This is a genomic window from Rhizobium sp. N621, assembly GCF_001664325.1.
Classification (GTDB): domain Bacteria; phylum Pseudomonadota; class Alphaproteobacteria; order Rhizobiales; family Rhizobiaceae; genus Rhizobium; species Rhizobium esperanzae.
In genome coordinates, this window is the sequence record NZ_CP013497.1 from 115,344 (window position 1) to 173,014 (window position 57,671).

Below are 57,671 nucleotides of genomic sequence, written 5' to 3' on the forward strand. Positions count from 1 at the left end.
CCGCGCTTGCCATGGTTCTTACCGCGATATGGCGCGGCGTTTTACCCATAGGAAGTTTCTACTGAAAGACTGGAGGTGCAGGATCATTCCTGCACCCTCCTCACATATCACCACGTTCGCAGTACGCGTGTCACCTATCTCTCACGCGCAACAGCGGAAACGACAAGGTCTGTCATTTGAGAGTTACCCGGAGCGCCCCACCAGTCGCAGAGGGACAGGTAGGAGAAGTCGCTCACACTGTCACCGTAGCCGATCACTGGGCGACCTGGATGCTCCGTCCGAAGCTTTTTGAGCAGAAATTGTGAGGCCACCCGTTTTGAGATCGCAGGCGGAACTAGCGCAAGGTTATTGCCGTTGTGGTGTCGAACCCAACCCCGTTTTTCTCGAATGATCGGCACAATCTCTTCAAGGCGTGAGCCGTCTCCGTCAATCTCTTTGAAGACAACATATGTCGCGAGATCAGCTTCCATCACCGACCAGCACCGGATGTGGACGCCAAGTTCCCTCGCCTTGGTCCTGCCCTCATCGAGGAGCTTATCGAAAAAGCCGGCAAGCGGCCGGAGCTCCCTTGCGACGACCTCATGCCATTCGGCGTCAGGCTTGCCGTCCTTTTTGAGGATGACGGCACCGTTCGATACGATTGAGTAGCTTTCAAACGCGATCGTAACGCGCGAAAGAGCCTCAGAGCCGCGCGCCGTAACCGGGATGGCCTCCGTGGAGACGAGCAGCCACTCGACAAAGGCAGCTTGAATCTTCGTCATATAGGAGTTGCTTCCATTAATGGATTTGGACGCCAATACCAGATCGGCTTCCGCAATCTCCGGTATCTTTTTCTTGGTTTGAAACAAGGTGTCGTCGAGGTCCACCAGAGCAATGGGCTTCATATGCGTACTCCAAAATGCGACTGGTTAAATATCTGATCGATTGCCAGATGTGAGCTTTCGCGGATTCTCCATTGGCAATGAATTTTACGATACGGAATTTGTCACATCTCAGTTTCCTTGACCTGCGCGCCGAGCTCGTAAGTAGACATACGTGGAGATTAGGAGACGTGCCGGATCAGCGTGACGGCGCGGTAGGGGGCGATCTTTCTAGGGGAGACGACATACGGGACGCCTTTGTTGTCGATCAGGTACATGAGGGCCGCGAGTTCTGGATCGGTTGGCGACGAGACGTACACCTTTTCCGGCACACGTCGCAGGATGGCTCTGGTCGCCTCCGCAATGCCCGGCTTTACTCGGTTGATGTTCGTTACGGCGTCCTCCCCCATCACCCAGGCGACGGCAGCGGCGGCGGCATCGCGATGCGCCCGGCGGGTCTCGATACTCCAGACGCTCGGGATTTCGGTTGCAATCACAGTGGAGACATCATTCCACATACCATCCACGAATGATCGGGAAATATCGTGTTCCGCGAGATTATCCCACTGGACGCAGGCGTGGAAGTCACCGGGACCGACGAGGGCAGCGTTGAGGATCGAGCGGCTGATAAGCCCGGATACGGTGCATCCTAGCATTCCGGAGGGAATAAGCCAGTCGTCGCCCGATGCGGCGAGCCATGCGCAGCCGCAGGGGTCGGCCAATACAACTAGCCGCGCAGGCCGGTCTGAGTAGTCCTTGAAGCTCTTTTCGAGTTGGTTCGCAATTGCTCCTTTGCCCGTCCAGCTATCTACGAAGACGATGCTCTCGACAGGACGCCTGGCAAGAATGTGGCGCATAGCCTCGTCGTCAACGCCCTTGTCGCGAATGATCGACAACCCGTAGTGTCCGACGTCCCGGCCGAGTAAGGCGATGGCCCTCTTGAGAAGGATGCCGAAGGGCACGCCGGCGCGGACCAAACTGACAAGGGTAATAGGACCCTCGACCGACTGCACGATCGCGAGGGCGAGGCGTGCCGTCTCGGCGCCCATGCGCGGGCCACCAGTGGCCATGGCCTTAGCAAACAGCTCCATGTATTCGCGGGTCGGGGCCATCTCGGCGGAAATCATTTCCGAGTAATGCCGCCGCCCGGATTGGATGGCCTCTTCCCTCGTGGCCGTGTCAGTAGGCTGAATATCCACTCTCTTGAGAAGGAGCGTCACGTCGTATTCGGCGTAGGAGCCTAGTGTGGCAGGGGAGGCGATGCTGTCATAGGTATCCCCCATGGGAGTGATGTCCTTAGGTAACGCGACAGCAGTGTTGTGTCGCTGTGGACTGGCGGAAATGTCCGATCGAGTGAGCCGATTTCGAAGCGGCAGACCGCATGGCCTAAGGCGGCTTCATTCACCTTCTACGTCTGAAAGGACAATGGGATCGCCCAGTGCGGACATCAGGCTGGCACAGACATTTTCCGGGCCTGTCTCCGAGCAGAGTATAATTTTCGAGTACAGCGCTGGATCGACGTTGTAGAGGTAATGTGGAACCGTTCCGCCGTAGTTGTCGGAGAACGAAAGTACTGAACCGATCGCGTGGCCTTTCGACAGGGGAGAACGCGTCACGGATGAATAGAAAACCTCAGCGCCCTCCTTTTCCAAGCGCTCCGCAAGCAGGAAGGGCTGCCACACGTGTTCGCCCGTTCCGAGTACGAGGGTAATCCCGTCATCGGCAGCGTTTGCATTGAGACCCTGCAAGTGATCGACGACGCCGAGACGCGCCCAGTCTCGAGCGACGTCGGGACAGACCTCGGGCCGCTTAGGACGGTCACAGGAAGGGACCTGCGGAGTAGCTGCCGTGAAATCCCCACGCGGAGTCCAACTGTACCGTCCGGAAACGATAGTAGCCTCACTGACTGTTCCCGTGATCTCCGCGCGGGCAGCGCCTTCTGACCAGTCGGTAAGCGTAAGTAGGACTGTGTGCTTCAGCTTCAAACGAATTTTTGCAGGAAGGGCAGCGAAGATGTTGGCAAATGTCTTACCTGTCGAAGCCTCATCGTCAACGAGTACCAAGCCGGTCGCACCATGAACCAAGTCGCGGAGCCTTGCCTCGCATGGTTCGTGCAGGAGGTGCCGCGGGGCATGGCTATGCTCTTCCTCAAATTCGCACAGCAGCGGCAGTTTAAGATCATGGCGAGTGGAGCAGATATATATTGCATCGCCGCGACCAGTGAGTTCGCGGAACCGCCGATGGACACCCGCACCAAGGCCAATGCCCGCTTCGGCTATTCCGATGAACAAAACCGGACCAGGAATATCGGCAGGAATCTGACGTGCAAGGAGGTCGAATACATTTCCCATGACCGAAGGGCGGATCGGCAGGAATCGACCAAGAACCTTGGAAACAAACAGAAACGAGCGGTTCGGGTTGATTCGCTGCCCGAAGCCGAACATCTCGATGGGGGATACAAGGCTTCGATCCACGTGAACCGAGATAGTGCCGTCGGCGAGTTGCGCAGAGTATGTTGAAGGATTCACCATTGCCAGCTTTCGAAAGTACGGACGTTTACCGTGGAAAAAATCCGTGCCATATGTTTCCGTGACGCCGCACGCTCATTGGCGTCTCGTTGACGAGCAGGGTAGCACTTACCTCTCGAGGCTCAGAGTGCATCCGCGCCACGATATCGCAGGAGAATTCGCCGGCCCTTGGCGCGAAGGCCAGCACGGCCGAGCGCCTCCCTGGTTTCAGCTTCGTTGGGGCTAAATCCCGATCTGAGGCCTTCCTGCCCCGTCGATGCGGCTCGTGACCCATCTCCGACAAAGCGACTGGGGCGATAGAAATAGAGTTTACGTCAGTTCATCCTCGCTCTCTGCGGTGAATCAGTAGCATGAAGTGAAGCAAGGGACGTGCCACTCGGACATGCAGCACGAATGGGAGCTGAATAGGCACCAGAACTCGAATATTGCATTCCAGGTCTCACGCGGCAGATGTCCAGATTGCCGGGAAATTTCGTATTGCATCCATAACGGCTTTGGGCGACGGATTGCGGGACCTGCCATGGCAAGCGCGTGCGGTCGCGAAACCTCAGATGGCGGCGAAGCGCTGCAGTTAAGAGAGATGCTGGAGCGTATATTCGCCTAAACGCTGCTGACGTGGCGGTTGGGCCTTTGAACGGTGGACGAGATCAGCCGGGAAAAAAGGCGTAGCTTCATTGAAATCGGCAGGGTGTACCCCGCCCACTACCGGGGATCAGAGCAGGCCAGCCTTGGCCCCAACCTGCGATGATAGCAGGTGCCTGGGGCACCTCCAGCACGTCGAGGGTTCTGCATCTTCGTGTCAGCCAATAGCCGACAGTTCGCACCACGTTTGTATTCGCTTTGTCTGCTTTACGACAGACTTAAGTCTTGATGCCTGCACTCAGCCGTCGTTGTTCAGTCCCGGCATTTTCATGGAGCGGATCGAGGGTGAAACGTTCAGGCTGCGAAGTCTATGTCTTGCAGACGAACTCGTAGTGTGAGGCCCTTGAGGGTCTTGAGCCTGCGTGACCTGCCACTGAACTTTCATCCAGCGGCGATTAGAGCCTCGGCGGTTTTGAAACGCTCCCAAACGTTGGACCACCGGATGCTAGAGTTTTCCGGCTTCATTCAGGGAGGCGGGCTGGTTGCGCCTCCCGAATTCACCAACGAGATCGGCACCTTGTTGCCGATCGCACCATGAGGTCTTTCCTCATTGTAGTATCTACGCCAATCCTCCATCTTTTCGCGGGCATCCGCAAGGGTCAGGAACCAATGCTGGTTCAGGCATTCTGCACGGAAGCGGCCATTGAACGCTTCGATGAAAGCATTATCAGTCGGCTTGCCGGGGCGTGAGAAGTCCAACGTCACACCCTTGGAATAGGCCCACAGGTCCAAGTCGCGCGACACGAACTCGGTCCCTTGGTCGACACGGATCGTTTTCGGATAGCCGGCTTTTTGGCACACCCGTTCAAGGGTTTGCACAACGTCTTCGCCTCTATAGCTATGACGTGGATCAAGCACCGGCACGTAGCGCGAGAAGGTGTCGACCACCGTCAGCACGCGCAGTTTCTTACCCGTTGCGAGTTGGTCGTGAACGAAGTCCATCGCCCAGACGTCGTTGGGTCCGACGGCCATGTGCCGATCCTCGCGAAGCTTGGCTTTTACCCCCCGCTTCGGTGTCTTGTTCCGCAACTGTAGCCCCAAGTCCCTGTAAATGCGGTAGGTTCGCTTGATGTTGGTGCCCCAACCCTCGCGTTCCAACAGCACATGCACGCGGCGATAGCCGTACCGCACACGGATCTCGCAGATCTCGCGAATACGACGTTCCAGACCGGCCTGATCAGCACGGCGAGAGGTATAGTGGTGAGTTGATCGATCGAAGTTCAACGCTCCACAAGCACGTCGGATCGAGATCGCCCAATCGCAGCACATGCCTTTCACCATCTCCCGCTTCCGAGCAGGCCTTAGAGCTTTCGGCGGATGACATCCTGCAACATCTCGCGGTCCAGCGTCAGATCCGCGACGATCTTCTTCAGGCGCGAATTCTCGTCCTCGAGCTGTTTCAGCCTCTTCATCTCCGGTGGCAGCATGCCCGCGTATTTTTTCTTCCAGTTGAAATAAGTCGCCTGGCTGATCCCCGCCTTCCTGCAGATTTCAGCAACCGACACGCCTTCATCACCTTGCTTCAGAATGAACGCCTTCTGAGCGTCCGAAAACTGCGACGCTTTCATCGTCTTCTGGTCCCTTTCCCAGCCAGGAAAATGCACCGGAAAACTCTAACCAAAATTGGTCCAGTTTGAAGGGTTCAGATCAGTTTTGAATACGCCAAGTGGCGCGGTGTGAGCAACCGGCAACGCGGATCGTGTCCCAGCACCTGGTGTAGGTGACGGTAGGGAGTAAAGCCGAGCGCCCGCGCGCTTCTCGTTGCGCTGTAGCGGGTGATCGGCTTTGCGGGCGGCCATCAGTGTTTTTCCGCTAGGGTCGGGTTGTTCAAGACCAACCTGACGGAAAGATCACCGATGACCAATGACATGATGAACGGGCGCTCCCTTGTTGAGAAGAGTGCCGATGCAGATTTGTTGCGTGAGATGATTGGCTTTGCCGCCGAGCGGCTGATGGAGTTGGAGGTCGGCTCGGCCACGGGTGCTGACTTCGGTGTGAAGAACCCCATGCGGCTCACTCAACGCAATGGCTACCGTGACCGCGATTGGGAGACGCGGGCTGGCACCGTCGAGCTTCGCATTCCGAAGCTGCGCAAAGGCAGCTACTTTCCGAGCTTCCTTGAACCGCGCCGCATGGCAGAGAAAGCTCTGACGGCCGTTATCCAGGAAGCGTATATCCAGGGAATCTCGACTCGTTCTGTCGACGACCTGTGGTGGATGCGACCTATCTCAAGGTCCGGCGTGGCGGCCGCATCGTCTCAGTCGCCGTCATTATCGCGGTCGGCGTCAATAACGACGGTCGGCGCGAGGTCCTGGGTATGGAAGTTGGCACCTCGGAGGCCGAACCGATCTGGACGGAATTCCTGCGCAGGCTAACGCGCCGCGGTCTACGCGGGGTGAAGTTGGTTGTCTCTGATGCACATGAGGGCATCAAGGCTGCCGTTTCCAAGGTTCTCAATGCCACTTGGCAAAGGTGCCGGGTTCACTTCATGAGGAACGTGCTCGCGCATGCTGGAAAGAGCGGCAGGCGGGTCGTATCCGCCTTCATCGCGACGGCCTTTGCCCAGGAGACCCCGGAGGCAGCAAGCCGCACAATGGCGCAGTGTCGCCGATCAAATCAGGCCGAAAGTGCCGAAGCTTGCCACCATCATGGACGACGCTGAAGAGGACGTGCTCGCCTACATGACCTTCCCCAAAGAGCACCGGGCAAAGCTGCACTCGACGAATCCAATTGAGCGTCTCAACGGCGAAATCAAGCGACGCACCGAGGTCGTCGGCATCTTTCCGAACGACGAAGCCATCGTCCGTCTCGTCGGCGCACTGCTGCTCGAACAGAATGACGAATGGGCCGTTCAACGCGCCAAGTATATGACGCTTGAGACCATGGCCCAAATGAGATGAGCCCCAAATCAGCCTGCCCCGCTGTGATGTCGGGTCAGGAAACGAGCGGGACAGCAGGCTAATACACTGCCCGAATTGCCCCGTGTGGACGGCAAGCGTCAAGCCTTGATGCCAAATTCAAACGGATATGAGTGGGGCTTCGCAGCTGCGGCGAGGTCTCGATAGGGTCCGACAGTAAGCCCGAATGAGTGGGCACAATGGGACTGAAAGTGGGATCACTTGGTGAGCCCGTTGTTCCCGCGCGGAGTTCCCGCCGCTATTCTCGCAAATGTCGGACAGCCGCCGCCCTTTGTCGCATTTGTCGAGATCACGACAATCGGTTTGTCCCGCTCTGCTCTACGCACCCGTCAAGCCACGGAGTGGTGCCTGCTTCGCAGCTTTGAATTTGAGAGCGAGCGGGCTACGGCTCCGTCATTGCTGGGGGTCCGATAGGGAAAGCCTGTTCGAGATGCGTGCTTCTCTATCGTCGCACAGGGCGTTTTCAGCATCTTGGGCCCTCTCACCGGTCTGAACAACTGTTTCAGCTTGATCATTTGAGGTTTTCGCAACCGAACGTGCTTGCCGTGGCTGGTCGGCAAGCCGTCGCTCGAACGATCATGGAATGCGATACTAAGTTTTCCGGAATCTGGATTCCAACTGGAATGCAGGAATACGATCGGTAGTAGCGTTTTTAGCTCGCATTTTACGCTGCATTTTCGAGTGGCATGTCGCTTGCTTCATTTCTCGTGCCGCCGATTCACCGAAACTCAGAAAGAGCCAACGCAAGCTCTATGGTGGTGCGAATTGCCCACTGCTCCCGCGCCCAGACGGCGCGGAACCGGCCTAAAAGCGGCATTAATCTTGGCGAAGGACAATTCAAATCCAAGGGAGAGTAAGATGAGCATCACACGCAGACATGTCATCGTTCAGGGTGGCGTCATTGCAGCAGGCCTGCTCGCCAGCGGCCTACCGGGGACAAAAGCCTTCGCGCAGATACCGTCAATCCCTTGGCGGCGCTCACTGCAGGGCTTGGCCTGGAACGACCCGATCATCGAGACCTATCGCGACGCAGTGCGCCTTCTCAACGCCCTTCCCGCCAGCGACAAATTCAACTGGGTCAACCTCTCGAAAATTCACGGCAGCGGTGACGTCGTCAAATACTGCCCGCATGGCAACTGGTATTTCCTGCCGTGGCACAGGGCCTATACGGCTATGTACGAGCGCATCGTTCGGCACGTGACCAAGAACAACGATTTCGCTATGCCGTTCTGGGACTGGACCGACAATCCGTACCTGCCCGAAGTGTTCACAATGCAAAAGACGCCCGACGGCAAGGACAATCCACTTTATGTTTCGTCGCGCACCTGGCCAATCACGCAGCCGATGCCGGACAATATAGTTGGGCCACAGGTTCTCAACACCATCCTAACGGCGAAGCCATACGAGGTCTTCGGCACCACCCGCCCCGAGGGACAGAACTCACTCGATCCTTCCTGGGTCACCACCAGCAGCGGCACGCAGGGGGCGCTGGAATACACACCGCACAATCAGGTGCACAACAATATCGGTGGCTGGATGCCGGAAATGTCGTCGCCCCGCGATCCGATCTTCTTCATGCATCATTGCAACATCGACCGCATCTGGGCGACCTGGAATTTGCGCAACGCCAACAGCACGGATCGACTCTGGGCCGACATGCCGTTCACCGACAATTTCTACGATGTCGACGGCAACTTCTGGTCCCCGAAGGTCTCTGACCTTTATGTTCCAGAGGAACTCGGATACAATTATGGTTTCCGGACCTACTTCAAGGTCGCGGCGGCGAGCGCCAAAACGCTGGCCCTGAACGATAAACTCACGTCCGTGATCGCGGCGACGGCGACCGATGCTGCAATCGCCGGCGTGACGACCACCTCCACGGACAACAGCAAGGCGGCAACGGAAAACGTGCCGCTTTCGCTGCCGATCAAGATCCCGGCGGGCGCATTGCAGGAGATCGTCCGCCAACCGCCTCTGCCATCCGGCATGGATACAATGGATTTCGGCGCGGCACAGGAGCAGGCGGCCTCCGCTCCTCGTGTGCTGGCATTCCTGCGCGATGTCGAGATCACCAGTGCCAGCACGACCAGCGTTCGGGTGTTTCTCGGCAAGAACGACCTTAAGGCCGATACGCCCGTCACCGATCCCCATTACGTCGGTTCTTTCGCCGTTCTCGGTCATGACGGCGACCATCATCGCAAACCATCCTTCGTCCTCGATCTGACGGACGCGATCCAGCGGGTTTACGGCGGAAGGGGGCAGACGGATGGCGAGGCCATCGACCTGCAGCTCATTCCTGTCGGATCGGGAGCGGGCAAACCCGGCGCCGTAGAGCCCGCAAAGCTAGAAATAGCCATAGTGTCCGCCTAACATCCGGACTGGCTGGGTTGTGGAGACATCGATGCGCTATCATCGTTGGGTGCTTATCGCTATTCGTGCGGCGGCATTATCGATGCTGCGCATCGTCAGCCCGGTTCAAGCTAACGAGAGCGACATGCGGGCAACGACCAGTAAGCCCGCGACGATAACCATATCGAGCAGAGCAGTCCACTCATCGGTTGATACCAGTGCGCGGGTCGTCCTTACTGTCACTGGTTATGAACCGTCGACTTCAGGACCAGTGACGACGGTCGTTTCGCTTGACTGCGGCAGTAACGTTCGCGAAATTGGTAGGTTTGGTATTTTTCCGAACAAGGCGTTTTCGGTATTGGACGGGGCAAAGCCTCAACGATTTGGGTTTCCCTTGCCCGATGACCCGTCTTGCCGTCAGCCACAGACCGTCATTATCCGGCTGGAGCCTCAAACAGGCGGCGGTTCGGGCGCCAGCATCACTATCAGCGACGCTAGCATTGAATAGATTGGCAGTCGGGGCTGATTTGCCGCTAGCTCCAGAACCTTGGCGGCAATGAAAGTCCGCCGGATAAAATAGAGGGTTTTGATAGGTTGTTGTGACAAAGGTCCAACGCGCAGCGCCTATCGTGGTCAACAGTTTACAGTCTTGCCGCTGCATTCGGCGACTGATGGTCGTCTGCAAGCAGGCAAAGGTTTTTGGCCGACCCGAGACTAGGCTCAAGATAAAGTCGCTCTTAAAGGCATTGAACCAACGACGCGTTCCTAGATCAGTAAAGTGACTCTTCAACCACTTCAGATGCTTGCGCGGAGGCTGTCCGAAAGCTGCATTGACTTCGCACGCGGTCCAAAACCGATTCAGACTGCGCGTTCAATTCAAAACTGAAGATTAGACGTGTGCTTTTAATGGCACTGGATTTGCAAGGACACGGGCGGCGTGCGGCCATAGGTATCGCTTCCATTCGTGATAGAGAGGCGCGGAGGTTAGTCTTGAAACGAAGAGATTTTTCGACTGTTGGGCTCACTGCTCTTCTCGCCGGGATCGTATTCCCGGCTTTTCCCAGCACCGGATTCAGTGAGCAGCGAAAGCCGTCCATCCCCGCACTCCCTGATCAGCGGAAACTTTGGAGTTGGATCAAAAGGCTCAACAGTTTCGGCCCCCGATTGACCGGCAGCCCGGCGCAAGCACGGGCAATCGATTATCTTGCTGGTGAGTTGAGAGGGATGGGCCTTGAGGTGAAGCGCGATCAACTCACGATGCGCCGGTGGATGCCACGAACCACCGCGTTCAAACTGTCAAATGGTGAAGTAATTGAGGTAGCGGCGCCGTTCCCGTATTCCGGGCTTACACCTCCCGGCGGTATCTCGGGTAAGATGGTTCTTTTCAACGGTCGGGTTCAGGCGTTTGAGAAAGCCCGCGGCAAAATTGCGGTGGTGACGGTAAAGCGTCGGGATCTGGCGGCATTCCTCGAACTGGTGACCAATCGACGCGGCAGCCTGCCGGAAGGCATAGACTTTCCCAAAGCCGTAACCACGCCGCTTATCACCGGTTTGCTTGGCGTACCGATCGACAAGGCGCGTGAAGCAGGGGTTTTAGCCGTCGTTTGCATTTTCGAAGGCGTCTCGGAAGTGCAGTTGAAGGGGCAGGTGCTGCCATTCACCACACCGTATTGGGGCTTACCTGCAATATGGGTGGCGCAATCTGAAGGAGAGCGGATCAAAGCCGCGAGCAAGCACGGTTTGAGCGGTCGCCTGACCTTGGATGGCACGTTGGAAGACGTTGCGACCGATACGATTTATGCGGTTTTGCCGGGCTGCAACCTGCTTGAGACAATCATCATCAACACCCACACCGATGGACCTAATGCGTGCGAAGAGAACGGCGGTGCTGGGGTACTCGCTCTGGCGCATTATTTCTCCTCGCTACCGAAATCTGCCCGCAACCGGAGCCTCGTCTTCGTACTCGTCACGGGTCATTTCCAGCTTCCCCAGTTCGGCCGCCACGGGAATCAGGCGACGGCGACCTGGCTCGAAATGCATCCAGAATTGTGGGACGGCAAACCCGGCCATGCTAAAGCCGTTGCAGGAGCTACGATTGAGCATCTTGGATGTACCGAGTGGCGAGATGACTTTGCAAAAGGGCACCCCGCGCCCACCGGGAAGCCGGAACTCGATTTGATCTATACCAGTAATAAGTCGATGAGTGACGTGTACATCGCTGCCGCACGCGGGCGCAAAAAGGTACGCGCGCTGATAGTCGCCCCAGCGGCGGCGCAGGTGATGTTGGGCGAAGGACAGCCATTATACGCATCAGGAATTCCGACGATATCAAGCTGTCCGATACCGGACTATCTTTGCCAGGTCTTGCCGGGCGGAGGCTTGGACCGGCTCGACCCTGATTACGCCTTTCAGCAAGTCGAAACCTTTGCCCGCACGGTCGACTTGCTCGACAGGATGCCGCGTGGTGAGATCGGAATCGTTCCGTTTAACCTGTCCACTGTTATCGGTGATCTGCTGTAAACCTGACCAACACTAACGCCAGCGAAAATGGCGGTGTCACGCGGTCGGCACTTTAACTGGCGCCGAGGATCATCTGGCTGTTCACGATAGTGCCGGGTCATAGCCGTCCCATCTGGGCACGCTTCGTCATGCATCAGATGACCGGCCTGCGTTTCCACATCGCGGCCTTCGAGGCTCTCGGCGGCGCTCCGCGGGAGTGCTTTGCGACCGGATGAAGACTGCCGTCATCGGTGAGCGTCAGACAGAAGGCATCGTCTATAACCGTGCCACCACCAGCCTTAGCCCCAACCAAAGCCACGCGGACGGCCGCTGAAACATCCTAGTTGGTGGGATCCCACACCGCAGGCGAATCCATCACCTCCTGTCCTCCGATAGTCTCCAACGAGCTGGGAGAAACTGCTGATCCAGGCTGAATGAAGACTTTGTGTGGCTTTCCCTGGCGACGAGCTTGCTGCCCCCTCTCCCGGCGTAGCTGGCTGACCCAGTGCTTGGCATAGACATTGCAGGGGATGAATGCGGCGGTAACTCGTTGGGGTCGGAAGTCGTCAAACTGCTTTCCTAGGCGTCGGCATTGCCTACCGAGCACCTCGCCAGACGGAAGCACGATCGATCTGGCACGTATGTATGCGTACGGGATCATAACCATAGAGGAGTTGAAACGATGGCGGATATTCTTACATCTCTAAACCCGCTCCGGTGGATTGAAGCGCCATCCACGGAACTGGACAGCCAAGTGACCCAAAGTCTATTCCCGATGTTCCAACGCTTGGCGGCAGCGGGCGCTGAAACCGCTAAAATTCTGCAGGTTGCCTTATTGCGCCGCGTGCAAGTCATGTGCGACACCCACTCTACCCGCCAGGGAAAGCTCTTTACTGAGGCCGAACGTCTTGCCGAGAGTCTACGCGAGGTGCACGGCAATGGGAATTTGGGCCACGCTTGGGCGGAATACCTGCGCGACGCTAGTGAGCGCGCCATATTGTGCATGGATCTTCTCCGACAGCGCGGCGACATCTTCCTCGAACATGAAGCGGCAGGCTGTCCGCCGGTTTTCTTCTGCGACTACGAGACAGTTATGGATGGAAACGATCTGCCCTTGAAATCCAATTACGTGTTACTTCGAATGATCCCGCCCCAAGGTGTTAACGTCGATGACACGAAGCGCCCCTTCATAATCATTTGCCCGCGCGCCGGACATAGTCCCGGCGTCGGTGGCCACAAAGAAGACAGCCAGGTCGGCGTGGCGTTCCGGGAAGGTCACCCGGTTTATTTGGTGTCCTTCCGCCGAGAGCCAGAGGGGGGCAGTATCTCTCTAATGTCACGTATGCGGAAGCGGCCTTTGTTCGTGAGGTCATGCGCCTGCATCCGCTTGCCCGCCTTCCAGTCGTAGTCGGCAACTGCCAAGCTGGCTGGGCTACCCTTCTGATGGTTGCGACAAATCTCGACTTAGCTGGCCCGATCATCCTCAACGGATCGCCGGTGACACCTACCTCGGGAAATATCGGCGAAAATACCCTCCGCTACATGGCGGGCCTCTTCGGGGGAGCTTGGATAACCATGTTTTTGTCAGATCTGGGCGGAGGCATCTTCGACGGCGCCCATCTCGTACAGAATTTCGAAACGCTCAATCCCGAGCGCCAGTTATTCATGAAGTATGTCGAACTGTTCCGAGATGTGGATGCGGCGAGCGAAGCCTTCCTTAAGGCTGAGAAGTGGTGGGGCGGCTTCTGCCTGATGCGGGGAGACGAGATCCGCTGGATAGTTGAGCACCTCTTTGTTGGTAATCGACTGGCGCACAACAAGGCGTATGGGGAGCCGGACCGGCGGCATTTCGACCTTAAGAAGATCAGGGCGCCTATTATCATATTTGCCAGTCATGGCGACAATGTAACGCCGCCGCAGCAGGCGCTGAATTGGATCCCCGAAATCTATGACAACGAGGAGGAAATCCGCCTTCTCGGCCAGCACATTATTTATATGGTACACAACGACGTCGGTCACCTCGGTACATTCGTTTCCTCGAGAGTAATCAACAAAGAATACAATGAGGTTGCAAGCACGCTCGAGGCAATTGAGGCGTTGTTGCCTGGCCTTTACGAGATGCGCATCACGGACATTCAAGAAGATGCTGGACACAAGAGCTATAGTGTTGAACTGATCGAGCGCACCTTCGAGAATATCCGTGAGTTTAACGACGGCCATGACGATGGAGGTCCCTTCGCTGCCGTCGCCCGCGTCTCTGAACTGCAAGCGCAGATCTATCACACAGTTGCCCGCCCCTTTGTGCAGGCCGCGGTCACAGACATCTCAGCAGACGCCAGCCGAATGTTCCATCCAAAGCGGCTGGAGCGATCGCTGCTGTCTTCTCAGAATCCGATCATGGTTGGCTATAAGTCAATTTCAGAGCAGGTACGGAACTCCCGGGCGAACGCAGCAGCGGAAAATCCTTTCCTGGCTGCGGAAGCGCTCTATTTCAAGGCTGTCGAACAGGCGATCGTGGTCATGCGCGACTGGCGCGACATGGGTTATGAGCTCGCGTTTCACATGATCTGGAACAACCCTTGGCAGCGATATTTTGACAATCCCCACGAAGCATACCGCAAAGGGACGACACTTGACGATATGAGATGGCAGCCGGACATCGCCAATGCGCTCAGGAGGATCGCGATCGGCGGACTCGCCGATGCCATCATCCGTATGGTCGTACTCCTGGTGAGCGATCGTGGCGGGATCCGACGCGACCGCCTGGCGCGCTGGTCACGGGTGCTGACCGAGGACGAGCCCTTCCGCTCACTAAGCGCTGATCATTTGGCCGAAATCACTCGCGTGCAGACGGCTATCGTCACCTTTGAGCCGGAGCAAGCAATCGAGACGCTGCCGCTGTTGCTAACGGAACCGAGGCAACGGCAACTCGCTTATGCAGCCGCTTGCTATATCCCGGGCTCCAGGGCGGAGATGTCATCGAGTACTGTTGCCATGCTACAGCGCTTCGCGGACGTGCTTGGCCAGCCATCGATCGTCGATGTGATTGAGGATCCGCTGGCAGTGACATAGTTTGTTCGTAGAGTAGCGTCTCGATCTCACCGAATCACATAATTATTGGTTTTCGCTCGTTGGTCACGGAGGCGCTTGAAACAATTCCATCGCAAATCCAGCCAGGACCGCAGATCGGAAAATTGCCATTGGACATCCGTCCTTTACAACGCAACGATGCCGTAATCCGGTTCAGTGATCGGGCCGGCAGAGGGCGGATTGAAACTGTGGAGGAAGGCTCTCGTCATAGGGCTGGCGCTCGCTGCAAATCATCGTGATCGAACGCACTGGCCATACGGTTGATCTCGGCTGACCGCGCACCGACCGCCTTGGCGGTCTCGCGCCACCTTGCGGTGTCGCGACTTCCTTAATGATCGCGCGAGCCTCGGCGAGCGTTAGGGCGTAGAGCCCTGCAGGTTCTTCCAGCAGGTCAAGGGAGCAGGTGCCTTCATCAAGATCAATGTTTGTCGTCAGCGCGCGCGCCTTGACATCCGTAGGCACTGGATTGAGGTCATAGGCAGGGGACAACGACCAGCTGGCTTTATTGAGCCACAGAAAGCCGTGATTTTTCTCCCCAGCTCAGAGCTAGAGCGGGCTGCAGCGAGAAGCGGCCCGGGTCCTCGAGCCAGGCACGATCATACTCAAACACGATTGTTTCGGCACCACGGGCGCGATTGCTCCGGGCCAGATGGGACGTGTGCGGCCGTGAAGGTCGAGATGAACTTCGAAATCAGCCATCGCGTGACGATCCCGGTGATCGCCTTGGGTGAGCGTGCTTGGGCAACTCTGCATTGGCCAGAGACTGGCCGACGCTGTCGTCACCGATGTCGGCGACTTGGCTCAGCCCATCTAGCAGGCCGAGTGCCTGGAGGACGCCTGCATAGATGCCGATGCTGACATTGGTGTCGCCGGCCTCGATCTTTTGAAGCGTTGAGCGTGAGGTGAAGGCACGTTCGGCTACTACCGCCATAGGCAGGCGGCGACGTCGACGTGGATGTCTGCGCCCAGTTTGCGCAGCGCGCGCCGCACCCGGAGGGTTGTGAGGTGTCGGAATTTGTCACCTTCGCACTACAGATTGCACTAGATATGTAGCACGAAGGTTACAATTTTTCAAGAGAGATGGTCAGAGAGAAAAGTGGTTAGAATGGGAATTGCGGATAGCGCAAGTACGAGCCAGGCTGGCAGGCGAAGAAAGATGGCGGATCTTGAGGCGCTCAAGATCGATGCCGCCTCCGGACCGGAGGCGCGATCGGAACCACTATCGTCTGCTGATGCGGCTTTTGCCGATTGCCAAGCTGCACCCGGCCGTTAGTCGAACGGGTGCTCCTGGAAGATGCGGTGGTGTCGGTGACCGTGGACACCTCGTCGATCAGGGTCGCAACGTGGCTGGTTTTGAGAAATCGGCGGGCGGACATTGTCGGCCATCAGGACACCAATTGAACTAGGCCATTTGGACTAGAATTTCCACTTATGGCGCGCCAACCGATCGGTTCCTCATGGATCGGGAAGCCGACCTCTACACAGCGGGCTCAATCCTCGAGAATAGTTGCTAATGACCGCTCATCAGACAATCTGATTGAAAGTTCCCCGCGAAGCAGCCATATATTTAGCTCAAATTCATTAGTGCTACGTAGGACATTGATCATGGTAGATGTGGAGCTGCAGGTCGCTCGGCAAAATGCCTCTCTTCGAGTGCAAGTCGAAGAAAGGCTCAGACAGGCTATTGCGACGGGCAAGTTCAAGCCGGGGCAAAGGCTCGTCGAGCGCGAGCTTTGCGAAATGATCGGCGTGGGTCGCACGTCCGTCCGTGAAGCGCTTCGGCAGCTTGAGGCAGAGGGATTGATCACAAGCTTCCCCCACAAGGGTCCAGTTGTCAGTATCATAACCTATGAGGAGGCCGCTCAGCTCTACACCGTCCGCGCGCTGCTCGAGGGGTTTGCTGGTCAGCAGTTCGCCGAAAATGGAACGGCGGAAGATATTGCCACTTTGCAAGATGCCGTTAGAGAATTCGAAGCGTCGGCGGAAAGCGGCGTGGGACACAGGCTCATCGCTGCCAAAAACGCCTTCTATGACTGCTTGATGGATGGCAGCAAAAACGTCTTCGTCAGGCAAATGCTAACATCGCTGCACAACCGGATCAATCTTCTGCGCATGACTTCGATGACACAACCGGGGCGCCTCAAACATAGCATTGCAGAAATCAAAGAGATTGCCGAAGCGATCCAAAATCGCAACGGACCCAGGGCTGCGGCCGCTTGTAAGCACCACATTGATATGGCTGCGAAAGTCGCACTCGAGTACCTGCGCAACAACACCTCAGGCTGATGCCATAAGATTTTCCGAAAATTGACAGATTGTCTGATGCTGGAGGTGGCCGGGTGTAATTAAATCCTTCAGGCACGGTGCTTTTGACAACGCAACAACCTCTCTGGTGTCCATCGGACGATAAGATGGGTGCTGCTTGCACGTCATTTTAAGTGAGGTGATTGAAGAAGCGACGGCAAAATTGGCGTCGTAGCGAGGGCGCGCCGGCCCAAGCATGAATTTTCCGATTGACAGATTGTCTGATAGGTCGTTAACTACTCCTCACTAACGGAGGTAGCTGATTGTGCTTGCCTCACATTCGGGAGCGGGACGTTGTCACCACGAAAAAATCTGCGCGTCGCCTTTATTGGTCTCGGCGCAATGGGCGGGCCGATGGCACAACATCTGTTGTCGGCTCAATTCGAAGTCACTGGCTTTGATCTATCGGCCGAGGCTAGGGAAAGGTTCGCGGCCGTCGGCGGCGTTCCGGCAGAGACGGTAGCGGAAGCATTCAATGGGGCCGATGTTGCGGTTACCATGCTTCCCAACGGCAAGGTTGTTCAAGACGCGCTCTTCAAGGATGGGGCCTGGCAATCCCTGAGTGCTGACGCGCTTGTCATCGACATGAGCTCATCGGCGCCCAATGATACTCGTGAGCTCGCAGAGCGCTTGCATCAGAAGGGCTTGCGGCTGGTCGATGCTCCCGTGTCAGGCGGAGTGAAGCGAGCCGTCGAAGGCTCTCTTACTATCATGGCAGGCGGTGCTTCTGACGATATCGATCAAGCTGATCCCATCCTGTGCGCCATGGGCGGCCAGATTTTTAGGACAGGCCCGATCGGCTCAGGGCACGCCATGAAAGCCATCAACAATTTCGTATCGGGAGCCGGGGTTCTGGCAGCTATCGAAGGCGTTCTTCTTGGCCGAACGTTTGGTCTCGATCCTAGAACGATCGTCGATATTCTCAACTCGTCGTCTGGCAAGAACAACGCAACAGAAGTGAAGATGAAGCAGTTCATCCTCTCGGAGACTTTTGGCTCTGGTTTTGCTTTGGGGCTTATGGCGAAAGACATTAGGATTGCAGCGGACTTGTCGAAGGCGCTCAATCTCCAGCTGCCGACATTGGCCGGTACCGCTGATGCCTGGGATGCTGCTCGGCATGCTTTAGGCCCCGATGTCGACCATACGAAAATTGCGCAGTTCGTGAAAGATCAGGCCTGACCGCGAAAAACTACGCCAAACTGACAGTTGAAAATTGTCTGATAATCTGTCAAATATGATGAAGGGAGCGAAACCCAATGGCCACTTTGGACAGGAAAGATAAGGGGTCTAAGGCCGGCGAGCGAACAGCTCCATCGGAGCAGTTCAAGCGCGGACTTGCTACTCGTCGGCAGGTGATGGGGGACGCTTACGTTGATGCGGCCCTCGGAAAGGCGACCGACTTCACCTGGCCGATGCAGGAACTCGTCACCGAGTATTGTTGGGACAATATCTGGAACCGACCTGGCCTCGACCGTCGCGCTCGATCGATCCTCAACCTTGGAATGATAGCGGTTTTAAACCGACCGCACGAGCTCAGAGGCCACATCCGCGGCGCCATCAACAACGGTGTTACGAAACAGGAGATCCAGGAGATCTTCCTTCAGGTGGCTATCTACGTTGGTGTGCCAGCAGGCATCGACAGTTTCAGGCATGCCCAGGAAGTATTCACCGAAATGGGCATTTGAGAATGTGCTGTCCCGTGAGGGGGCATGTACAACATGCGCGGAGTTCTCAGCGCTTATCAACAAGGGAGGAGCCTAAAATGGCGATAGATCTCAAGAAATTCATAGAATTCGTGCGGGAGGATTTCGAGTTCAAGCGCGAAACTCGTTATCTTAACGGTATATTAAAATGCGATTTCCCTACCCGCAGTGTAGCGCTTCATTTCGAGGACGGTACGTTGCTAAAGGTGGAAGAGGCCGAATACGACGACGACAAGTGCACTATCGTCATACGCGGGACCGGTTCACAGTGGGAGGCGCTGCTTCAGCACAAACCCTTGCCGTTTTATCAGTGCTTGCAGTCATCAAACATCAAGCATGGCCTCTACCTTAGCAGTAACAACGAAACCTTCGCGTATCTGCCTGCTCTCAACCGCATGACCACCCTGATGCGCAATGCCCGTTCTGAAGGAGCAGCAGCATGACCAAGTTTGACCCCATTATCGGCCGTTATCTCTATCTCACCGTAGAAGGTATCGAGTACCGCGTCTATTACGAAGAAGCGGGCCAGGGGATTCCGCTTCTCGTCGGTCATACGGCAGGGTCCGACGGTCGCCAATACCGTCATATGCTTTGCGATTCCGACGTGACGAAAAATTTTCGCGTCATCGCGTTCGATCTGCCGTATCACGGCAAGTCCCTTCCCCCCTACGGCGTTCGCTGGTGGGAGAAGGAATACAACATGACCAAGAAGTTCATGATGGACTTCCAGCTCGAACTCTCAAAAGCGCTCGACCTAGACCGCCCCGTTTATTTGGGCAGCTCCATGGGCGGCCATCTCGCGATCGACCTGGCATCGAACTATCCGGACAACTTCCGCGCCACGATCTCGGTCGAAGGTGCGTTGCGCTCGGCGGCGGAGTACGTCGACGTCGGTATGGCTGGCATCCGCAGGGAGTTCGACAATCCAAACGTCAATCGCACCTCCATCGGTGCGGCGATGATGCTGAATATCTCACCGTACTCGCCAGAAGCGAATGTCCGTGAAATCCAGTGGGAATACAGCTGCGGTGGACCGGGAATCTTCGCGGGTGATCTTTATTACTACTACTACGACCACGATGTGTCGCCAGAAGAAGCCAGCAAAATCGATACGTCGAAATGTATGCTATACTTCCTCACGGGCGAATACGATCCAAACACGTCCCCGGCCGATACCAAGATTGCTGCAGACCTGGTCAAAGGCTCCAAGTTTTGGACAATGGAAAAGCTCGGACATTTTCCCGTTACTGAGGACTATAGCGAGTTCCGGAAGTATCTGTTGCCGATTCTTGAGGAGATCCAACAGTCATCAGCAGCCCGGTCTAAGGTTGCCTGATCCTTTTCTCGGGAGGAGAACTTCAATGAGGTGCATTCTGAATGTCACACTTGGGGCGCTGATCTCGGTTAGCGCCCTGGCGACAACCGCTTACGCGGATGGTGTCGATCAGCTACCGGCTACAGAAAAGAAGATCTATGAAACTGTAGATCCGCAGATTCCATTGGGGGCGAGCGCCTACAAAGACTTCAAGCCCAAAAAGGGTCCTCCGTGGAAGATCGGCTATGCAAGCAGCTACGCTGGCAACACCTGGCGAGCCGCAGCTCTCGATGCGGTCATGAGCGATCTTTTACCGCGATCAAAGGCTGCGGGCCTGGTGTCTGATGTCGTGGTCACCCAGTCGGATCTTAAAGACGCCGTTCAGATCCAGCAGATGCGTCAAATGGTGGACGAAGGCGTCGATGCAATCATCATCTGCTGCTCGAACGTCACGGCTCTTAATCAGACGATCGAATATGCCTACAAAGCCGGTGTGCCGGTGTTCTCATTTTCGGGCTACGTGACGTCGCCATACGCCATCAATGGCGCGGCCAATCACGCGCAGGGCGGTGCCGAGATGGCGACGTGGCTGGCGGAAAAAATAGGAAAGAAGGGCAATATCCTTCTCGTTTCTGGTATTCCCGGTTTCGCTTCTTCGGACAGCTTTGACAAAGCGGCTAAGGAAGCACTTGCTAAGTACCCCGACATAAAGATCGTCGGTGAAGTTGCAGGGAAGTGGACCGACCAGGTGGCCCAGGTCGAAGTTCAGAAGTTTCTTGCGACGAACCCGACGAAGATTGATGGGATCCTCACGCAGGGGGCCCAAGAGAACGGCGTTCTCAACGCAATGCTGCAGTCAGGTCGAGACATGATCCCGATTACTCTCGGGGGGGAAGCTTCCGCCGCGTGCTACTGGCGCAAGAACCCCGAGTTTGTGGACAGGAGTTTCCATATTTGGCCGCCGCGTCGCGAGATGCAACAGATGTGGGAGATCATGCTCCGCACATTGGAGGGACAAGGCCCTAAGGTTCAGTCCTTCCTTCGACCCGTCTTGCCTTACACCATCGATGAAGTCCGCGCGGCAATACCAGAAGATTGCGACTTGAACTCGACAGACTTCGTGGAGCCCAAGGCGGACGGGTGGTTTCCTGCTGCGATTGCTGCAGACTACTTCGAACGCCCGGCTGATCCCTGGAAGCCTGTGTCGAAGTGAAACTGTTCTGCCCGGTGGGTCTTGCCACCGGACAGAAGTTTCTCTTGTGGGAGGACCGCCTCGCGCGGCCGTTGGGATTAGAGGATCTCCGATGCAAAACCAAACTACGATCAAGTTGATCAATGTTGCCAAGTCTTTCGGCGAGACTAAGGCCTTAAAGAAGTGTGATTTTGAAGCCCGGGCCGGAGAAGTGCACGCCATCGTCGGAGAGAATGGAAGTGGCAAAAGCACGATGGCGAAGATCATGTCTGGAGTGTTGCACCCAGATTCCGGGAGCGTTTCGGTCCTTGGAGAAGAGATTTCGACTCCGACTGACGCCAAGCGCATCGGGCTGACAACGATCTTCCAGGAAGTGCTGGTGGCCGACGAGGCCAGTGTATTGGAAAACCTGTATGTCGGGCGCGACGGCATCTTCCGCTCGCAGGGCGGCAGTGGTCGGCGTACCGAGGCTGAGGAGATCCTGAAACGCCTCGTCGGCAAGCCCGTGGATCTCGATCAGAACGTTGGGGCATTGCCTCTGAGCGTCAAGCAATGGATAGTTATTGCGCGAGCGGTCTTGCGCAGGCCGAAGGTCCTCATCCTCGATGAATCGTCTGCGGCATTAGACCTCGATTCCACGATCCGCCTCCACGAGGAAATTGATCGTCTCCGTAGGGAAGGTGCGACCGTGCTGATCGTAACGCATCGGATCGCTGAACTTGTCCGCATCGCCGATCGAGCCACGATCCTTCGCGACGGCGTCACCATTGGTACGCTCGAGAAGCATGAAATAACTGAAGAGAACCTGCTTTCAATGATGACGCCCGCGGACCGAAACGCAAGCGACGCGAAGGCGTACGAATCAAAGCAAGTAGGCGCCGCCGCGCCGGCCGTGGTAGCGGTAAGAGACCTCGTTACTCACAGCGCGGCAGCGCCCTTCGATTTCGATCTACCGAAAGGAGCGATCATCGGTGTTGCAGGACTCGACGGGCACGGGCAGGACGCTTTCGTACGCGCCGTTGCGGGTATCATCCAGCCTTTTGGTGGTAATGTCCAAGTCTGGTCATCCAGCACCGAGAGAATGAAAAAGGTCGCATCGCTCGAAGACGCTACCAAAGCAGGAATCTCGTATATTTCCGGCGACCGCAAGCGTGAAGGTATCTTCCCTCAGCAGAGCATCTTCGAAAATCTTGCCATCGGCGTCTATCGCAAGAACCTCGGTCCTCTTGGTATAATCAATAAGGCCGGCCTCAAACCCATGTTCAAACGCGAGGTGGATCGGCTCCGGATTAAGATTGGAAGTCCGGCGAACAAGATCACCTCACTGTCGGGCGGAAATCAGCAAAAAGTTTTGATCGGCCGTGCCTTTGCAAACGAACCGTCCGTCATCGTCCTTAACGATCCCGCTCGCGGTGTCGACCTCGGAACGAAGCGCGATCTCTACCGCGAACTGCGCCTGTTCACGGAGAAGGGTGGCAGCGTGATTTATCTATCAAGCGAAATCGAAGAGTTCATCGGCTTTGCGGACCGCGTCGACGTCTTCTTTGCTGGAAGGCTTTTCCGGTCGCTAGCAGGCGAGGACATAGCGGAAGAGCCAATCTTGGCCGCAATGTTTGGAAAATCGCCAAACGCCTCCATCGAGTTCGATCTGGAAAGGACTGCATGATGTCTGGAATCGCATTCCGTCAAATCACCCAGGACCGTTCCCTCTTCGTGCCGGCCGGCCTATTCATTGTCCTTTTGGTCGCCGTTGCCCTACGCGGACACGGGCTATTCACGAACAACGGCCTCGCAGGTGCAATCCTTGTCGCCACGCCCTTGATTCTAACGGCGCTTGCCCTCACCCCCATTGTCATGGCGGGTCGTGGAGCAGTGGACCTTTCAGTTGGCCCCTTGATGGGGTTCATCAACGTTACCCTTATTACCTGGCTTGTGGGTAACGGAATTACCAACCCTATCGCAGTGATAGTATGGGCAGTCGGCCTGGGAGCGGCATTCCAGCTACTCCAGGCGCTGGTTATCATTTATGTGCGTGTCGCTCCGATAATCGTTACGCTGTCGGGTTTTCTTGTCCTCTCCGGGTTGAACCTGATGGTGATGTCCCGACCGGGTGGAGTCGCGCCCGACTGGATGCTTAGCTGGGGGGCGGGGACCGACATCATGTCACCTGTTTTGCTGTTGCTGGTTGCAGCGTATGCATTGTGGCTCCTTCTCAGGGGGACTATGTTTTACCGCAACCTTCGCATGACGGGTGCGGATGAGCGCATGGCGTATACGAGCGGCGTTCGAGTGGACGCAGTCCGCATCATCGCCCACGTTGTTGGTGGAGCATTCGCTGGACTTGCCGCCCTCAGCTACACGGCGCTGATCTCCTCTGGTGATCCGACGCAGGGCAGCACCTACACCCTTCAGGCTGTTACGGCCCTGGTTCTCGGAGGTGCGAGCCTCTCCGGTGGTCGTGGTGGAGCACTTGGATCTACGCTTGGCGCGATCAACATGTTCCTCATCTCCTATCTCCTCTCCACCTTCAACTTCGGCACGGTTTCGGGGTTCGTTACCCAGATGGCATTCGGCTTAATCCTCGTCGGATCACTTCTCGTGAACGTCTTTGTCATCAGTCGCCGCGCGGTTGTGTAAGGAGCAAGATAATGGTCGCGACAGTTATGAATTCCGAAATCAAATCGGCTCAGAAGTCTAACCCGCTCAAGGCTCATCGGAGCATCGTCATTGGCTTTGTTCTTCTGGCCTCTCTCTTAGCACTCGGTGCATTGCTGGTCCCCGGCTTCGTATCATCCCAAAACGCGCGTTCAATCCTTCTTCTCGCAGCGTTTCTGGGGCTTGCCTCCATTGGCCAGACCCTGTGCGCTCTGGTCGGTGCGCTCGATCTTTCGATACCATATATTATTGGAGGCGCGAACATCCTCCTTCCCAGCCTTATGGTCGCAGGTATTCCCGCTCCCCTCGCGATGCTGGTTGTCATGCTCCTCGGTGCGCTTGTCGGGGCCGCCAATGGCGCCCTGAGCTTCCGTCTCCAAGGGCAAGCGCTGATCATGTCGCTCGGAGTTGGCTTCGCGGCCGTCGGTGCGGTCCAGATCTACACCTCACTCGGCTCGGCGTTTGGTGGTACAGTGTTTGCTCCGGTACCCGAATGGCTGAGGAACATTTCGGCGTTCAACGGAAAGTTTTTCGGCCTGTCGCTGCCTCCGGTCATCGTGATCTGGGCTATCGTCGCCATCGCGCTTGGATGGTTCATGTACAACACCTGGTTTGGCCGCAGCATTTACGCCGTCGGCGGAAGCCGGACGGCGGCCGCCCGCCTCGGAATCTCCGAATTCAAGGTCTGGACCGTCATCCATAGCGTCAGCGGTGCCATGTCTGCAATCACGGGCATGCTGCTACTAGGGTTTTCCGGTGGTGGCTTCGTCGGCGTGGGCGACCCTTATCTTTTCACCACCGTAGCAGCGGTGGTGATTGGAGGGACGTCGCTTCTTGGTGGGGCGGGCGGCTATGGCGCGACAGTGCTCGGTGTTCTTGTCCTGACTGTACTGACCTCGCTTCTAGTTGGCCTCGGACTGAACTTTCCGGCGCAGCAGGCTGTCGTCGGTCTGCTCATCGTTCCGATGGTCGCGATATACGCACGGTCACCACACATTCGAAATCAGATATGATCAATGCATAGAAAGGAAGATCCATGGCAATCTCCAGCACCCTGCTAGGCCGTTTAAAGGACCAGACTCTCGTTCGCGAGCAGATGCTGGTTGGAGGAAAGTGGTCGAGCGAAGGGGTAAACGGCACACGCATCAACGTGCTAAACCCCTCCACGATGGACGTCCTTGCCTCTTTGCCTAGCGCTGGCCTTGCTGAAGTGCGAGCCTCTATCGATGCTGCAAAGGCTGCACAGAAGAAGTGGGCTAAGGTTTCGGCGAAGGAACGCTCGCTGATCATGCGGAAGTTCTACGAAGAGGTGGTAGCTAACGCTGAAGACCTGGCCGTAATTCTGACATCGGAAATGGGCAAGCCACTGGCGGAAGCGCGTGGCGAGATTGCTTACGGCGCTTCCTACATCGAATGGTTCGGTGAGGAAGCCAAGCGTGTCTATGGTGACACCATTCCAGGTCACCAGGCCGACAAGCGACTGCTTGTCATCAAGCAGCCGGTTGGCGTTGTGGCCGCCATCGCTCCTTGGAACTTTCCGTCGGCGATGGTGTGCCGCAAGATCGCGCCGGCGCTCGCGTCCGGCTGCGCGATCGTATTCAAGCCTGCTGCCGAGACTCCGTTATCGGCGCTTGCATTGGCGATCCTCGCGGAGCGTGCCGGAATACCCGATGGCTTGTTCAGCGTCCTCCCGACGGATAATGCAAGAATGTTTGGCGAGGAGGTCTGCTCCAACCCGGTCGTCAAGAAACTGACCTTCACCGGTTCGACCGAAGTTGGCCGTATCTTGATGGCGCAAGGCGCCCAGAAGATCATGAAGCTGAGCCTGGAACTCGGCGGCAATGCGCCGTTTATCGTTTTCGACGATGCAGATCTCGACCAGGCGGTCGAGGGGGCTATGCTTTCTAAGTTTCGTAACGCGGGTCAAACCTGCGTGTGCGCGAATCGTATTTACGTACAGAGCGGGATCCATGACAGGTTCGTCGAGAAGCTGGCAATGCGCGTGAGTGCCTTGCAGGTTCTTGACGGGTTTGAGAGCGGGGCGACGATCGGCCCGTTGATCAACGATGAAGCGGTAGCAAAGCTCTATGGTCATATCGATGACGCTGTGACCAAGGGTGCGACTGTCGTGGTTGGTGGTGACCGCGATGCTCGCGGAGGCACGTTCGTCCAACCAACGCTTCTCTCGGGTGCCACAAAGGATATGAAGGTTGCGCGTGAGGAAACCTTCGCGCCTCTGGCTCCGGTGTTCAAGTTCGATACTGTCGAGGAAGTCATCGAACTCGCGAACGATACGGAATTCGGCTTGGCAGCCTACTTTTTCGCCAACGACCTCAGGAACGTTTGGAAGGTCACAGAGGCGCTGGAATACGGCATGGTTGGCGTGAACACGGGTCTGATTTCCACCGAATTAGCGCCATTCGGCGGCGTCAAGCAATCCGGCTTCGGCCGAGAGGGCTCAAAGTACGGAATGGATGACTTCTTATCCATGAAATACGTCTGCATGGGCGGGATCGGCGCATAGCGATCGCCCAAGGGTCGCTCGCCGACTGAACTTAAAGGGGGAGAGGTCTGTTGAATAGAGGCAGGACAGCAACATCCTCTCCGCCGGTTGCGAGGTCTCAAAAGGCTGGACTTTTCTAGAGGTTTCGCGGGAGCTGTCCTACGGATCTTCCCTTCCGACCCCTTCTGGGGCCGGCCTTGCAGACGAGATTTCTGCCTGTCTTTTCGATTGTCGATCCTTCCGCCAATGCCCTACAAGGTAAGTCTTTCCCAGATAGCTTGTAGCCTTCGAAGAGGTAACACGACATGAACGAGCTGTTGCACCGTGGCGTTGTCGTTTCAACGTATCGGAGTCCTGAGCAGGAGCATGATCACCACCCGATCGATGCACGCGTTCGTCCTGAAATCGATCAGGCCGACGATGCTGCACGTGCCAGCGTGGAGGGTCAAGCGAAAGCCATTCGCGTCAACCAGCGACGCGTCAAGGTGTAGTTGTCGGCGGCCGCACCCTCAGTGTCGGTTTGACGTAGCCGCCGATCTTCGCCGGCGCCAGGCCTTTATGGTAGATCCGGATGCGTCCGGGTCATCCAGACGTCAAACGCGTAATGCAGGAAGAGATTCGATAGGATCGGGCTGACCACGCCCCCTTGCGTAAGCCCACGGTGAAGGCCGTCTTGCGATAGAGGGCTTCTGACTGCCAGTCCTAGTGGTAACACTAGGAGTAGTCATATGACGAAGCATCCAATTGAGGTGATCACGTCTGTAGAGCGCCGTCGGCGCTGGTCACGCGAAGATAAAGAGCGCCTTGTCGCTGCGTGCTTTGAGCCAGACGCGGTCATCTCCGAGATTGCCCGCGCGGCCGGCATCCATGTCAGCCAGTTGTTCCGTTGGCGCAAAGAGCTTTGCCGGATCGACGAGCCAAGGTCTGATACGGCGACTTTGGTGCCGGTGATCGTATCCGAGGCCGCTTCGACAGTCTCTCCCGTTCAACCGGAATCGCCCACCACATCCCACCCTCGTCGGAAGCGTAGCGATGTGACAATCGAGCTTGGACGGGGTCGGCGCGTGCGCGTGGATAGCGACATCGATACGGATGCCCTTGGCCGGATTCTCGATTGCGTGCTGGGGCTGCGATGATTCCGGTTCCGAGTGGCGTGAAGGTCTGGCTGGCGACAGGCCACACCGATATGCGAAAAGGCTTCCCCGGTTTGTCGTTGATGGTGCAGGAGGCGCTGAAGCGCGACCCGATGTGTGGACACCTGTTCGTATTCCGCGGCCGCGGTGGCGGTCTGATCAAGGTGATCTGGCATGACGGCCAGGGCGCTTGCCTGTTCACGAAGAAGCTGGAGCGCGGCCGCTTCATCTGGCCATCAGCGGCCGATGGCACGGTGGTGATCACGCCTGCGCAGCTCGGTTATCTGCTGGAAGGTATCGACTGGCGGATGCCGCAAAAGACCTGGCGGCCGACGTCGGCCGGATAAGCAAAAACACTGGAATGACAGGGTCGAATATGATTCCATCCTGTCATGAGCAATGCGACCGAAGAGCTTCCGGACGACCTTGCCAGTGCGCTTGCACTGCTGGCCCAGGAACGCGCTCGACGTGTCGCAGCCGAAGCAGAAGCAGCGACCGCCAAGGCAGAAGCCGCCAGCGCAAAGGCACTCGTATCGCATTCCGAGGCGCTGATCGCGCGGCTGAAGCTGGAGATCGACAAGGTTCGCCGTGCACTCTACGGCAGCCGGTCCGAGCGCAAGGCGCGGCTCCTGGAGCAGATGGAACTGCAGCTCGAGGAGTTGGAAGCGGACGCCGGTGAAGATGAACTGGCGGCGGAGATCGCAGCCAAAGCTTCAGCCGTCAAAGCCTTCGAGCGCAAGCGTCCGTCACGCAAGCCCTTTCCCGAACACCTGCCGCGTGAGCGCGTCGTAATCGCCGCTCCCACGAATTGCGCCTGTTGTGGATCGGTTAAACTGTCGAAGCTTGGTGAAGACATTACCGAGACCTTGGAAGTCATCCCGCGTCAGTGGAAGGTCATCCAGACGGTGCGGGAGAAGTTCACCTGCCGCGAGTGTGAGAAGATCACGCAGTCACCCGCACCCTTCCATGTGACACCCCGCGGTTTTGCCGGGCCGAACCTGCTGGCGATGATCCTGTTTGAGAAGTTCGCCCAGCACCAGCCGCTCAATCGCCAGAGCGAGCGCTACGCCCGCGAGGGCGTCGACCTCAGCTTGTCGACGCTGGCCGATCAGGTTGGAGCATGTGCCGCGGCGTTGAAGCCCATTCACTCCCTGATCGAGGCGCATGTCCTTGCTGCCGAACGTCTGCACGGCGACGACACGACCGTGCCGATCCTGGCCAAGGGAAAGACCGATACGGGCCGCATCTGGACCTATGTCCGGGACGATCGGCCGTTCGGAGGGCTCTCTCCGCCGGCGGCCCTTTACTATGCCTCGCGGGACCGACGGCAGGAGCATCCGGAGCGCCACCTGAAGACCTTCAACGGCATTCTGCAGGCGGACGCCTATGGCGGCTACAATCCGCTGTTCAAGGTTGATCGCGATCCAAATCCTCTAAGGCAGGCGTTTTGTTGGGCACACTCGCGGCGTAAGTTCTTCGTGCTCGCCGACATTGCCGCAAATGCCAAGCGTGGAAAGAACGCCGCGCCGATCTCGCCTATGGCGCTCGAAGCCGTCAAACGGATCGACGGCCTGTTCGATATTGAGCGCGAGATCAACGGGCTTACGGCCGATCAACGCCTGGAGCGTCGCCGGAGAGACTGTCTGCCACTCGTCGATGATCTGCAGGTCTGGCTTCAAACCGAGCGGGCAAAGCTCTCACGCAGTTCTCCGGTGGCGGAGGCGATCGACTACATGCTCAAGCGCTGGGATGGCTTCACATCATTTCTGCAGGACGGCCGGATTTGCCTGACGAATAATGCGGCAGAGCGAGCGCTCAGAGGCTTTGCGCTCGGCAGAAAATCCTGGCTCTTCGCCGGATCAGACCGCGGTGCAGATCGTGCGGCCTTCATGGCCACATTGATTATGACGGCAAAACTCAACGACATCGATCCGCAGGTGTGGCTGGCCGACGTTCTTGCCCGCATCGCTGATACGTCGATTACCAGGCTGGAGCAGTTGCTTCCGTGGAATTGGACGCCGCCGACCGTCAACGCTCAAGCGGCCTGACCTGCGGCCTTCACCGGAGCCTTACCCCCTTGCGGGGTACCACGCATCCGCTCAATGACTTCTCCGTTCTTTTCCATAGGCGCGGTCAACCATCTTTCGATGTAGAGCAGAGCCCAGTTGCATTTAACGTCTTTTCTGACCGTCTTCAGCAAGAGATCATGCGGAAGATTGTCGAACAGCTTTGATGTCGGATTCCGGATCAATCATCTGCTTGACCACCATCTGCGCGATCCGATCACTGACCGCCGGTTCCAGATCTTGTAGAGATTTCTCGCAAGGTCTTTGTCAAACATCTCCAGGGTCTCACCGTCCACCCGGCTGCACCACGGTTGGCTTTGACCGCTTTGTAAGCTTCGTACACTTGCCGCTTCTCAATCCGAAACGGCTTGTCTGTCGTACCTATCGAAGTCATCCTGTTTCCAGTTGTTCCAAACAATACGACCACCTGATCCGATCCCTTTGCTCCGGCCCCATTACAGGGCCCTCAACGCTCATACGGATCGGTCCGCCCCAGTCTCCTGCATCGGTACTCTCGCCTTACGGTTTCTCCGCTTGGGCTTCTCCCTTGGCATCAGGAGCCTGGTTCCTGCAGTTCCGGGTGAAAGCCTGTGTCCAACTCACGCCCCCTCTACGCCGGTCGCCGCCCGCCCAATCATCAGGCACCCGGCGGACTTGTCCCAGGATGACGAAACAGTCCTGGTTTCGACGACGCTTATATTCATAACGGCGCGTCTTCGGAGGGTTCACTTTCGTTCGTCTTCGGACACGCACCTGCTCGGATCTCGTCCGAACTTTTCATCCGGCGCTCACCACCACGGCTCTTTACCGCAGCAGCTCGGACTGGTTTGAGACCCGCTCCTGAAAGCCGATCCCGGAGGGCCATCCTCCATCATTCACGCAGCTTCACGTTACGGGGTTAGCTCACACTGAACTCCTTCCGTGCCTCTGCAGCACACTTTCGTCGATGAAGATCAGTTTCTCCGGATCGAGGTCCAATTGACCATCGAACCAGGCGCGCCGGCGCTTCAGGACGTCCGGTCGGTCCTGCTCCAGTGCGTGTGCGGTCTTTTTTAAAGGTCCACCCACGGCTTCGAAGCCAAGCGCCAAGTGCGCTGCGGCTGATCTTCACCTGCCGCTCGACGGACAAGCGCTCAACCATCTCATCGAGCGTCACATCCCTACGCTCGTTGATCAACGCGACAACGAATTCCTCGTGTGCATCCACTGCCGAAGGTCGTCTCCAGCCCTGTGGCCGAGCAGTCAGCTCACCCTCTTTCGCTCTTGCAATCCAGCGGATCGCCGTCGAAATCCCAACTCCGAAACGAGCCGCAGCCTGTCGAGCCGACATGCCCGCCGCAGACGCTTTCAAAACCCGTATTCGAAGATCATCGCTCAGGGCCTGTCCCATCATCCACCTCTTCTCTGTGGAGTTGAATCAGCTTCGATGGACGCCGTCACATCACAATCGATTCATCGATCGCAGGACTTGCTCTAGGTCGCTCGTGGCGGGGCGAAACTCGGTTGCTGAAAACGATGATGCTCTTCGAACGGCGCCAAATAAAATTTTGCCGGCTGCATCCTCCTTGTAAGCGCGGACGATCCATTGGACGCCTGACTATCCTTAAAACGTCGTCTTTTTGCATTCGAGACGGGCAGGAAAGGCTTCATTAACCAACGCAACCAATAGGTATTCTCAGCTATGTCACAGACCCACAAGATTGATCTGCCGTTCGAATGAATGAAACGGCAATTGGAAGATTTGAGTAGACAAGTCGATCGTCCACCTCACCTAAAAGGTTTGCCTTTATGCCCAAGTCCATTAGACTCGCTTTATCTTTGATATTTGTTCTGCTCTCTCTTCTCGCGGCGGGCCAGGGCATCGTGAGTATCGTCAAGCTGCTGTCCATTAGGAGCAATATATCCGAAGTTGCCAGCAACTGGCTGCCATCGATCGATGTGATAAATCGGATCAATACGATCACCGGGGACTACCGCATCCTGCAGTTCAGGCTGGTGACAAACTCATCAGATTCGACGAGCCTTGCGCATAATATCACCACCTTCCGCCAGAAGATGGAGGATCTCGCGAATGCCCGTGGTGAATATGAGCCGATGGTGACATCCGGCGAGGAGCGTCAGGCCTATGACGCGTTCTCCGCTTTGTGGACGCAATATCAGGAGGATGGCGAGCGGATTGTTAAACTAATGCAGGCAGGCAAGAAGGATGAAGCATTTGCTCTTCTAACGAGTGACGCCACGACGAAACTGTATAATGATAGCGGAGCGCTCCTTGACCAGGATGTCGCAGTTAACAAGCGTGGTGGAGTCGCGGCCGTCGGAAACACGATGGGCGCCGTTTCATCGACGGTTTTGGTCACCATTCTTGCCATGGCGCTGGCAACTACGACGGGCATTATAGCCCTGCTTTACTGCATCCGGAAGATTACCGATCCGATCTCGCGGTTGACTACCACGATGGGCGTACTGGCAGATGGTAATCTCGACACTGAGGTTCCTTTCGCAATGCGCGCCGACGAAATCGGCAAGATGTCGAGAGCCGTTGAGGTATTCAAGCAAAACAGCATCAAGGCCCGCGATCTGAACGCGCAGGAGGCCGCGTTGCAGGCCAAGAGCGCCGACTTGCAGTCGAGCATTGCCGAGGTGGTGTCAGCCGCCGTAGCCGGTGACTTCACCCATCGCATCACCAAGAAATACGGCGATGCGGCTCTCGACCGTTTTGCAGGAAGCGTCAACGAGCTGGTCACCTCTGTTGACCGGGGCATCGCCGAAACTCGCCGAGTTATCTCAGCGCTTGCCGATGGGGATCTGACGGAAAACATGTGCGGCGAGTTTCAGGGAGCCTTTGGTGAACTGAAGAGTAATGTCAACGCCACCATGGCAGCCCTTCGATCCGTATTAGGCGAGGTTCGCTCCGCCGTCGACACGATCAACGGCGGAGCCGGCGAGATGCGCATCGCCTCAGGCGACCTTTCAAAGCGCACGGAACAGCAAGCCGCGGCCCTGGAGGAGACCTCTTCGGCGCTTGAGGAAATCACGGTGGCGGTAAAAAGCTCGACAGAAAGAGCCACGGAAGCCAGCCATATGGTCGATGAGGCACGCAGAAGCACCGAGCAGTCGAGCGCGGTTGTCAAAGACGCGGTCGCCGCCATGGGCCGCATCGAGCAGGCCTCGGATGAAATCGGCCAGATCATTAACGTCATTGACGAGATCGCCTTCCAGACCAATCTTTTGGCCCTTAACGCCGGCGTCGAGGCGGCGCGTGCGGGTGACGCTGGAAAGGGTTTCGCCGTTGTGGCTCAGGAGGTGCGTGAACTGGCACAGCGCTCCGCCACTGCCGCCAAGGATATCAAGGCGCTGATCAACCGGTCCGGCGACGAGGTCAAAACTGGGGTCAGGCTGGTAACGGCCACAGGCGATGCCCTTGGTCTAATCCGAGGCCACGTGATCAAGGTGAACGAGCACGTTCATACGATCTCGACGGCGGCACGAGAGCAATCGACCGGGCTGGCGGAAGTCAGCACTGCGGTCAACCAGATGGATCAGACGACCCAGCAGAATGCGGCGATGGTGGAAGAATCGACGGCGGCCACCAACCGGTTGGCGGATGAGGCTTCCAATCTGGCGCGGCTTATTGCGCGCTTCAGGCTCGACGGTTCGACTGTTGTACGGCGTGTTGCCCACCAGAACGGTAAGCCGGCCGCCTCGCCAGCGCGTGCCCTCTCCCAGAAGCTTGCCGGCGCCTTCGGCGGACGTACTACAGCCGCTGTCGCGACTAAGGAATGGGAAGAGTTTTAATGAATCATGTCATAATTCACCGCAGGATATTATCGGTTTCCATCTGGCAGCCAGCAGTTCTGCATGAAGACGACGTTGATCCCGGAAATCCGGGGGTTAGCAGAGGCGACGCCGCTGCCCCTAACGCATGTTCTCGGTTCAGGGATCTGCCGGTTCTGTCATTCCGGTGATAGAGCTTGCTGCCGAGATAACCAATCCCATCGGTCTAGCCACAGCGCCATTGTCGTCGTTGAGGTAGCAGATGGTATCATCGGCCCGGTCGTCGATCAGGTCTCTGGCATTCTATCGATCAACGGCGATCGGATCCAACCGGTTCGGACTTAGGCGCGACTTCGACCCAACCTTCAGCTACGGAATCACTCCGCTTGAACAAGGGATGGAATGCTTCCTTAGTTTTGAGCAAAGGTTTGGCACCAATCAGGACGCATCGCAGCTGCCTAGCAGACTTTTGCTTTTTCACCTTCCGCGACTGTCTTCCTTCAAGACGCGGAGTATTAACGAAATTCAACGAGAGTTCGAAGATGTCCAAAGTTATCGCAATCAATTTCGGGCAACAGGCTAAGACAGATACCCACTTAGAAAGCCACGAAGATGCACAGTCGCAGCGCCTGGAGCAAGAGCGGCTGCAAATGATCCAAATCACCAATCACCTTGAAGCACTGTACGCTCGGCTGCTGACCGTCTGTGGCGACAGACCGAAAAATTAAGGGCGCAGCGATGGTATAGCCCGGTGGAGCGCTGCGAACCACAGCGCCATCGCGAAGGGCTATTTCCGGGTCAGCTTTCGGGCGGAGAGGCCTGCGAAGCACACATAGATCGCCTATGCGGCAGAACATCGCTCATATGCACTGTTTTAGATGGCAGTTCGCCGTAACGTCTCTTGTACTCTGCAGCAAAACGGCCGAGGTGTGTGAAGCCCCACTTAAGCGCTATTTCCGAAACGCTGATTTTAGCGCCGTTTTGCAGCAGTTCCTGTCGAGCTGCGCACATACGCAAGTCTCGGAGGTGCATTGTGGGGCTGGTATTACGAAATTGTCGGAAGCCGTGCTGCAAAGTCCGCACGCTGACCTTGGCCGCAGCGGCGATATCGTTAAGGGAAATGGGTTGAGCCATATGCTCTTCCATAAACTCCATTGCCCGTTTCACGTGGCGAGGCGTGGGAGACGGAGACGGACGACGAAGTTCATCGGTATAGCGATGCATACAGCTTTCGATCAAAAGGTACTCTATCGCGTCGAGGAGCGAGCTATAGGCCGACGGGCATTGTCGCAGAGCCCCCCCGGCACTGAGGCCGCGATGGGCAGACAGGGCTAGTTCTCGCATGAGCGTTCCCGCGCTCGATGCAAGATCAAGGGTCGGCTGAATTTGCAGATTTCCGCTGATCGTCCGATCGAGCATGCGAGAAAGCTTGTCACGCAAGGATTGCGTATCGATCGTCAATGACAGTTGAGATCTTATGCCATCTTGTCGGGCATTCAGCGGAGCATTTGCAACATGCGGCGACTCTACCTGTTGCCCAGACCAATGAAAGACTGCATTCCCGGACGCCGGCAGGAAGACCGTTACGACGTCAACTGGGGAATCTATCATGACCGAGAACGCCCCTTCATGATGGGCATCCGCAACGCCAAAACCATCAAGGGAAATTCGACTGCAGCGAGAGTTAAGCGATCTACTGTCGTGTTGAGCAAGGTCAGAGGACGCCAGGGGCGATGATATCAAAGGCAAAAGACGTTCGGGATCGGAGCCCTCGATAAAGTTGTCTTTCACTAAGGTCCCTTCATCGGGCTTGCTGAACAAACTTTCGGTCATCCAATATAAACCTATCTATGAACACCAACTCGCACATGCCGGGACTAGTTTTCCAAACCTTCAAAGCTCGAGACCGGATGGCGTGCGAGCGATTTTGATCGCGTACATGACCGATTCGGACCTTTGTGGAGGCCGGTTGAATCTCTCATTCCCTAGGCTTTCGTCATGGCGGATCATCACCAGCACCGACATCCACGTTCTCCCGCTCGAGATGGCCTCCTAGTTTTTCAGCGCTGCAGTTGGGAAGCCTCTAATGATGCGATGACTGGCTTCCACAAGCCTCGAACAGATTGACAGATTGTCTGATATACGTTAATGCTATTCCTGATCAAAGGCAAGGCAGCATCAGGGAAATCTGCCACGGTTCTAGTGGAGTTCCCGCACGGCAAATCAATCTAAAGATGCCTCCCAAGGCGAGGGGTGACGGGCTGCTTTCGATCGCAGCCCGTCACGGGAAGGGTGGGAGTGCTATGAGTGGGAGAGAACCTACGCCAACCGACCTTGGAGGCCGTTGAGTCGACACGGAGAAAAATGATTGTGCTGTAGGATGGCCCCACGATTTCGCCACACGCTGGTCCTCTTAACCTGCGCATCAGCATACTTCGGTTATGACGTATAAGAGAGGCACGCTCCAGGCTCAACACTCGGAGACGCAAAGACGTCGACGAGTTCTTTTGGCCTACTAAGCGAGGCGGTCGCGGCAAATATCAATGCGTAAGCCGCGCCTCGTCGCATTGAGTTGACTTTGCGCTCTTCTTAGCGGGTACGGACTCCGGGCGTCTGATTGGGCAAAAGAAGAGCTTAAGGACGAAACCTGATGATGGTCAAACAGCTTGTGCTGCCATAGGCGTGCTGTTGTCTGTGCCGCGCGAACGCGAAAAGCGCGATCAAATCGGAACGTGGCGGCGAGAGAAGACTAACAGGAAAGACCACATCAAACTCAACCGGGTGTCGGAATACCGATGCTTACGGCATTGCGTGCATGAGGCCTCAAAATGACGCCGGTCTCGACATGTGTCCGCCGAAAATCGCAAAAAAGGAATTGACAGATTGTCGGACAAAAATTTTACTATATCGCCCGCGCATTGCTTGTTCGCGGGAGACGCAGCGACGGACCGGGAGTTATAAGTGCTAAACTTGGCCAAAAATGCACAAATTGTCGACCTTCTTAATCTGCCGGAAGCGGCGACCGGCGCGTGATACAAGCGTCTCTGACTCACAAGGCGTGTCATACTCCATCGACCGAGGTACTGGTTGAACGTGACAGTGACGCCAACATTTCTCCTGGGGAAAAAGTCTGTGTCTTGATAGGCGCGTCAAATCCTGTTGGTCTTTGTTTGGCGCGCTCATTTATAGAAAAAGGCTATCGGGTCGCCGTAGGCGACGCCAATCCCGCCGACTTCGCCTCCCTGGCTGAAGGCCAGGGAAACAATTTTTTACCGGTCAAAGTCAACCCGAACAGAGACGTTTACGTCAACTCAATGGCTGACCAGGTGTATTTGCGCTGGAGACGGGTCGACGTTCTGGTGAACATAGTTTTCCGCAGAAATGAAACAACCCAAACTGTAACGGGATCGCTATCCAGCGCGAATCTGGGGCTTGATGCCGTATCCAATCTAATCAGAGTTACAGGTGCCTTTAGCTCTCGACTTCAGGGCGCGGAGCTTGCCGTAGTGGACGTCGCATGGTTCGAAGAGACGACCTCGCTGGAAGCAGAAGCCGTCCTTCAAGCGGCGTTGCGCACTACTACCTCCGCAATTGCTAGGCAATATTTCGGTTCCGGGCTGAGGATAAATGCTGTACACGCCAGCGATGTGAACTCTACGTCTTCAAGCGAAAATGACGTGCTTCGAACAGTGATCCACGCCGTGCAATTCCTGGCGAATTCGGAACTGTCCGGAAAGCTGACAGGGAACGTGCTGGAGATCGATCCTCGGTGCAGATAGATCCACTCCCACGTTCTGATCCGGCAAATCTGCAGGTATTAACCTTCCGTTAAGTTTCTCGAAAGACGCAATGGGTAAGAGGTCAAATCCTAACAACACGTAAAAAAGTTTCGATTGTTTTAGTGAAACTCTTATCCATGTTCGTTCAGGCTCAAACATTACTATTCCAAAAGCGAGGCCCCAGCACCGTTTGAGCCCTTTGGAGGTAAGTATGTTCGTCGATCGCCTGTTATCCACCTTTACCATAAGAGCAAAGGTGTTATTGGTACTTGTACCCTTGATCCTGATATTGGCGGCAGTTGGTGGGGTCGGCTTAAAAGCAACTGGCTTGCTTCAGTCTCGTCTTCGGCTTTCAAATGAGGTTCTTCAGACCTTGAGCGGGTTTCGAAGTGTCGCGGAAAGCATGAACCGCTTTTTGGCGCAAAGCTCAACGGAGTACCGAGATGAGGCGCTGACAAGTTTAAACGGGCAGAGCGCAACCATGCAGTCGCTCCAGGAAGCGGCGGCAGGTAGCGGGAGCGAAACTGGTGCGCTCGAAAACAGTGTATCGGCAATGTCCGTTATCTCGGGCAGCATCGGCCGCATGTGGTCTTTGCATAATGACGAGGAATCCGTTCGCAGCGACATTGTTTCCAACTTGTCGAAGATCAAGGAGGTCGGAGGCGCCCTTAAATTGGCTGCGGTTGATGTGCGCTCACAAGTACGCAATCAGGAGAACTCCGGGAAAACCATGCTCCGGGAGGCTACCCGCTCACTCGATACGGCATCAGTTATGCAACACATGGCGGAAGACTTGGTGAGCTTGCCGGACGGAGCGAAGCAGCCTCCGACTGTCGCCCAGCAAGGGCTTGTGATCAAAAAGTCGCTAAAAACAGTTAAGCGGGTAGTCTCGACTGCTGACGAGCAGGCCGTTACTAAAATTGAGAGGACTATCGCCAAGCTAATCGCCAACCCCGAATTTGTCGACCCTTCCACACGGCTTGCCGGCTCTGACCTACAGAGCTTTGCGACGAACCTGCGAGTGGATGCGATCCAGCACATGATTGAAGGAACAAATGCGATCCGGGCGTTGGATAAAGCGTTGACGGATTCCGAAATGCTTGTTGCGACGGCGACAACGATCGGCCAGGACGCCGATTCGATCGAAATCGAAATCAATAACCTGTTCCGTACAGCCAACGCAGAGAATCAGCAGCGCCTCGTTGAGCAACTTACAAAATTGGCGCGTGACACCGTGGCAGTTGGAGGCGTTGCCAGCTCGATATCTGGCTTCGATAAAATGCAGGAAGATCTATTCGCCCAGGTGGATTCTATCCAAGAGAACACAGAGAAGCTGGTCAAGATAGCGGAAGCCCGCCAAGCGCAATATTCTGAGGCGGACAAAACCGGTCAGGAGATCTGGAAAAACCTCGTAACTTTTGCAGCAACTCAGGAAAACGATGCTCGCAATGAAAGCAATCTTGCCCGCTTGCTGTCAACTATCGCCACAGTGTCCGGCGTCTTGGTAGCCTTGGCGGCTGGCGCCGGCCTGATGGCGACACTTCGCGCCCCGATCGAACGGATCGCGAAGCGCATGCAAGAGCTGGCAAAGGGCGATCTTCGATCGCAGATTGTCGGACGTGACCGGAGAGACGAAATAGGTGAAATGGCTCGCGCACTCGAGGTTTTCCGTGAAAATGCTGTCTCGAAGATGGACATCGAGACACGAACGGAAGCCGATAGGAAAACCGTTGAACAGGAGCGGATGGATCGTGAACGCGAACGCGCTCAGATGGAGGAGGAGGTCGCAACTGCCGTCACCATTCTAGGAGAGGCGTTATCTCGATTGGCGCGTGGCGACATCTCTCAAGAAATTGACCGCCAATTCCATCCCAATCTTGAGCCGCTGAGGCGCGATTTCAATCACTCGCTTTCGATCCTGAGAGAGACAGTGTCTCATATCGACGAGAATACCAATCAAATTCAATGGGGAACCAGCGAGCTTTTCAAAGCCTCAGATGATCTGTCGCGGCGAACTGAATTGCAAGCCGCCTCACTGGAGGAGGCTGCGGCCGCCGTCGAACAGGTGACGGTCACGGTCAGAAAATCATCCGAGAATGCCTATGAAACCCAGGCTTTCGTGTCCGTTGTTAAAGAACACGCCGAGGGTGCGGCAACCATTGTGACCGATGCGATCAACGCAATGGGCAGAATAGAAGACGCGTCCCACAAGATCGGCCAAATCATTGGTTTGATCGATACGATTGCGTTCCAGACAAATCTTTTGGCACTAAATGCTGGTGTCGAGGCGGCTCGTGCTGGAGATGCCGGAAAGGGTTTTGCAGTCGTAGCCCAGGAAGTGCGCGAACTTGCCCAGAAATCATCAGCTGCAGCCCGCGAGATTCGCCACCTGATTTCGGAATCCTCTTCGGAGGTGGCGATCGGCTCAGATTACGTGGGGAAAGCAGGTGAGGCGTTACACAACATAACGGCGTCGATCTTGAAGATTTCCGATCGGATTGATCAAATCGTCAATTCGAGCCGCGAGCAAGCGGCGTCCCTCGCCGAGATCAACAATAACGTCAATGTACTTGACCAGGGAACACAACAAAACGCTGCCATGGCCGAGCAGACAAATGCCGCGGCAAAGACTCTCTCGGATCAGACTAACGAACTCAGCGAGCGGCTCGCTTCATTCAAATTGACCGAAGATAAGTCGACGCGTCGGGTTAGGTTAGTGGCGTAAGCTACGCATCGAACGGGACTGCCACGCGTCGGATGGCCACTGTGATAGCGGCGTTCTACTGAAGGGAAATCCGCTTACGGAAGCGAAATCCGGCCATAGGCTCTTGGTCTCCCTTTCGCCGCCCGTCTGACTGTAAAAAACCCACCTAGAGCCGATCAACCTTCAAGAGATCAACTGCTTTGCAATGCTCAGAGACACGAGAGGTATCAAATCCGTGCGCATACGTGAAATTACAAGAGCCATTATTCTAATCACCGGCTTGGTGATCCCTTCTGTAGCGGCCGCCGGTGGCCTTACGGAATTGCCGCGGGAGGAACGAAAAACCTACGAGTTGCTCGATCCAAAGTTGCCTACAGGTGAATCTGTCTTCCGCACGTTTAAGGCACAGCGAGCACCGCCGTGGAAAATTGGGTACGCATCGACATATGCTGACAATTCTTGGCGTGCGAGTATTCTTGATGAGTTCACAAACAAGATTGTTCCAGCTTTCAAGAAAGCGGGGCTGGTCTCCGAGTTCATCGTCACCCAGTCAAATCTTGAAGACGCTGTCCAGATCAGGCAGATGCGGCAGATGGTAGACGACGGCGTTGATGCAATTATTATCTGCTGTTCGAACCTCACGGCGCTTAATCCTACGATAGAGTATGCGTATTCAAAAGGAGTGCCTGTGTTCTCGTACTCTGGTTACGTAACATCGCCGTTCGCCGTCAACGCAACTGAGAACAACATGCAAGGCGGGTTTGAGGCGGCGAAGTGGCTCGCTGAAGAAATCGAAGGAAGTGGCAATGTGCTTCTCGTTTCGGGGATCTCCGGCTTTGCCTCCTCGGACAGCTTTGACGTCGGCGCAAAGAAGGCTCTGGAGTATTATCCCGAGATAAAGATCGTAGGTCATGTCGACGGGAAGTGGACAGACAAGGTCGCGCAGGCCGAGGTGCAAAAATTCCTTGCAGCGAATCCCGGTCGAATTGATGGTATTATCGTTCAGTCGGGAGCTGAGAATGGTGTTATCAACGCGGTGCGCCAGTCCGGGCGCGACATGATCCCAATCGTTCTAGGGGGCGAAGCTTCGGCAGCCTGTTACTGGCGACGGAACCCCGACTTCGTAAGCAAGAGTTTTCATTTCTGGCCGCCGCGCTCTGAGGCGGGTTTCGTATGGGACGTAATGATGCGAACTCTTGAGGGACAGGGCCCCAAAATTCAGACAATCCTGCGGCCAGCAATTCCCAGTACCATAGAGGATGTAATGGCGGATTTGCCAGCTGATTGCGATCCTAACTCTGAGGATTGGATCGAGCCGAAGAATACAGCTTGGTGGTCTGCCAGCGCTGCTGCTAAATATTTCGATAACCCAGCGGATCCGCTCTCCTGGAAGCCGGCCGATTGAAGATCGCATGCGGGGTCTGTGTGGAATGCGGTGCCTTCATGATCGGCTCTCGTGCAAGGTAGGCTGCGCTAAGGAATGACAGTTCAAATTGGGAAATGCCCGGGTCGCCTCAGGAGACATGAGACAAGCGATCCGGTTCCAACGAACATATTTGCTCCGCGGTAGCATTCTTCCTCCGGCCCTCCTCTCGCCAAACGGGACAACATACTCATTGCGCCTTTCAATCTACGTGCTGCCGCGAAGGTTGTTGCTTCGAATGTGAAAGCAAAGTTCATTTCCGACCGCACTATCCGGCTCAGGCCGACGCGCGGTTCGACGCCTTACTGACATATCTGCATCAATTTGTTGCTCGAATGATTTGGGTGGCGTTCCCGGAATTCCTGATCGGATGGATGATGCATCTGTCTTGGCCCTCGGTAAGGGTAAGGCTCCGGTGAAGGCCGCAGGTCAGGCCGCTTGAGCGTTGACGGTCGGCGGCGTCCAATTCCACGGAAGCAACTGCTCCAGCCTGGTAATCGACGTATCAGCGATGCGGGCAAGAACGTCGGCCAGCCACACCTGCGGATCGATGTCGTTGAGTTTTGCCGTCATAATCAATGTGGCCATGAAGGCCGCACGATCTGCACCGCGGTCTGATCCGGCGAAGAGCCAGGATTTTCTGCCGAGCGCAAAGCCTCTGAGCGCTCGCTCTGCCGCATTATTCGTCAGGCAAATCCGGCCGTCCTGCAGAAATGATGTGAAGCCATCCCAGCGCTTGAGCATGTAGTCGATCGCCTCCGCCACCGGAGAACTGCGTGAGAGCTTTGCCCGCTCGGTTTGAAGCCAGACCTGCAGATCATCGACGAGTGGCAGACAGTCTCTCCGGCGACGCTCCAGGCGTTGATCGGCCGTAAGCCCGTTGATCTCGCGCTCAATATCGAACAGGCCGTCGATCCGTTTGACGGCTTCGAGCGCCATAGGCGAGATCGGCGCGGCGTTCTTTCCACGCTTGGCATTTGCGGCAATGTCGGCGAGCACGAAGAACTTACGCCGCGAGTGTGCCCAACAAAACGCCTGCCTTAGAGGATTTGGATCGCGATCAACCTTGAACAGCGGATTGTAGCCGCCATAGGCGTCCGCCTGCAGAATGCCGTTGAAGGTCTTCAGGTGGCGCTCCGGATGCTCCTGCCGTCGGTCCCGCGAGGCATAGTAAAGGGCCGCCGGCGGAGAGAGCCCTCCGAACGGCCGATCGTCCCGGACATAGGTCCAGATGCGGCCCGTATCGGTCTTTCCCTTGGCCAGGATCGGCACGGTCGTGTCGTCGCCGTGCAGACGTTCGGCAGCAAGGACATGCGCCTCGATCAGGGAGTGAATGGGCTTCAACGCCGCGGCACATGCTCCAACCTGATCGGCCAGCGTCGACAAGCTGAGGTCGACGCCCTCGCGGGCGTAGCGCTCGCTCTGGCGATTGAGCGGCTGGTGCTGGGCGAACTTCTCAAACAGGATCATCGCCAGCAGGTTCGGCCCGGCAAAACCGCGGGGTGTCACATGGAAGGGTGCGGGTGACTGCGTGATCTTCTCACACTCGCGGCAGGTGAACTTCTCCCGCACCGTCTGGATGACCTTCCACTGACGCGGGATGACTTCCAAGGTCTCGGTAATGTCTTCACCAAGCTTCGACAGTTTAACCGATCCACAACAGGCGCAATTCGTGGGAGCGGCGATTACGACGCGCTCACGCGGCAGGTGTTCGGGAAAGGGCTTGCGTGACGGACGCTTGCGCTCGAAGGCTTTGACGGCTGAAGCTTTGGCTGCGATCTCCGCCGCCAGTTCATCTTCACCGGCGTCCGCTTCCAACTCCTCGAGCTGCAGTTCCATCTGCTCCAGGAGCCGCGCCTTGCGCTCGGACCGGCTGCCGTAGAGTGCACGGCGAACCTTGTCGATCTCCAGCTTCAGCCGCGCGATCAGCGCCTCGGAATGCGATACGAGTGCCTTTGCGCTGGCGGCTTCTGCCTTGGCGGTCGCTGCTTCTGCTTCGGCTGCGACACGTCGAGCGCGTTCCTGGGCCAGCAGTGCAAGCGCACTGGCAAGGTCGTCCGGAAGCTCTTCGGTCGCATTGCTCATGACAGGATGGAATCATATTCGACCCTGTCATTCCAGTGTTTTTGCTTATCCGGCCGACGTCGGCCGCCAGGTCTTTTGCGGCATCCGCCAGTCGATACCTTCCAGCAGATAACCGAGCTGCGCAGGCGTGATCACCACCGTGCCATCGGCCGCTGATGGCCAGATGAAGCGGCCGCGCTCCAGCTTCTTCGTGAACAGGCAAGCGCCCTGGCCGTCATGCCAGATCACCTTGATCAGACCGCCACCGCGGCCGCGGAATACGAACAGGTGTCCACACATCGGGTCGCGCTTCAGCGCCTCCTGCACCATCAACGACAAACCGGGGAAGCCTTTTCGCATATCGGTGTGGCCTGTCGCCAGCCAGACCTTCACGCCACTCGGAACCGGAATCATCGCAGCCCCAGCACGCAATCGAGAATCCGGCCAAGGGCATCCGTATCGATGTCGCTATCCACGCGCACGCGCCGACCCCGTCCAAGCTCGATTGTCACATCGCTACGCTTCCGACGAGGGTGGGATGTGGTGGGCGATTCCGGTTGAACGGGAGAGACTGTCGAAGCGGCCTCGGATACGATCACCGGCACCAAAGTCGCCGTATCAGACCTTGGCTCGTCGATCCGGCAAAGCTCTTTGCGCCAACGGAACAACTGGCTGACATGGATGCCGGCCGCGCGGGCAATCTCGGAGATGACCGCGTCTGGCTCAAAGCACGCAGCGACAAGGCGCTCTTTATCTTCGCGTGACCAGCGCCGACGGCGCTCTACAGACGTGATCACCTCAATTGGATGCTTCGTCATATGACTACTCCTAGTGTTACCACTAGGACTGGCAGTCAGAAGCCCTCTATCGCAAGACGGCCTTCACCGTGGGCTTACTGGTAAGGAGCTTCACGATGAATTCGACTTTACAACCGCTTTGGCAACGCTCCTTTTTTCAGAAAAGGCGCAATCGCCGGAGAGACGAAGCGCTGCATCATGATACCTCAGCCGACCGAGGAGCGCTGCTTGAAGCATTGATCGGCGTGTTGCCCCTCCCAATTTTCTTCAAAGATCTGCACGGTCGCTATGTCGGTTGCAACAAGGTTTTCGAAGATCTCCTCGGTCGCTCGCGCGACGAGATCATCGGGAATACAGATTTTGATCTCAGTTCAACGCAACTGGCGGAAATTTATTCTATTGAAGAGAAAGGCCTTCTTGAAAGGGGTGGAGCCCAAGTCTCCGAGCGTAAGATCGCTCTCGCAAACGGCGCCATCCTGGATGTTGTCTGCAACAAGGCAGTTTTCAGAGGTCACGACGACGAGCCCGCGGGTCTGATTGGCGTTATCATCGACATAACCGAACACAAGTTGGCGGAGCAGGAACTCAAAAACGCTCTCGAACTAGCCCAAGGGATCGTCACCGCTATTCCAGACGTTCTGTTTGAGGTCGACGAGGATGGGCGATATCTTCAGGTCTGGACCAGAAATCCCGAACTACTAGCCCAGCAGCGGGAAATGCTACTGGGTAGGACGGTCGACCAAGTTCTTGCGCCTGATCAAGCGGCTATTGCAATGGAGGCGCTTCGAACTGCAAGCAGTGAAGGAGTTGCCTACGGTCGATGCATTAGCGTATCCTTGCCAAACGGCGAGACCCGATGGTTCGAGTTGTCGGTGGCTAGACGACCAAGCGCCGATCCTGACGCCGCCACCACGCTCCTGGCATTTTCGCGTGATGTCACGGAACGAAGGCAGGCGGAAGACGCCATCAACTCCGTGCGGACGCAATTGCTAAGTGTGCTGCAAACCATTCCTGACATGGTTTGGGTAAAGAATGTCGATGGCGTACACCTGTTGTGCAATCATGCATTTGAGCGGCTGACCGGGAAATCGGAGGCGGAGGTCGTTGGAAAAACGGACCTTGAATTGTTCGGGGCTGAGAGAGCTCACATTTCCGGAAAATCTGATGAGGCCACGATCGAAGCCGGTGGCATACTTATCGACGAGAATTGGGTGGTTTCCCCGGAGAACGGTCAGTCCATTCTTCTCGAAACACGTAAACTTGCGGTCCTCGGCGCCGGGGGAGAGGTTACAGGAGTCCTCGGGGTCTCTCGCGATGTCACGGAACTGAACGCCTCGCGGGAAAAAATCAGGCAAATGGCCTTTTACGATCCGGTGACTTCTTTGCCGAACCGCTTGCTGTTTAACGAGCGATTGCAAAAGGTCGTCAGTGACGCGTCGTCTCAACGTCGGCGGACAGGGGTAATGCTGATTGACATCGACCATTTCAAAGTCGTGAACGATACGATGGGTCACCCTGTGGGTGATCAACTACTCTGCCAGGTCGCTACCCGGCTTAAGAAATCTGTCCGCGATCTCGACACGGTTGCGCGTCTCGGCGGCGACGAGTTCGCGATTCTGTTGCCGGAAATCCAGACAACCGACGATCTCGATTGGGTTGCGTGCTCGATCCTCGAGAGATTCAAGGAATCTTTCCTATTGGATGGCAAGGAAGTCTACGTGTCATGCAGTGTAGGCATCGCGATCTCGCCCGACGACAGCACAGATGTCAACGATCTGGTGAAATACGCCGACTCTGCGATGTATCTTGCCAAACGCTCGGGGAGAAACAGTTTTCGCTTTTATTCGAAGGATTTGACTGTGGGCGTGGAGGAGCGCATGCAGTTGGAATCTGAATTGCGCCGCGCTATCGAGCGCGAAGAATTGGAGCTGCACTACCAGCCCAAGGTGCTTCTGGACAGCGGCGTAATGATAGGATCGGAAGCGTTGTTGAGATGGCCTCATCCCGAGATGGGCATGATTCCGCCGGTTCGATTCATTCCGGTCGCTGAGGATACCGGGCTGATCGTTGAACTCGGGCGATGGGTGCTGCGTGAAGCGTGCAAGACGGCGAAGGAGCTGAACGCCGATTGCCACCACCTGCACAAGATTGCAGTCAACCTTTCGGGTAAGCAATTCCAATGCTCACGGTTGGTAAACGAGATCGCTGCAATCCTCGGTGAAACCGGTTGCCGCGCGGAATGGATCGAAATCGAAATCACGGAGAGTCTGCTTCTCGATCGGAAGGGCGAGACCCTGCAGACGCTTCTTAAGCTGCGTCAAATGGGATTTTCGATTGCTATCGATGATTTTGGCACCGGTTACTCGGCGCTCAACTATCTAGCCCGCTTCCCGATCGACACGCTGAAGATCGATCGGTCATTCATAAATAGCTCGGACAAAAGGAACGAAGAATTGGTCAAAGCGATTCTGTCCATTGCACAATGTCTTGGGCAGGACGTGGTGGCGGAAGGTGTTGAGACCGCCGAGCAGGCAGCATTTCTCGCAGCGAACGGATGCGGTTCGGCGCAAGGCTTCTTTTACAGCAAGGCCCTGCCGAAGATGGAATTGATCGCTCTTTGGGTGCGCGCGTCCGCCACCGGCTTCGTTTCAGATCGTTACGCCGCTTCGCGATGATGAGCGCGAATAAGGGAAAATGTCACCTGTCTGATGGACGGTGATGCGGTGCGCGCTGTGAGACAACTCAACTTGAGCCTCGTCAATCTCTGAATGTCTGCGGTTTTTCGCGGAACAGGGGGCAACGCTGGGTCAACGACCATGCGTTGTGCGGCCCCGCGAGCCGCATTCTCGAATGCTCTGCTCCTACTGCGCGGCATTCGGTAGGCCGGGGAAAACGCGGTACACCGGCTCCTAAAGCAAGGCAGTCGCTCTCGATATGGCTTTCTTCAAAAATATTTGACAGATTATCATACAATCTGCCAAAAATGTCGCCAAGCACCTGATGGGAGGAAAATCAGTGTCTCTTAGTATGCATCACCTGGCCAAGCTTCCGTATTTTTATCCGTTCGAATTTGGCGATGGAAAAATCACGGTACTGTCCGACGGGCCGTTAGAGCTAGGAGATCCTCGCCTGAACTTCTTGGGGGTAGAGCCACGCACGGTCAGCCTGATGCTAGAGGACAATTTCCTGCCAACGAACAAAGTTGTACTCGAGCAAAACGTGCCGCTTGTTGAGATAAATGGAAGAACAATTCTATTTGATACCGGGATGGGGTCTTCCAAAGCTTTCGGGCCCACCACAGGTCGACTCCTAGCCAGCCTGAGAGAGGCAGGTCGAGATCCGACGGAGATCGATGCGGTGGTTCTGTCGCACGCCCATATCGATCATATCGGCGGTCTGTGCGATGCCAATGGAAGGTTAAATTTCCCGAACGCCGACATCTTCATCAGTGAGCGAGACTTCACGGACTGGACGGACGGGTCGTCGATCGATTCTTCATTTCAATTTCAAATCGATAACGCTCGGCGAAACCTGCTTCCCCACAAGGATCGGACCTTCTTTTTCAAAGACGGCGAGGAGTTCTTGCCGGGCGTTCACGCGATTTCGGCCCCCGGCCACACGCTCGGTCATCATTGTTTTATGCTGCAGTCGGGAAACGATCGCCTCTGTTTTCTCGGCGACCTTACGCACCATCATATCCTGTTGATGGAGAGGCCGATGATGGAATTCCGATACGACACGGACCCGAAGCTGTCAGCTAGATCCCGCACGCGCGTGCTTGATATGCTGGCGACAGATCGCATTGCGGTAATGTCCTATCACTTCGCATGGCCAGGTGCCGGGCATGTGGTGCGAAACGGAGACGGATTCCGCTATATCCCCTCTCCAATGCAGTTGCTTGCACATCGATAAGGAATTTCAAAGATGCAGATGCGTTCGGTAATCCTCAGGGAGTCGGGTCTGCCGAAGCCCTATTCAAATTCGAAACCTCTTAAGATTGAGCTTGTGGAACTGACGCCGCCTGGCCCCATGGAGGTGTTGGTCAAGATCAAGGCTGCCGGTGTCTGCCACTCTGACCTGTCCGCAATCAATGGGGACAGACCGCGTCCGCTTCCAGTCGCTCTAGGCCATGAGGCATCTGGCGTCGTCGCAGCAATCGGACCGAGTGTCGAGAAGGTTGAGGTTGGTGACCATGTAGTCATGTCATTTCTGCCGGTTTGTGGCCATTGCTCATATTGCGCTGAAGGCCGCGCCAGCCTCTGCGAACCGGGCTACCAGGCCAATGCTGCAGGAACGCTTCTATCCGGCGGCAAGCACATCCGTTTGAGAGGATACGAAATTAACCACCATAGCGGCGTTTCTGCGTTTTCCGAATATGCTGTCGTGTCGGCGAGCTCGGTAGTCAAAGTGACCAAAGATATCGATTTGGCGACAGCTGCTCTCTTCGGCTGTGCCGTTATGACCGGCGTTGGAGCTGTGATGAACACGTGTGGGGTCCGCCCAGGCCGTAGTGTGGCGGTAATCGGGCTCGGCGGCGTAGGCCTTTCGGCGATACTTGGCGCTGTTGCGAGCGGTGCAAGCGATATCGTGGCGATCGACCTAATCCAAGCGAAGCTGGATCTTGCCAAGGAGCTGGGAGCGACGAAGACTTTTTTGGCCACCTCGCCGAATATTGTTGCCCAAGTAAAAGGCGCGACAAGCGGCGGGGTAGACTACGCGATAGAGATGGCTGGATCCAAAAAGGCATTCGAGCTTGCATATGAGATTACCCGGCGCGGAGGGATGACCGCTACGGCCGGACTGGCCAGCGCAAATTCCCGTTTCGAGGTTTCGCCCTTGCCGTTGGTCGGAGAGGAGAGAACGATCAAGGGCAGCTATATGGGTTCCTGCGTGCCATCGCGCGACATACCCCGCTATATCGACCTTTACCTCAAAGGTAAGCTGCCAGTGGACAAATTGCTGTCGAGCACTGGCCCCCTTGATGAGATCAATGAGGTTTTCGACCGTCTTGACAGGGCCGAGATCAATCGACACCTAGTCTTGATGGACTGATGGCGGGGAGAATTCTCTTGAACGAGTGGACAGTGCTCGCCATCCATTACGGCACCGCGCAAAGACCAGTAAGTGACCTGATACTAGAGACGAATGACATTCATGATCGTCCATCACAAATCGACTACTTCGTGTGGCTGATCCGTCTCGAGGACCGATTAATTCTTGTTGACACTGGTTTCGAAGCCGGAGAGGGCGCGGCCAGAGGGCGGACCCTCTTGATCCATCCGGTGGCAGCACTGAGCAGCCTTGGCATCAAATCCAGCGAAATTACTGATGTCGTTGTGACACACCTGCACTACGATCACGCCGGAAACCTCCCGGCCTTTCCTAACGCCACTTTTCACATTCAGGATCGGGAGATGGCGTATGGAACGGGGCGGTGTATGTGCCATGAGCGAATGCGTCGGCCTTTTGCTACAGAAGGTGTCGTCGACGCGGTCCGGCTCGTTTTTCAGTCACGGGTACGGTTCCATGATGGGGATGGGGAAATTGTTCCTGGATGCAGGGTGCATCTGGTTGGCGGTCACTCGAAAGGTTTGCAAGTTGTTACGGTGGCAACAGGCGGCGCTTTGCTGGTTATCGCTTCCGACGCGCTTCATTTCCAGCACTATCTTGAAAATGACGGCGCGTTTCCCCTGTTTGCAGATTACCTAGAGGTCATCGAGGGTTACAACAAGCTCCGCGTCCTTGCCGGAGCAAACGGACTCATCATTCCGGGTCATGACCCTGAGGTGCTACAGAAATTTTCTCCCCTTGCGCCAGACCTCCAGTTCGCTAGAGTTCTCCTGTGACCCACAATAAACCGATTGAAATTTTTTGCTGTTTGCAGACAATCGGGTTGTCCTACGAAACGCTCCGGCAGTATATTGATTCTGTGCGTCACTAGAAATTTCATCGAAGGTTTGTTGTGAATGGGAACGATCGACCTCCAGATTAGACGTCAAAACGCCTCTCTTCGAATCCTTGTTGAGGATAAGCTCCGGCAGGCTATTTCAAGTGGCCGTTTCAAGCCCGGGCAGCGGCTGGTGGAGCGCGAGTTGTGCGAACTTATCGGGGTTGGCCGAACTTCAGTTCGCGAGGCGCTACGCCAGTTAGAAGCTGAAGGGCTTATTACTAGCTATCCGCATCGGGGGCCGGTTGTCAGCACTATCAGCTACGAGGAGGCTAGGCAGCTTTATAGTGTACGCGCGCTGCTTGAAAGCTTTGCCGGCCAGGAGTTCGCCGAGAACGGTTCGAATGAAGAGATCGTTGCTCTCCTCGAGACCGTGGAAGCGTTCGAAGCCGCAGCCAAGAGCGGTTCCGGAACGCGGATCATCGAAGCCAAGACCGCTTTTTACGATTGTTTGATGACCGGCAGCAAGAACGTGTTTGTGAAGCAAATGCTCACGTCGTTGCACAACCGGGTCACATTGTTGCGGATGACATCGATGACCCAGCCAGGGCGGCTGCAGAACAGCGTTTTCGAAATAAGAGAGATTGCGGCCGCTATTGCGTTGCGTGATGGCGACAGGGCAGCCGCGCTTTGCAAGCGCCATATCGAAATCGCGGCTAAGGTGGCGTTGGACTACTTGAGCAAGAACCCCGTCGAAACCTCCGAGTAGTTCCACAAAACGAAGTTCAGGCGACGGCTAAGGTTGACAGATTGTCTGAAAATCTGCTTACCTCTCTTATGGGAGGTGAGACACAGGAAGTGCGGCTTCCCAACAACATCATTTTGTTAGGGAGGACGTATGGGCGCCCATGCCGAGCTGATTAAACGCGTAACCCTGGCGATCGAAGATCCGGAGCTACCGCGACTGACCCCAGGTCTTACAACACGGATCTCGTTGCAAGTTGGACCAGAAAAGTCATCACTTGCTGTGGGAGGCGGGATAGTCGCACTGGACGGCGCGGACGAAAATGCTGACGTCATACTGAGTGCCCCAGAAGGAGCTTGGGAAAAGGTTATGCAGGTGCCGCCGCCGGCAACCTACCATTCGTTCACCGCCTTTCAACTCGCTAACCCTGAGTTCACGTTATCTGGTTCGCCCGTAGCAATCGCTCAAGCGCGTCCCGCTCTGGAGCGACTGTTCGAAATCGTCGTAGCGTCTCCGCCCCTAGTTGCGCCGAAGGTCGATCGAAATATTGAACAGGTCACCGGACGCTATAAGCGGGTAGAGGTCGGCGGCGTAGAACACGATATCTTTTACGAGGAAGCCGGTGCAGGAACTCCTATCCTTTTCCTCCATACGGCTGGCGCAGACGGCCGTCAGTTTCTACCGCAACTCTCCGACACTGGGTTTGCGCGTACGAACCGATTGATCTCAGTTGATCTGCCGTTTCACGGACGTTCGATGCCTCCTTTAACTTGGGACGGCTCGCCCTATCAACTCACAACGGATCTCTACCTGACCTGGTGCACGGCGATACTCGACCAGCTCGTCGGAGACAGAGCTATCGTCGTTGGAGGATCTATGGGCGCGGCGATGTGCATGGTGCTGGCGGCGGAGCGACCGGAACGTCTAATGGGTGTAATTGCGGTCGAGCCGCCGTTGAAGTCAAAGGGCCGTCGCAACCCCTTTCAACACAACGTCAACGTTCATGGGTCGCTTCATAACTCAGCCTATGTCCGCGGAATCATGAGCCCGCTCAGCCCGCAAGAAGAGCGACGCCGCGCCAGTTGGATCTACTCGCAGGGTGCTCCTGGAGTTTATCCCGGCGATCTTTCGTTCTACAGCGACGAGTTCGACGGTGCCGTCGTCGGTCCGAAGATTGATGCCAAGCGAACACCGACCGTTCTTCTCTCCGGGACCTATGACTACTCTGCGACGCCTGCAGACGGAGCAGCGCTAGCGGCCCTCATTCCTGGCAGCCGTCATGTCGTTATGGAGGGGCTTGGGCACTTTCCGATGTGCGAAAATCCTGACTATTTCCGGAGCTTCTTGCAAGACGCTATTCGGTTCGTCGAAGATAACGGCTGATCACAAAGCAACCGCGTTGGCCATTTACCGATCGTGTCCCAGTACGTGGCGTAGGTGACGGTAGGGAGTAAAGCCGAGCGCCCGCGCGCTTCTCGTTGCGCTGTAGCGGGTGATCGGCTTTGCGGGCGGCCATCAGTGTTTTCCGCTAGGGTCGGGTTGTTCAAGACCAACCTGACGGAAAGATCACCGATGACCAATGACATGATGAACGTGCGCTCCCTTGTTGAGAAGAGTGCCGATGCAGATTTGTTGCGTGAGATGATTGGCTTTGCCGCCGAGCGGCTGATGGAGTTGGAGGTCGGCTCGGCCACGGGTGCTGACTTCGGTGTGAAGAACCCCATGCGGCTCACTCAACGCAATGGCTACCGTGACCGCGATTGGGAGACGCGGGCTGGCACCGTCGAGCTTCGCATTCCGAAGCTGCGCAAAGGCAGCTACTTTCCGAGCTTCCTTGAACCGCGCCGCATGGCAGAGAAAGCTCTGACGGCCGTTATCCAGGAAGCGTATATCCAGGGAATCTCGACTCGTTCTGTCGACGACCTGTGGTGGATGCGACCTATCTCAAGGTCCGGCGTGGCGGCCGCATCGTCTCAGTCGCCGTCATTATCGCGGTCGGCGTCAATAACGACGGTCGGCGCGAGGTCCTGGGTATGGAAGTTGGCACCTCGGAGGCCGAACCGATCTGGACGGAATTCCTGCGCAGGCTAACGCGCCGCGGTCTACGCGGGGTGAAGTTGGTTGTCTCTGATGCACATGAGGGCATCAAGGCTGCCGTTTCCAAGGTTCTCAATGCCACTTGGCAAAGGTGCCGGGTTCACTTCATGAGGAACGTGCTCGCGCATGCTGGAAAGAGCGGCAGGCGGGTCGTATCCGCCTTCATCGCGACGGCCTTTGCCCAGGAGACCCCGGAGGCAGCAAGCCGCACAATGGCGCAGTGTCGCCGATCAAATCAGGCCGAAAGTGCCGAAGCTTGCCACCATCATGGACGACGCTGAAGAGGACGTGCTCGCCTACATGACCTTCCCCAAAGAGCACCGGGCAAAGCTGCACTCGACGAATCCAATTGAGCGTCTCAACGGCGAAATCAAGCGACGCACCGAGGTCGTCGGCATCTTTCCGAACGACGAAGCCATCGTCCGTCTCGTCGGCGCACTGCTGCTCGAACAGAATGACGAATGGGCCGTTCAACGCGCCAAGTATATGACGCTTGAGACCATGGCCCAAATGAGATGAGCCCCAAATCAGCCTGCCCCGCTGTGGCACGCTGATATCCCCTTCCGACCCATGTCGGGAAAGCACGGCCATCAGCCGCGACCTACACCACCTCCCGGGACACGATCGTATCACCTTGTATTCCGGACTAAACTTATGCCGACAGCGTTGCGATAGAGGGCATTCGGAACCAGCATGCGGCTATTCCGGAAGGTCGGCACTCGCATGACGTCATCTGACCGACATCGTGGGGTTATTCGACAAAAATTGCGAAATGTCCTTGATCCAGTTTCCGCTGTTAGATCTAGTTGTCGCCGGCAGTCCTTCTCCTTCTCTATCATATTTGCTGGAGCGTGCCGCAAGTCCGACAAGAGCTGCGCCTAGGCCAACAGCTCTGTGCTGTCATTGACGGGTTAGGAACACGTCAATGATCAACGAGGCTGGAGCCTTATACCCGGTGTTCCTGCCTCAAATGTAAGGGCATGACGAGTGCCGCCCTTTCCTTCACTTGACCAGGTGGTTTCCGATCGAGGAGCCGCCATCGACCGTCAGAATGCTACCGGTCGCGAACCTCGAACGATCGGACGCAAGAAAAAGCATTGCTTCAGCAATCTCTTCAGCTGTCCCCATCCGATCCATGACGGCACGGGCGTTGAAATCGCTGCGAAGCTTCGCGGGGTCCTTCGCTTCGGCGAAGATTTTCGTGAAGTAAGGAGAGTCGATTGTCCCTGGAGCGACCGCGTTGACACGAATTCCCTCTTTCGCATGATCCATGGCCATCGCGCGCGTCAGCGAAGATATTGCTCCTTTCGATGCTACGTAGGCAGTCCTGTCTGCGATTGCTGAGGTTGCGGTGTAGGAAGTCGTATTGATGATCGAACCTCCGCCGTTCCGTCGCATAACAGGAATGACGTACTTTGAGCAAAGGAAGATCCCTTTGACGTTTACGGACATAATCCGGTCCCAAGTTTCTTCAGGAATGGTCACCACATTCCCCGTCGTTCCGAACCCGGCATTATTGACGAGCACGTCGACCCGGCCCCACTTTGCGGTCGTCTTCTCAACCATGCTTTCCGCGTCCTTGGCGGACGAGACGTCGACGCGAACACCGAAAGCCTTCGAGCCGATCTCGTTCGCCACACGAACCGCGGCGTCTTCATTGACATCAGCAACAACCACATAGGCGCCGTTCTTTGCGAAAAGCTCGGCTGTCGCACGACCAATGCCGCTGCCGCCCCCTGTGACGATACAAACTCTTTGATTCAAATCCATCGACCATCTCCTCATTTTTGGGTGCCTTAGAAGACATTTTAGCAGACAATCTGTCAATTGTGAAAATCCAGTTGACAGATTGTCTGCTGATCTGTTTATCTAGGCTCGATCGAATTTGGCCGTGGGAGGACAATATGGCCGATACCAGCACTGAGGCGCAGTTGGCTTTTAAGGCAGCTATGCGTCGGTTCACATCAACCATCTGCTTGATCACGACCGAACTCAACGGGGTCCGTCATGGCATGGCCGCCACCGCGGTCCAGTCGGTTACCGCGGACCCACCAACTGTTCTTGTCTGCATCAACCAATCGGCTTCGGTGAATCAGCCTTTGAAGATCTCCGGGAAGTTCGCCGTGAACATGCTGCATCTTTCACATGCCGATCTTGTGCCGCTGTTCAGTGGGCAATTGAAGGGTGAAGAGCGCTTTCATTACGGCGAGTGGCTGTCTCTCGACGGCATGCCGGTCCTGTCCGATGCGCAGGCGGCGTTTGTCTGCAAGCTAAAAGATGTCGTTCACGTTGGAACGCATGATGTTGTGCTCGGAGAAGTGCTCGAAGCACGGTTCATCGAGTCAATCGCGCCGCTTCTCTACGAAAACGGTCAACTCGTCAGGTCGTCGTCCATCAGTGGATCGGCCGCATAGTAGGTGGCTTTAACCACCAATCACATCACTCATCGAAAGCCCAAGGGCGGCAAGGAGAAAAGCGTGAGCAATATGGCACCCGCAAGAGAAATTCATGGACGTGAAGTCACAGAGCGCTTTGAGCGCGGACTAAAGACCCGGCGCGAAGTCTTGGGGGGGGGCTATGTTGATGCGTCGGTCAGCAAAGCCACCGACTTCAATTGGCCGATGCAAACCCTCGTCACAGAATACTGCTGGGACGCGATTTGGAATCGGCCGGGCCTGGAGCGCAAGCAGCGCAGCATCCTCAATCTCGGGATGATTTCGGCCCTCAATCGTCCGCATGAGCTGAAACTGCATGTTCGCGGAGCAATCAACAACGGTCTTACCAAAGAGGAAATTCGGGAGGTTTTCCTCCAGGTTTCGATTTACTGCGGTGTTCCTGCGGCCATCGACAGCTTCCGCGTGGCAGCGGAAGTTTTCGACGAGATGGGCATCTAGTTATTCAACGCATTTGAGTGGGCTGAGCATCATCCGTTGCCAGCCCGAGGAGGGACTACAGTGACCGCACAAGACGATTTCCGCGCTGCCGGAAACCCAATGTTCAATGATAACAAGCTCAAGCTCGGCGTATTTGGCACGAATTGCTCGAATGCATGCGCGATTACGCTCGCTGAGACAACGTTCGAACCTACCTTCGACCACAACGTCGAGATTGCAAAGAAGCTTGAGGCAGCCGGTTGGGAATGCATGGTGCCGATTGCACGCTGGCGTGGTTTTGGCGGTCCTTCAAACTTCAATGGCGTGAACATGGATACGTTCACCTGGGCGGCCGCTCTCGCGGCGGTCACCACGAAGCTCCAGTTCTTCTCAACGACTCACATTCCGACGCTAAACCCGATTGTTGCAACCAAGATGGCGACAACAATCGATCACATCTCGAAGGGTCGATACGGCCTCAATCTCGTTACCGGCTGGTTCACTCCCGAAATGGAAATGTTCGGAGTTCCTATGATGGAGCACGACACCCGCTATGAATACGCCACTGAATGGATGGATATCGTCGAGACGCTCTGGAAACGCAATGGCGTTACCTTCGAAGGCGAGTTCCTCAAAGTCAAAGACGCCTTCAGTGAACCCAAACCCTACAACAAGGCGGGTCGCCCGCTCCTGATCTGCGCCGGCGCCTCGGGCAAGGGACTGCATTTCACCGCCAAGTTCTGCGACTTCAACTTCGGCTTCATGCAAGACATGGAATCCGGCGCTGCCTGGGTCAAAAAGGTGAAGGACCTGGCGCGTACTGAATATAACCGTGATCTTGGCACATTCACAGCTTGCCCCGTTATCGTTCGCGAAACGGAGAAGGAAGCAAAGGAATACTACGACTACTACGTCAACCAGAAGGGTGACTGGGAGGCATGCGAGAACATCTGTGAAGTTCTGCAGGTGCAATCTCAAAACCATTCTGCCGAAATGTATCAAAAATTCAAGGAACGCTTCGTCGCTGGCTGGGGTGGATACCCGATCGTCGGCAATCCAGAACAAGTCGCCGACAAGCTCGTGGATCTCAGCAATACAGGCGTCAACGGCGCCTTGCTGACAATGGTCGATTACAACGAGGAACTTCCCTTCTTTAACGACCGTGTCATGCCGCTGCTCAAGCAAGCCGGTCTGCGCAACTGAACCAGTCCTCGGGACGGCGATTGCCGTCCCGACACGAACTCTGCCAGATTCTGGCAGGATTTTCGCGGCTGGCGGCCAAAGGGGCCGGCGGTTGAGCGGAACCACAAGGGGAGGAGGCCCTGAATGCTGAAGAAAATCGTTGCAGCGCTTTTTACGCTGTCGAGCCTTTATCACATGAACGGCGTGGCGAAGGCTGACGGCCTCGATTCGTTGCCGCCGGACCAAAAGGCGCTTTACGAGAATATCGATCCCGCCATTCCGCTCGGGGGGACGGTGTACAAAGATTTTGTTCCAAAACGTCCACCGCCGTGGAAAATTGGTTATGCATCCACATATGCCGGTAATACCTGGCGCGCGAACATCCTGGACGAATTCACCAACGTATTGCTTCCGAGATATAAGGAAGCAGGCCTAGTCTCCGATCTAATCGTCACGCAGTCTGACCTCAAAGACGCTGTCCAAATCCAGCAGATGCGGCAGATGGTTGACGACGGTGTTGATGCGATCGTCATTTGCTGCTCGAACATTACCGCACTTAACAAGACCATAGAGTATGCTCATTCGA

The 57,671-nt window shown here is 56.2% G+C and carries 41 protein-coding genes and 10 pseudogenes (1 of these 51 only partly in view); 36 read left to right on the forward strand and 15 right to left on the reverse strand.

Annotation, left to right across the window (positions count from 1 at the left end; genetic code table 11):
* Positions 1-134: 134 nt before the first annotated feature.
* From AMK00_RS23210 to AMK00_RS23230, 5 genes and pseudogenes are all read right to left on the reverse strand, one after another.
* Positions 135-884, reverse strand: coding sequence for a hypothetical protein (locus AMK00_RS23210; protein ID WP_004675991.1), 750 nt, complete (start codon positions 882-884; stop codon positions 135-137).
* Positions 885-1,042: 158 nt separating this feature from the next.
* Positions 1,043-2,143, reverse strand: coding sequence for a cysteine protease StiP domain-containing protein (locus AMK00_RS23215; protein WP_004675992.1), 1,101 nt, complete (start codon positions 2,141-2,143; stop codon positions 1,043-1,045).
* Positions 2,144-2,257: 114 nt separating this feature from the next.
* Positions 2,258-3,391, reverse strand: coding sequence for a phosphoribosyltransferase domain-containing protein (locus AMK00_RS23220; RefSeq protein ID WP_237350507.1), 1,134 nt, complete (start codon positions 3,389-3,391; stop codon positions 2,258-2,260).
* 877 nt (positions 3,392-4,268) lie between these two features.
* Positions 4,269-4,393, reverse strand: a pseudogene (locus AMK00_RS33185) (IS481 family transposase); the annotation flags it as partial.
* Between the two features lie 102 nt (positions 4,394-4,495).
* Positions 4,496-5,598 (reverse strand): IS3-like element ISRel21 family transposase gene (locus AMK00_RS23230; RefSeq protein ID WP_085994809.1). Its coding sequence is split into 2 segments (ribosomal slippage): positions 4,496-5,337 and positions 5,337-5,598, totalling 1,104 coding nucleotides; the frame shifts between segments, so codons are not numbered across the junction.
* Between the two features lie 288 nt (positions 5,599-5,886).
* Between AMK00_RS23230 and AMK00_RS23240 the strand changes: the two are divergent.
* The 6 genes and pseudogenes from AMK00_RS23240 to AMK00_RS23255 all read left to right on the forward strand — a co-directional run bounded on the left by AMK00_RS23240 (position 5,887) and on the right by AMK00_RS23255 (position 14,868).
* Positions 5,887-7,039 (forward strand): annotated as a pseudogene (locus tag AMK00_RS23240) (IS256 family transposase).
* A 767-nt stretch (positions 7,040-7,806) separates the two neighbouring features.
* Positions 7,807-9,318, forward strand: a complete 1,512-nt coding sequence (locus AMK00_RS23245; RefSeq protein ID WP_029875549.1) for a tyrosinase family protein — start codon at positions 7,807-7,809, stop codon at positions 9,316-9,318.
* A gap of 31 nt (positions 9,319-9,349) precedes the next feature.
* Positions 9,350-9,805, forward strand: coding sequence for a hypothetical protein (locus AMK00_RS31200; protein ID WP_011053334.1), 456 nt, complete (start codon positions 9,350-9,352; stop codon positions 9,803-9,805).
* Between the two features lie 482 nt (positions 9,806-10,287).
* The gene (locus tag AMK00_RS23250; protein WP_064812014.1) at positions 10,288-11,817 is read left to right on the forward strand and encodes a hypothetical protein; all 1,530 of its coding nucleotides are present in this window, start codon (positions 10,288-10,290) and stop codon (positions 11,815-11,817) included.
* 65 nt (positions 11,818-11,882) lie between these two features.
* A pseudogene (locus AMK00_RS33190) lies at positions 11,883-12,100 on the forward strand (IS21 family transposase); the annotation flags it as partial.
* A gap of 699 nt (positions 12,101-12,799) precedes the next feature.
* Positions 12,800-14,868 (forward strand): annotated as a pseudogene (locus AMK00_RS23255) (DUF3141 domain-containing protein).
* Positions 14,869-15,091: 223 nt separating this feature from the next.
* Here AMK00_RS23255 and AMK00_RS33195 read toward each other — a convergent pair.
* Both AMK00_RS33195 and AMK00_RS23260 read right to left on the reverse strand, forming a co-directional pair.
* Positions 15,092-15,417, reverse strand: a pseudogene (locus AMK00_RS33195) (HipA domain-containing protein); the annotation flags it as partial.
* A 160-nt stretch (positions 15,418-15,577) separates the two neighbouring features.
* A pseudogene (locus AMK00_RS23260) lies at positions 15,578-15,901 on the reverse strand (hypothetical protein).
* A 590-nt stretch (positions 15,902-16,491) separates the two neighbouring features.
* Here AMK00_RS23260 and AMK00_RS23265 point away from each other — a divergent pair.
* From AMK00_RS23265 to AMK00_RS23315, 11 genes are all read left to right on the forward strand, one after another.
* Positions 16,492-17,172 carry a GntR family transcriptional regulator gene (locus AMK00_RS23265; RefSeq protein WP_004668612.1) on the forward strand — a complete coding sequence of 227 codons (681 nt, stop codon included), beginning with the start codon at positions 16,492-16,494 and terminating at the stop codon, positions 17,170-17,172.
* Between the two features lie 312 nt (positions 17,173-17,484).
* Positions 17,485-18,369: an NAD(P)-dependent oxidoreductase gene (locus AMK00_RS23270; RefSeq protein ID WP_004668614.1), complete on the forward strand. Its 885-nt coding sequence runs from the start codon at positions 17,485-17,487 to the stop codon at positions 18,367-18,369.
* Positions 18,370-18,446: 77 nt separating this feature from the next.
* The gene (locus AMK00_RS23275) at positions 18,447-18,875 is read left to right on the forward strand and encodes a carboxymuconolactone decarboxylase family protein (protein WP_004668619.1); all 429 of its coding nucleotides are present in this window, start codon (positions 18,447-18,449) and stop codon (positions 18,873-18,875) included.
* Between the two features lie 77 nt (positions 18,876-18,952).
* The gene (locus AMK00_RS23280; RefSeq protein WP_004668622.1) at positions 18,953-19,336 is read left to right on the forward strand and encodes a hypothetical protein; all 384 of its coding nucleotides are present in this window, start codon (positions 18,953-18,955) and stop codon (positions 19,334-19,336) included.
* Positions 19,333-20,229, forward strand: coding sequence for an alpha/beta fold hydrolase (locus tag AMK00_RS23285; RefSeq protein WP_004668623.1), 897 nt, complete (start codon positions 19,333-19,335; stop codon positions 20,227-20,229). Before AMK00_RS23280 ends, AMK00_RS23285 begins: the two co-directional genes overlap by 4 nt.
* 25 nt (positions 20,230-20,254) lie before the next feature.
* The gene (locus AMK00_RS23290) at positions 20,255-21,421 is read left to right on the forward strand and encodes an ABC transporter substrate-binding protein (protein ID WP_008534334.1); all 1,167 of its coding nucleotides are present in this window, start codon (positions 20,255-20,257) and stop codon (positions 21,419-21,421) included.
* Between the two features lie 91 nt (positions 21,422-21,512).
* On the forward strand, positions 21,513-23,066 hold the full coding sequence (locus AMK00_RS23295) for a sugar ABC transporter ATP-binding protein (protein WP_064811971.1): 1,554 nt from the start codon (positions 21,513-21,515) through the stop codon (positions 23,064-23,066).
* The gene (locus tag AMK00_RS23300; RefSeq protein WP_008534336.1) at positions 23,063-24,037 is read left to right on the forward strand and encodes an ABC transporter permease; all 975 of its coding nucleotides are present in this window, start codon (positions 23,063-23,065) and stop codon (positions 24,035-24,037) included. Before AMK00_RS23295 ends, AMK00_RS23300 begins: the two co-directional genes overlap by 4 nt.
* 11 nt (positions 24,038-24,048) lie before the next feature.
* On the forward strand, positions 24,049-25,068 hold the full coding sequence (locus AMK00_RS23305; protein ID WP_004668632.1) for an ABC transporter permease: 1,020 nt from the start codon (positions 24,049-24,051) through the stop codon (positions 25,066-25,068).
* 23 nt (positions 25,069-25,091) lie between these two features.
* Positions 25,092-26,579 (forward strand): NAD-dependent succinate-semialdehyde dehydrogenase, encoded by a 1,488-nt coding sequence (locus tag AMK00_RS23310; protein WP_008534338.1) that lies wholly within the window; start codon positions 25,092-25,094, stop codon positions 26,577-26,579.
* Positions 26,580-26,863: 284 nt separating this feature from the next.
* Positions 26,864-27,049 carry a hypothetical protein gene (locus tag AMK00_RS23315; protein ID WP_004668636.1) on the forward strand — a complete coding sequence of 62 codons (186 nt, stop codon included), beginning with the start codon at positions 26,864-26,866 and terminating at the stop codon, positions 27,047-27,049.
* 68 nt (positions 27,050-27,117) lie between these two features.
* On the opposite strand, the pseudogene AMK00_RS33200 reads toward AMK00_RS23315, so the two are convergent.
* Positions 27,118-27,219 (reverse strand): annotated as a pseudogene (locus tag AMK00_RS33200) (reverse transcriptase); the annotation flags it as partial.
* Positions 27,220-27,286: 67 nt separating this feature from the next.
* Between AMK00_RS33200 and tnpA (AMK00_RS31220) the strand changes: the two are divergent.
* The 3 genes from tnpA (AMK00_RS31220) to tnpC (AMK00_RS23325) are packed head-to-tail and all read left to right on the forward strand — an operon-like array spanning position 27,287 to position 29,739.
* Positions 27,287-27,694 carry an IS66-like element accessory protein TnpA gene (gene tnpA / locus AMK00_RS31220; RefSeq protein ID WP_080956205.1) on the forward strand — a complete coding sequence of 136 codons (408 nt, stop codon included), beginning with the start codon at positions 27,287-27,289 and terminating at the stop codon, positions 27,692-27,694.
* Positions 27,691-28,038 carry an IS66 family insertion sequence element accessory protein TnpB gene (tnpB, locus tag AMK00_RS23320; protein WP_008536653.1) on the forward strand — a complete coding sequence of 116 codons (348 nt, stop codon included), beginning with the start codon at positions 27,691-27,693 and terminating at the stop codon, positions 28,036-28,038. The genes tnpA (AMK00_RS31220) and tnpB (AMK00_RS23320) overlap by 4 nt, the downstream gene beginning before the upstream one ends.
* Positions 28,039-28,083: 45 nt before the next feature.
* Positions 28,084-29,739: an IS66 family transposase gene (gene tnpC, locus AMK00_RS23325; RefSeq protein WP_004675068.1), complete on the forward strand. Its 1,656-nt coding sequence runs from the start codon at positions 28,084-28,086 to the stop codon at positions 29,737-29,739.
* A gap of 23 nt (positions 29,740-29,762) precedes the next feature.
* Here the strand turns inward: tnpC (AMK00_RS23325) and AMK00_RS33205 are convergent.
* Positions 29,763-30,151 (reverse strand): annotated as a pseudogene (locus AMK00_RS33205) (group II intron reverse transcriptase/maturase); the annotation flags it as partial.
* Between the two features lie 536 nt (positions 30,152-30,687).
* Positions 30,688-31,147, reverse strand: a pseudogene (locus AMK00_RS31230) (helix-turn-helix domain-containing protein); the annotation flags it as partial.
* 398 nt (positions 31,148-31,545) lie between these two features.
* Here AMK00_RS31230 and AMK00_RS23335 point away from each other — a divergent pair.
* Positions 31,546-33,555, forward strand: coding sequence for a HAMP domain-containing methyl-accepting chemotaxis protein (locus AMK00_RS23335; RefSeq protein ID WP_012489469.1), 2,010 nt, complete (start codon positions 31,546-31,548; stop codon positions 33,553-33,555).
* Between the two features lie 521 nt (positions 33,556-34,076).
* The gene (locus AMK00_RS23340) at positions 34,077-34,262 is read left to right on the forward strand and encodes a hypothetical protein (protein WP_004673279.1); all 186 of its coding nucleotides are present in this window, start codon (positions 34,077-34,079) and stop codon (positions 34,260-34,262) included.
* 70 nt (positions 34,263-34,332) lie between these two features.
* On the opposite strand, the gene AMK00_RS31240 is transcribed toward AMK00_RS23340, so the two are convergent.
* Positions 34,333-35,367: an AraC family transcriptional regulator gene (locus AMK00_RS31240; RefSeq protein WP_008534360.1), complete on the reverse strand. Its 1,035-nt coding sequence runs from the start codon at positions 35,365-35,367 to the stop codon at positions 34,333-34,335.
* A 1,196-nt stretch (positions 35,368-36,563) separates the two neighbouring features.
* On the opposite strand from AMK00_RS31240, the gene AMK00_RS23350 reads away from it, so the two are divergent.
* From AMK00_RS23350 to AMK00_RS23360, 3 genes are all read left to right on the forward strand, one after another.
* Positions 36,564-37,313, forward strand: coding sequence for an SDR family oxidoreductase (locus AMK00_RS23350; protein ID WP_011053351.1), 750 nt, complete (start codon positions 36,564-36,566; stop codon positions 37,311-37,313).
* Positions 37,314-37,524: 211 nt separating this feature from the next.
* Positions 37,525-40,038: a methyl-accepting chemotaxis protein gene (locus AMK00_RS23355; RefSeq protein WP_008534365.1), complete on the forward strand. Its 2,514-nt coding sequence runs from the start codon at positions 37,525-37,527 to the stop codon at positions 40,036-40,038.
* 184 nt (positions 40,039-40,222) lie between these two features.
* On the forward strand, positions 40,223-41,422 hold the full coding sequence (locus tag AMK00_RS23360) for an ABC transporter substrate-binding protein (protein WP_008534366.1): 1,200 nt from the start codon (positions 40,223-40,225) through the stop codon (positions 41,420-41,422).
* A gap of 447 nt (positions 41,423-41,869) precedes the next feature.
* On the opposite strand, the gene tnpC (AMK00_RS23365) is transcribed toward AMK00_RS23360, so the two are convergent.
* From tnpC (AMK00_RS23365) to tnpA (AMK00_RS31245), 3 genes are read right to left on the reverse strand one after another with little or no spacing between them, the layout of a single operon-like run.
* Positions 41,870-43,525 carry an IS66 family transposase gene (tnpC, locus tag AMK00_RS23365; protein WP_004675068.1) on the reverse strand — a complete coding sequence of 552 codons (1,656 nt, stop codon included), beginning with the start codon at positions 43,523-43,525 and terminating at the stop codon, positions 41,870-41,872.
* A gap of 45 nt (positions 43,526-43,570) precedes the next feature.
* Entirely contained in the window at positions 43,571-43,918 is a 348-nt protein-coding gene (gene tnpB, locus AMK00_RS23370) for an IS66 family insertion sequence element accessory protein TnpB (protein WP_008536653.1), read from the reverse strand.
* Entirely contained in the window at positions 43,915-44,322 is a 408-nt protein-coding gene (gene tnpA, locus AMK00_RS31245; RefSeq protein WP_080956205.1) for an IS66-like element accessory protein TnpA, read from the reverse strand. The genes tnpB (AMK00_RS23370) and tnpA (AMK00_RS31245) overlap by 4 nt, the downstream gene beginning before the upstream one ends.
* Positions 44,323-44,417: 95 nt before the next feature.
* Here tnpA (AMK00_RS31245) and AMK00_RS23375 point away from each other — a divergent pair, with 95 nt between their 5' ends.
* The 7 genes and pseudogenes from AMK00_RS23375 to AMK00_RS23405 all read left to right on the forward strand — a co-directional run.
* On the forward strand, positions 44,418-46,976 hold the full coding sequence (locus AMK00_RS23375) for a sensor domain-containing protein (RefSeq protein WP_004673285.1): 2,559 nt from the start codon (positions 44,418-44,420) through the stop codon (positions 46,974-46,976).
* A 352-nt stretch (positions 46,977-47,328) separates the two neighbouring features.
* A complete protein-coding gene (locus AMK00_RS23380) occupies positions 47,329-48,213 on the forward strand; it encodes an MBL fold metallo-hydrolase (protein WP_011053353.1) in 885 nt (294 codons plus the stop codon).
* A gap of 12 nt (positions 48,214-48,225) precedes the next feature.
* Complete coding sequence (locus AMK00_RS23385) at positions 48,226-49,353, forward strand: zinc-dependent alcohol dehydrogenase family protein (RefSeq protein ID WP_004673287.1); 1,128 nt, start codon at positions 48,226-48,228, stop codon at positions 49,351-49,353.
* Positions 49,353-50,147, forward strand: coding sequence for an N-acyl homoserine lactonase family protein (locus tag AMK00_RS23390; protein ID WP_018247149.1), 795 nt, complete (start codon positions 49,353-49,355; stop codon positions 50,145-50,147). Before AMK00_RS23385 ends, AMK00_RS23390 begins: the two co-directional genes overlap by 1 nt.
* A 120-nt stretch (positions 50,148-50,267) precedes the next feature.
* Positions 50,268-50,957 carry a GntR family transcriptional regulator gene (locus AMK00_RS23395; RefSeq protein WP_004673291.1) on the forward strand — a complete coding sequence of 230 codons (690 nt, stop codon included), beginning with the start codon at positions 50,268-50,270 and terminating at the stop codon, positions 50,955-50,957.
* A 129-nt stretch (positions 50,958-51,086) separates the two neighbouring features.
* On the forward strand, positions 51,087-52,316 hold the full coding sequence (locus AMK00_RS23400) for an alpha/beta fold hydrolase (RefSeq protein ID WP_008534369.1): 1,230 nt from the start codon (positions 51,087-51,089) through the stop codon (positions 52,314-52,316).
* A 189-nt stretch (positions 52,317-52,505) separates the two neighbouring features.
* Positions 52,506-53,543: pseudogene (locus AMK00_RS23405) on the forward strand (IS256 family transposase); the annotation flags it as partial.
* A gap of 489 nt (positions 53,544-54,032) precedes the next feature.
* Here the strand turns inward: AMK00_RS23405 and AMK00_RS23410 are convergent.
* The gene (locus tag AMK00_RS23410) at positions 54,033-54,800 is read right to left on the reverse strand and encodes an SDR family oxidoreductase (RefSeq protein ID WP_004671535.1); all 768 of its coding nucleotides are present in this window, start codon (positions 54,798-54,800) and stop codon (positions 54,033-54,035) included.
* Positions 54,801-54,934: 134 nt separating this feature from the next.
* Here AMK00_RS23410 and AMK00_RS23415 point away from each other — a divergent pair, with 134 nt between their 5' ends.
* The 4 genes from AMK00_RS23415 to AMK00_RS23430 form a co-directional block, all read left to right on the forward strand.
* Positions 54,935-55,444 (forward strand): flavin reductase family protein, encoded by a 510-nt coding sequence (locus AMK00_RS23415; RefSeq protein ID WP_008534378.1) that lies wholly within the window; start codon positions 54,935-54,937, stop codon positions 55,442-55,444.
* Positions 55,445-55,516: 72 nt separating this feature from the next.
* Positions 55,517-55,924 carry a carboxymuconolactone decarboxylase family protein gene (locus AMK00_RS23420; protein WP_004671531.1) on the forward strand — a complete coding sequence of 136 codons (408 nt, stop codon included), beginning with the start codon at positions 55,517-55,519 and terminating at the stop codon, positions 55,922-55,924.
* A gap of 60 nt (positions 55,925-55,984) precedes the next feature.
* Positions 55,985-57,106, forward strand: coding sequence for an LLM class flavin-dependent oxidoreductase (locus AMK00_RS23425; RefSeq protein WP_011053356.1), 1,122 nt, complete (start codon positions 55,985-55,987; stop codon positions 57,104-57,106).
* Between the two features lie 123 nt (positions 57,107-57,229).
* Positions 57,230-57,671, forward strand: the beginning of a protein-coding gene (locus AMK00_RS23430; protein WP_004671529.1) for an ABC transporter substrate-binding protein. Its footprint extends 728 nt past the window's final position; the window shows 442 of its 1,170 coding nt (coding positions 1-442); the start codon lies at positions 57,230-57,232; its stop codon lies off the right edge, out of view.

Bases quoted from the DNA above. Each gene is read 5' to 3' on its own strand.
- AMK00_RS23210 (WP_004675991.1), bottom strand. From the start codon at position 884: ATGAAGCCCATTGCTCTGGTGGACCTCGACGACACCTTGTTTCAAACC.
- AMK00_RS23215 (WP_004675992.1), bottom strand. From the start codon at position 2,143: ATGGGGGATACCTATGACAGCATCGCCTCCCCTGCCACACTAGGCTCC.
- AMK00_RS23220 (WP_237350507.1), bottom strand. From the start codon at position 3,391: ATGGTGAATCCTTCAACATACTCTGCGCAACTCGCCGACGGCACTATC.
- AMK00_RS23245 (WP_029875549.1), top strand. From the start codon at position 7,807: ATGAGCATCACACGCAGACATGTCATCGTTCAGGGTGGCGTCATTGCA.
- AMK00_RS31200 (WP_011053334.1), top strand. From the start codon at position 9,350: ATGCGCTATCATCGTTGGGTGCTTATCGCTATTCGTGCGGCGGCATTA.
- AMK00_RS23265 (WP_004668612.1), top strand. From the start codon at position 16,492: ATGGTAGATGTGGAGCTGCAGGTCGCTCGGCAAAATGCCTCTCTTCGA.
- AMK00_RS23275 (WP_004668619.1), top strand. From the start codon at position 18,447: ATGGCCACTTTGGACAGGAAAGATAAGGGGTCTAAGGCCGGCGAGCGA.
- AMK00_RS23280 (WP_004668622.1), top strand. From the start codon at position 18,953: ATGGCGATAGATCTCAAGAAATTCATAGAATTCGTGCGGGAGGATTTC.
- AMK00_RS23285 (WP_004668623.1), top strand. From the start codon at position 19,333: ATGACCAAGTTTGACCCCATTATCGGCCGTTATCTCTATCTCACCGTA.
- AMK00_RS23290 (WP_008534334.1), top strand. From the start codon at position 20,255: ATGAGGTGCATTCTGAATGTCACACTTGGGGCGCTGATCTCGGTTAGC.
- AMK00_RS23295 (WP_064811971.1), top strand. From the start codon at position 21,513: ATGCAAAACCAAACTACGATCAAGTTGATCAATGTTGCCAAGTCTTTC.
- AMK00_RS23300 (WP_008534336.1), top strand. From the start codon at position 23,063: ATGATGTCTGGAATCGCATTCCGTCAAATCACCCAGGACCGTTCCCTC.
- AMK00_RS23305 (WP_004668632.1), top strand. From the start codon at position 24,049: ATGGTCGCGACAGTTATGAATTCCGAAATCAAATCGGCTCAGAAGTCT.
- AMK00_RS23310 (WP_008534338.1), top strand. From the start codon at position 25,092: ATGGCAATCTCCAGCACCCTGCTAGGCCGTTTAAAGGACCAGACTCTC.
- AMK00_RS23315 (WP_004668636.1), top strand. From the start codon at position 26,864: ATGAACGAGCTGTTGCACCGTGGCGTTGTCGTTTCAACGTATCGGAGT.
- tnpA (WP_080956205.1), top strand. From the start codon at position 27,287: ATGACGAAGCATCCAATTGAGGTGATCACGTCTGTAGAGCGCCGTCGG.
- tnpB (WP_008536653.1), top strand. From the start codon at position 27,691: ATGATTCCGGTTCCGAGTGGCGTGAAGGTCTGGCTGGCGACAGGCCAC.
- tnpC (WP_004675068.1), top strand. From the start codon at position 28,084: ATGAGCAATGCGACCGAAGAGCTTCCGGACGACCTTGCCAGTGCGCTT.
- AMK00_RS23335 (WP_012489469.1), top strand. From the start codon at position 31,546: ATGCCCAAGTCCATTAGACTCGCTTTATCTTTGATATTTGTTCTGCTC.
- AMK00_RS23340 (WP_004673279.1), top strand. From the start codon at position 34,077: ATGTCCAAAGTTATCGCAATCAATTTCGGGCAACAGGCTAAGACAGAT.
- AMK00_RS31240 (WP_008534360.1), bottom strand. From the start codon at position 35,367: ATGACCGAAAGTTTGTTCAGCAAGCCCGATGAAGGGACCTTAGTGAAA.
- AMK00_RS23355 (WP_008534365.1), top strand. From the start codon at position 37,525: ATGTTCGTCGATCGCCTGTTATCCACCTTTACCATAAGAGCAAAGGTG.
- AMK00_RS23360 (WP_008534366.1), top strand. From the start codon at position 40,223: ATGCTCAGAGACACGAGAGGTATCAAATCCGTGCGCATACGTGAAATT.
- tnpC (WP_004675068.1), bottom strand. From the start codon at position 43,525: ATGAGCAATGCGACCGAAGAGCTTCCGGACGACCTTGCCAGTGCGCTT.
- tnpB (WP_008536653.1), bottom strand. From the start codon at position 43,918: ATGATTCCGGTTCCGAGTGGCGTGAAGGTCTGGCTGGCGACAGGCCAC.
- tnpA (WP_080956205.1), bottom strand. From the start codon at position 44,322: ATGACGAAGCATCCAATTGAGGTGATCACGTCTGTAGAGCGCCGTCGG.
- AMK00_RS23375 (WP_004673285.1), top strand. From the start codon at position 44,418: ATGAATTCGACTTTACAACCGCTTTGGCAACGCTCCTTTTTTCAGAAA.
- AMK00_RS23380 (WP_011053353.1), top strand. From the start codon at position 47,329: ATGCATCACCTGGCCAAGCTTCCGTATTTTTATCCGTTCGAATTTGGC.
- AMK00_RS23385 (WP_004673287.1), top strand. From the start codon at position 48,226: ATGCAGATGCGTTCGGTAATCCTCAGGGAGTCGGGTCTGCCGAAGCCC.
- AMK00_RS23390 (WP_018247149.1), top strand. From the start codon at position 49,353: ATGGCGGGGAGAATTCTCTTGAACGAGTGGACAGTGCTCGCCATCCAT.
- AMK00_RS23395 (WP_004673291.1), top strand. From the start codon at position 50,268: ATGGGAACGATCGACCTCCAGATTAGACGTCAAAACGCCTCTCTTCGA.
- AMK00_RS23400 (WP_008534369.1), top strand. From the start codon at position 51,087: ATGGGCGCCCATGCCGAGCTGATTAAACGCGTAACCCTGGCGATCGAA.
- AMK00_RS23410 (WP_004671535.1), bottom strand. From the start codon at position 54,800: ATGGATTTGAATCAAAGAGTTTGTATCGTCACAGGGGGCGGCAGCGGC.
- AMK00_RS23415 (WP_008534378.1), top strand. From the start codon at position 54,935: ATGGCCGATACCAGCACTGAGGCGCAGTTGGCTTTTAAGGCAGCTATG.
- AMK00_RS23420 (WP_004671531.1), top strand. From the start codon at position 55,517: ATGGCACCCGCAAGAGAAATTCATGGACGTGAAGTCACAGAGCGCTTT.